The following is a 57,671-nucleotide window of genomic DNA, read 5'->3' as shown; positions in this document are numbered from 1 at the left end:
GATTACCTGCTCGTGGAGGATTTCATGATTCGCGAGCTGCCTGCAGATACATCTCTGCGCACTGCAGCTCTTGCCGAACCCTTAGCCGTAGGATTGCATGGCATTGCCATTGCCGGTGGGGTTGATGGCAAGAAAGTCCTCGTCTCTGGATCAGGGCCCATTGGACTGTTAGCAGTTGCCGGTGCCAAAGAAAGTGGTGCCGGTGAGGTATGGGCGACGGATCTGCGTTCTGGCCCGTTACAGCGAGCGGAACGCCTGGGTGCAGATCGCACTGTTAATGTCGCGCAGGAAGAGCTCCCTGCTGATTATTTCGATGTCGTCTTAGAATGTACTGGCATTCCGTCAGCCCTCAACAGTTGTATTCCTGCCCTATGCAAGGCTGGTGTCATCGGTCAAATTGGCATGTTCTCTGCCGGAGATAAGCCAATTAATATGTCGGCAATGCTCTCCAAAGAGGCACAAATCCGCGGCGCGTTCCGATTTGATGACGAGATTGATCGAGCTATTGAGATTCTTGCTGGCCCGGCCGGCGATCACATTCGTGACGCTGTCGTCACCCACACTATTGACATCGCCGACGCAGTCAGCGCCTTCCATATCGCCAAAGATTCCGAACAGTCCGGTAAAGTCCTCGTTGATTTGACGGGAGCAACCGAACAGTAAACAGCGCTGCACTTACCGTTGCTGTAGCGAGCATACGGGCACATTAACTACATACCCGCTATGAGGGGGTCTGCTAGCAGACCCCCTCATCTCATATCGCTACGGCATGCCAGCCGTGCCGATTTCAATTAGGAACGTCGGACTTCTTCTCGTCCGTCCTGTGCCCACAGCGTATGGAATACTCCGGAATCATCCACACGCCGGTACGTATGAGCCCCGAAGAAGTCACGCTGCCCTTGAATTAAGGAGGTAGATAAGGTGGGCGTGCGCAAGGCCTGCAAATAATGCCAGGTTGAGGATAACACCGGCATAGGCACGGCGACGTCCACAGCATGTGTTAATACCCGCTGCCAGGATTCCATCCCCTGCGTCAGTGCTCGCGTAAAATGCGGAGCAACGACAAGCGTATGTAACTGGGGATTATCCCGATATGCCTGCGCCACATCATCAAGGAACGCAGCTCGGATAATACATCCGGCTCGCCAGATCTCGGCAACACGCGCAATATCAATATGCCATCCGTAGGTTTGCGCTGCTGCACGAATGACATCAATGCCTTGCGCATACGCCACAATCTTGGCCGCCAACATAGCCCGACGTACATCGTCAACGAGCGCCTGGTGATCCGTTACTGGCTGATCTGATGGCTGCCCCAGAGCATTTTGAACAGCCTGACGGTGATCGATATTCCCAGAAATCATCCGCGCAAAGGTTGCATCGCAAATACCTGTTGCCGGCACTCCCAGCTCGATAGCCTGCTGTGAGGTCCACGCCCCCGTTCCCTTTTGCCCCGCCTGATCGCAGACAATATCCACAAAAGCTTTGCCGGTGCGCTCATCTGTGTGCTGGAGGATCTGGGCGGTAATATCCACCAGATATGACGACAACTCCCCGTCATTCCACTGCTCAAAGACCTGACCAATCTGCGCCGGTTCCATACCCGCGCTGCGCAGCAAGGCGTAGGATTCCGCAATAATCTGCATATCGGCATATTCGATTCCGTTGTGGACCATCTTGACGAAATGCCCGGCCCCATCAGAACCAACATGTGCGCAACACGGAGAACCATCGGGGGCTTGTGCTGCGATAGCCGTCAGCATTGGTTCAAGGCGACGATAGGCTTCCTCCGAGCCGCCAACCATTAACGACGGACCATGTAGCGCGCCCTCTTCGCCCCCGGAGGTGCCGCACCCGACGAAATGCATACCGATTTCTCGCAACCGCGCTTCACGTCGGCGCGTATCGGCAAAGAACGAATTGCCGTGGTCGATGATAATATCGCCTCGGTCAAAGACACTGGATAACTGGTCAATTACCAGATCCGTAACCGCTCCTGCGGTCACCATCAAGGCCGCGACTCGTGGGGTCTTAAGCACAGCAGCTAGTTCGTTTTCGGAGAACGTCGGAACAAAGTGCCCCTCATCGCAGTACTTTTCCATAAAGGCCTGCGTCACGTCGTGTTCAACGTTATATACGGCAACCGTCAGCCCATGACGCGCAAAGTTACGAGCTAGCGAGGTCCCCATCACTCCTAACCCGTAGACAGCAATATCGGCTACTGGTTCAATATCACGCGCCGGCTCACGCGTCGGCTCCTCCTCATTACCTAAGGGCAAGGTATTCATGATCTCGGTGGCAATCTCCGATGGAGTCGGACCAATATCAATGACATAGCCGTCTTCATTATCTGCCAGCGGTTCTAAGGTGGCTAGCTGTGAATCTAGCAAAGCTGGCGGCATAAAGTGATCAGTTCGCGCTGCCATTCGCTGAGCTAGTAGTTCACGCGGTCCGTCAAGATGTACGAACATCACATGGGCGTGAGCTTGACGCAAAATATCGCGGTAGGAACGCTTGAGCGCGGAACAGGTGATGATAGCCGGTTCGCCGGCTGCTGCTCGTTCATTCATCCATTCGCGCAGACATTCCAGCCAGGGCCAGCGGTCTTCATCAGTCAGGGGTGTACCTGAGGCCATCTTTTCGACATTTGCTTGCGGGTGAAAGTCATCCGCTTCAGCGATCTGCCATCCGAGCCGGTCCGATAGAATACCGGCCACTGTCGTCTTTCCCGAGCCACATACACCCATCAGCACGATGTGCTGAACCGAGGTATCCATGTTTCGTCCTTTCATCTGGCCTTATCAGGCCGCAAATACGTCAAAAGTGTCGGCGTGTAACGGGGCGTGTGCGCCCTAGATGTGCCCCAGATGCGCCGACGTTATGACGTCGGCGCATCCAGTGGCGTGATTGAGCCGAGATAATCCTCCCACTCTGGCTCGGTCACGCCACTGGGCCTACTCGGGGTGCGGCGCGCCAATTATCGCCGCACCCCGAGAGTGCGTTACGCGAAGATGTAGACAATAGAAACGAGCGCGAAACCGAGCAGTGATTCGATCGCTTGCTGTGAGGTCCACACCTTCAGCGTGGTCTTGACGTCCATGCCCATCAAGCGCCCCACGAGCCAGAAGCCTGAATCGTTGACGTGGGAGGCAAAGACTGAGCCAGCGGAGGCTGCCAAAACGATACAGACCACCCCTAAGGTGGACATATTGGCTGCCGCTACCGCATCTGCCATAAGAGCTGTTGAGGTTAGCAGGGCAACCGTGGCTGAGCCTTGGGCCAATCGCAGTGCAACGGAGACGAGATAGGTTGCCAGCAGCAGTGGGATACCAAGGTGTTTCATCGTCTCTGACAGCGCGTCGCCGATACCCGAGGTGCGCAGTACACCACCGAACATGCCACCAGCGCCGGTAATCAAGATAACTGAGCACACTGGCCCAAGTGCTGAATCCATGACGGCTTCGATCTTGCCGCGGTCGCGGGCAACGAATGAGCCGAGGGTCAAAATGGCGACGAGTACGGACAGGAGCAGCGCGATTGGGGTCTGGCCGATTTGCAGTAGTCCTCGAACGATAGAGGAGTTCGCTTCCATCGTGTGCTTCACAGGATCAACCTCATGACCAGCAATAACACCGGATTGCACCATCATGTTCAGGCCCGTGTTAAAGAATACGAGCAGTGCCGGCAGGACGAGCATGGCGATGACGAGCCCGACGCTTGGCAGACGCGATGGGAGCTCTTTATCAGACATCGTTCCAAAGAGCTTAGGCATTTCAACATTGCATCGTTTGGCGATGTAGCGCCCCCACAACACGCCGGAGACGTAGAAGGTCGGGATGGCCACGATCAGGCCGACGAGCATAATCAGACCCATATTTGCGCCGATGAGGGCGCCAGCACCAACTGGACCGGGGTGCGGTGGAACGAAAATATGCATGACGGAGAAGGCTGCTGCTGCCGGGATGGCGTACACCAAGATATTTCCCTTCAGGCGCTGACCAACAGCGAAGATCACTGGCAGCATGACGATGAGGCCGGCATCGAAGAAGATGGGGAAGCCCATCAAGAGCGAGGCAATTCCCAAGGCGATCGGGGCACGATGTTCACCGAAGGCTCGCACCATAGCGTCAGCAAGAACTTTTGCTCCTCCGGAGGCTTCGACGAGTTTTCCGAGCATGGCACCTAAACCGACGAGGAGCGCAACCGATCCAAGAGTTGAGGAGAATCCGCTAGTTAGCGTCGGAAGTAAGTCATTCGCGGGAATACCGGCCGCAATCGCCGTCACGAGGCTAACCACGATAAGAGTCAAGAACGCGTGCAGTTTTAGCACAATAACCGCAAGCAGGATAACAGCAATTGCGACAGCCGCAATACCGAGGAGCGGTCCCGCCCCTAAGGTCTGCTCCCACTTATCTTTTTCCATGAAAATAGTAGGCATCTCTGATCTCCATTGACAGAAATTTGTGTATCGTTCCGCCGCCACTCAGCTTTGAGCCCGTCGGGTTGCACTCACTCTACTTAATGGTATGACGATTTGCAAGCATTAAAATGCAGATTAAACATGTTAAGTCTGCACCGTCTTTCTTATTAATGCTCCCAAATACGATTTACGTGACGCACGTTACTTAATCTGAGTGCGTCAGGAGAATATACTCCCTCGTCATCACGGCCTTTTCTCATTTCCTTTCCCGAAACGCAGGGCCTCTTAAACAACTCCCCATCACACACCGCAACATGCGCTCAACATGCAAGAAGTCCGATGACCACAGCCATCGGACTTCTTACCTATGCCTCTACCAGCACCCCTTATTCCAGGAGCAGGTAGGTAGCAGACATTAACCGCCGCTATACAGAGACGGCATGAAACACAATTCAGCGCTTACGATTGCGCAACACCAGTAACGCCACGCCACCTGCTACCAGAACTATTGCAGCAACGACGATAGCTCCCACCTGAGCACCCGTATGCGGCATCGCACTCGGCGGAGTCGGCTTAACCTCAGTAGCCGGAACACTCGGTTTACTCGGCGTACTTGGCGGATTTACCGGCTGCGGATTTGGCGCCGGTGTCGGCTCCGGCTTCGGAGATGGCTCAGGATTCGGCTTCTCCGCCGGCACATATCCAACACCAAAAGCATAAGCCGCTAAGGCACCATCCGCCTTGGGCACATCCACCGGCAGCTTGCCTAACGGGGCAACCTTGCCAGTAATAACATCGAAAATACCCTCATGATTTGGCACTTGATTGCCGTAGCTCGCCAACACCGCGGTATTCGCACACGAGACATAAGCCACGTCATAAGGCGTATTCGTTGCCACAAAGATCATGCGCACGCCCGTCTGCTGCAAAGCTGCAATCTCTTTCTTCTGAGCCGCAGAAGCACTCGCTTTCCAGCCGGTATAGACGATAACGTCCGCATCCTTTGCCGCCTGCACATGCGCGGCGATCTCCGCATCCGTCGGATCCTTATCAGCGATCTGCATGAAATTCGTCTTGCTATATCCGCCGTCTTTCAGGAGCTTGTCCAAGAACTCAGGATTAGCCCAGCTCGAACCCACAACCAAAATACGATCGCTCTGCTTTACCGGCACAACCGCCTGGGTATTATCCGCACCATTACACACCTGGGTGATCGAGCCATCAGAAATACTGCGCGCAACAGCCAAAGAATCAGCGGTGCGAACCGTACCAGGAATCTTCGCTAAATCTGCCGGAGCATACGAATCGAGCAGACCGCGCTTTTCCTTCCAGGTCAAGATATGACGAACCGCGTCATCCAACCGCGACATCGGCAACGACCCATCTTCCACGGCCGCTTTCATCGCCTTAATTACTGCTGGGACGTCGTAAGTGTTGAGAATAATGTCAGATCCAGCATTCATTGCCGTTACCGCAACACGACCAGAAATCTCATGATTCTTCGCATGATACTTATCCATCAACGTGGGATCTTGATCGGCAGCCGGCTTCTTCGCCTCTTCCTTCATCTTCGCCCACTCAGCCTGCTCTTCCGGCGTCATAACCGCCAACCAAGCGCCCTCCATGTCGATCGCGTCCGTCGTGACAACGCCCTTGAAGCCCATCTCACCTCGCAGTAGATCAGTGAGAACCTTCTTCGACAACGTACCTGGCATATTAGGATCAATGGCATCAACAATGACGTGCGCCGTCATCACCATATCCACGCCAGCATCAATGGACGCCTGGAACGGCTTTAAGTGCTTATTCAAAGTCGCCCGATCGTAGGTCACCTTCGGCAACCCGAGATGTGAATCCGTGACGGTATCCCCATGACCAGGGAAATGCTTCACAGTAGCAGAAACCCCCTGCGACTGCATACCCGTCACCTGGGCAACCCCCAAACGAGCCACCACATCGGGATCAGAGCTCATCGAACGAATCCCAATCACCGGATTCGCAGGATTCGTATTCACATCAACATCCGGCGCGAAATCAACATTCACCCCGACTGCCTTGAGCTCCTTGCCGAGGATCTCCCCCTGCTTATAGGCCAGCTCCTCTGAACGAGTCGCACCGAGAGCCATATTGCCCGCAAAATCTGTACCCGAATAGCGCATACGAGCGACGATGCCGCCCTCTTGATCAATCGTGATACCTAACGGGATCTTCTTTGCAGTGCGCAGCGATGCGGCCTGCAGATCATTCGATAACGTCGCCAGCTTCGATAGATCTGCCGGACTTCCAATATTGCGCGACCAGTTGAAATACAAGATTCCACCTAAGGAATACTTCTCCACTGCTTGCGCACCCGTCTTCACATCAGGACCAAAAACTCCCTGATTTGCCTCGATATCCTTAGGATCTGTGGTATTTGCGCTATCGCCGTAAACATGGGTCCAGATCGTTTGCCCGATCTTTTCGTCTAAAGTCATAGACGCCAGCAATGCCTCAACCCGAGCACTTGCCACGCCGGTTGGAGCTGCACCCGCCGTATCATCAGCAAAAGCCGGACCACTCAGCGCCGCACCCCCTAAGGCCAATACCGCAGTTGTGACCATGGCAAAACCACGGCGCATCGTTGATCGTTTCATACAGTCCTCCTCGCTGAGATGTATGAGATTATTATTGGTAAATACGCCCACATTCAGGGCTTTTGCCAGTGAGCCAGCATATTTATCATACCAAGAATGACGTCGAGGCAGGGGCATATCTGCCGTCCAATTAGCACAGCACCTACGACCCTGCTGAGATACGCACAAACCAGGTACACTGAACAGATATGAGCAGTCCTGATTCTCGTTACATTGCCATCACGCACGTCATCGGCCCGCGGATCGTACACGGCGAGCTAGCCGACGGTGACGCCATAACATTGGCCGATATCGAACAAGAATTTAGCTGCTCTCGCACGGTAGCCCGCGAAGTCCAACGTCACCTAGAAGCCTGCGGTCTGGTCAGCGCACAACGCCGCGTCGGATTAACTGTTCGCCCTCGAGACGAATGGAACGTCTTTCATCCTGACGTTATCCATTGGCGCCTCCACGGGCCAGATCGCAACCGGCAGCTCGAATCCCTCACAGACCTTCGGCTCGCCATCGAACCACGAGCTGCATTCCTCGCCGCCCGCTTTGCCACCCGAGAACAACGCACTGAGATCCTGCGCGCCGGTATGCGAGTAGTGGAACTCGGCGCCGTCAGTTCCGGAGCAGAATTCATGGAAGCTGACGTCTATTTTCACCAGCTCATTTTGAAATACTCCGGCAACGAGATGTTTAGCGTCCTATCGCCCGTTATCGAATCCATCCTCACCTGGCGAACACAACTTGGTTATATGCCGCCGCAGCCTAAGCCGCGAGCAATGGAAGATCACCGAACTGCCGCATTAGCTATTTACCGTGGAAAACCCCGAGAAGCCGCCGCCGCTATGCACGATTTGGTTGATGAGGTTCAAGAAGCCTTTGAGCACCTCATCACCGAACCCGATCTCAACCACGACGCTCCATATCTGCCAGACACGTCTTCGCAAGCAGTAGATACCGAGGAGTAACACCACAACTGCCTAGGAATTCACCGCCTAGAGCCGGTGCCACCACCGAGGCAATATTCCCACTGGGATTCCTCCTTGCGAAATGGCGTATCCATTAGGACGTACCCGTATCACGTAACCGCCCCTACCGAATACGTATTCCCGTTAGCTTGCACGTATTACATAGCACGCGAGCCACGTTACTGGCAGTTTGTTTAGGTAACGCCGCGCTAGCGCCACATATCCGACGGGAGTACCGCCACGATTTCAGCCAACTGTTCAGTTAACGCCGCAATGCTATCTGCCGAATCTTTGCGCGCACCTCGGATGAAATACGTTATCCGTGCGCCATCCAAATGCACTGCCATCAGCTCGTCAATCCGAGCAAAAAAGGCCAACATATCCGACGTAATCTCTGCGCGCGTATCGCCAGCCTCACTCACCGTCTCTACGCCTCCGTCCGCGGCAAAGCGAAGCAACGTCTGCGGATATTCCAGCTCTGCCCCGTCAGAACGCTGTGAAACGCTGACGCTCACCAAAGTAAAGGTGCCTAACGGCGGGGCAATAATCGTCGCGCAGCGCCACGGAACTGCGGCACGACGTGCACTCGTCACCGCATTAATTGCCGGCAAATCCACTGGAATTGGCCATATCGTCGGCGCAGACTGAGTATTAGTGACGAACTGTGCAGCGTTATCAACTGTTGCTCGCACATTCCAGCCATTGCGCCGCATCTGCGCTCTTTCCCGCGAGGATTCATCCCACTGCCCCTTCGTATTCTTAGAGAACAACGCCGTACCGATGTAACACACCGGAATAGCTATAAGCAGCAGCAAAATGGCATATACCAGCAGATCTCGGTTCATCCTAATCCTCCCACAGAGCCGCTATCACTCTATCAGCTAGCAATCGGCCACGACGGGTAAGGCAAATACGCCCCTCGCGAGCCATCTTTGCCTCAATGAGTCCGTCAGTTATTAAATCCGCCAGCACATTATCGGGCACATGCTGCGGGCGGCCAATCCCCTCCCGCAGGCGAATTCCTAACATGATAGCTTCTTCTTCCCGTTCTCGCTGTGACAGCACTTCCCAATCCGCGATCGGAAAATTACTCGCCGCGAGCGCACGGCTATACGCCACCGGATGTTTGATATTCCAGGCGCGCACCCCAGAAATATGTGAATGTGCCCCTGGCCCGAATCCCCACCAATTCGCATTCGTCCAATAGGCGCGATTATGTTGCGATTCTTTACCAGGCAATGCCCAATTTGATACCTCATACCAGCGATACCCGGCCGCATTGAGTATCTCATCTGCGAGTTCATATTTATCCGCTAAGACATCAGGATCTGGTGCGCTGATCTGCCCACGACGTAACTGGGCACCCATTGCCGTTCCCGGCTCAATCGTCAGCCCATACGCCGAGATGTGCCCGGGCTGATAGCTTATAGCTGTTTCCAGCGAGATACGCCAATCCTCACGCGACTCCCCTGACGTCCCATAAATTAAATCGAGAGAATAATCCAAACCCGCCTGGCGCGCCCATCGCGTCACCTCAGCTACTTTCCCCGGTGTATGTTTACGATCCAATCGGGTCAAAACATGCTGACGAGCCGATTGCATGCCAAAGGATATTCGAGTAAAGCCACCTGCCGCCAAGGTATCAATATCTTCTTGGGTTACCGTCTCCGGATTTGCCTCTGTTGTCACCTCACCGCGAACCCCGCCAAAGCGTTCACACAGCGCCTGATATATGGCGACTAAGGTCGTTGCCGGCAAAATCGTCGGGGTCCCGCCTCCGAAAAACACTGTTGAAAGAGGCTGATCTAATCTCAGGTGTTGTGCCAGGAGATCCATTTCCGCCACAAGCCGTTGATCGAATACCGCAGCACTGGCGCCTGCCCCAAAATGAAGATTCGTATAGGTATTAAAGTCGCAGTACCCGCAACGGGCAGCACAAAATGGGATGTGAATATAGGCGGAAAGATTAGCTACCGGCGTCGCCGGCAGCTCAAGGCGATCCCACGATATACCCTGGGAGGTCTCAGCGGCAGGCACGGTTGATTCCTCGATTCACCGATGCGCGATATATGTGAGCGGCGCTACCCAGCCATATTACAAAGACGCCGTGCCTCATTCGCCGTCACTCACATGTTGCGCCACCACATGAATATCAAAAATTCGGCGCCCCGCTTCTAAACCGCGCTGCTCAAACCTCGTCATTACTCGCCCATCCCACCGCGGCGCAAAACCCCCGCGATAACGACCCTCATCTGCCGGATCGGGATTTTGGTCAGCATAGGGATTAACGAAGCCCGGAGCTTCTTCCACAACATCTCGCATATGCCAGGCGTAGTTAGACCAATCCGTTGCTAACCGCCACGATCCGCCCTCAGCAAGAACGTGATGGACGGTTCGAGCAAATTCTGGATTCACAATGCGCCGTTTATGATGCCGCTTCTTACGCCACGGATCCGGGAAGAAGGTCCACACCTGCGCAACCTGTGGGCGGAGTGCCCTTTGATGCGCACCGAATAATACGGGCAAGCCTTGCGCCGCATCTAGCTCCATCATGCGCACATTCGATACCCCAGCACGCACGATAGCACTGACGCATCGAGCCACCCCCGGCCCCCACGCCTCAAGCCCTAAGAAGTTCCACTCCGGATGCTGCTGTGCAGCACTGATGAGCTGTTCTCCCGATCCTGGGCCGACTTCAATAATCATGGGAGCTTGGGTACCGAACTGTGCTGAGAGGTCAATCTGTGCGTCGGGAGCAATCGCCGCAACCGCCGCCCCAGCCGGATAATCAATAACGAACTGTTCTCGATATTGCTCCATAAGATCTCGGTATTTATCTCCAAGCCGAGAACCACGACGTGAAAACGAGACAATCCGACCGTAGTGAATATTGCGACCAGTGATCGACTCACCATCTGCTGCCGAAATGACGTGCGAGTCATTTTCGCATCCGGACCCGCTATCCGATGTTACTTGTGAATCATCAGCACAATCCACAACAGGTAGAGCATCCTCAGAAGCCGCTTTCACTGCATCGGCGGATACGCCCACTGAGCTTGTGCTGTGGCGCACCTGCGCCTGATCCTGATTCTCACTGCTCATTTCGCCCTACTTTCGCGCTCTGCCTACCCAGCCGGCAACGACTTAGTTATTCCCAGCCATCCATGCACCTAGCTACCCGCTGAGCGTGTGCTACGCATTATCGGCTAGCTGTTATTTCTTCTTCGCCGTCGGCATATCCGAGGAGAGCGCCGCCACAAAGGCCTCCTGTGGAACGTCCACCCGACCAATCGACTTCATCCGCTTCTTTCCCTCTTTCTGCTTCTCCAATAGCTTGCGCTTACGGGTAATATCGCCGCCGTAACACTTCGCGAGCATATCTTTACGCAGGGCCTTGATCGTCTCACGCGCAATCACACGCGAACCGATAGCGGCCTGAACTGGAATTTCAAACTGCTGACGCGGAATGAGCCCCTTGAGTTTCGTCGTCATTTCTACGCCATAGTGGTACGCATTATCGCGATGCACAATGGCAGAAAAGGCATCCACTTGCTCATGGTTGAGAAGAATATCAACTTTAACCAAATCAGCCTCTTGCGAGCCTTCCTCTTTGTAATCCAGCGAGGCATAGCCTTTCGTCCGAGATTTCAACTGATCGAAGAAATCCGTCACGATCTCTGCCAACGGCAGACGATAACGCAGCTCTACCCGATCCTCAGACAGATAATCCATCCCCTGCAAGGCCCCTCGGCGTTGCTGGCACAGTTCCATCACCGCTCCGACGTAATCTGTTGGCGCCAGAATCGTCGCATTGACCATCGGCTCGTAGATCGCTCGGACTTTCCCTTCCGGGAATTCTGACGGGTTAGACACCACCAGCTCTTCCCCAGATTCGCTTACCACTCGGAAAACAACCGACGGCGCTGTGGCAATTAAATCTAGATCGAATTCACGTTGCAGCCGCTCAGTAATAATCTCCAAATGCAATAGCCCCAAGAAACCACACCGGAAACCGAAGCCTAAAGCGAGCGAATTCTCCGGCTCATACGTCAAAGCCGCATCGTTGAGCTTGAGTTTATCGAGAGCGTCACGCAGCGCCGGATAATCTGAACCATCAATCGGATAAAGGCCAGAAAACACCATCGGTTTCGGATCGCGATACCCAGCTAACGCAACCTTCGCCGGGACCTTCAAATCTGTAACCGTATCACCGACTCGCGACTGGCGAACGTCCTTCACGCCAGTAATCAAATATCCCACTTCACCAGCCGATAAACCCGCAGAGGGCCGTGGCTCCGGAGAAATAATGCCAATCTCTAATAACTCATGAGCCGCGCCGGTAGACATCATTTGTACGCGCTGACGAGGACTGAGCACACCGTCAACCACTCGCACGTAGGTCACTACGCCACGGTAGGAATCGTAGACCGAATCAAAAATCATGGCGCGAGCGCATCCACTCGGATCACCCGTCGGCGCCGGAATCTCCCGCACAATCCGATCGAGAAGCTGCTCGACTCCCTCGCCCGTCTTGCCGGATACCCGCAAACAATCTTCTGGCTCACAGCCAATCAAACTCGCCAGCTCGGCCGCAAATTTATCGGGATTGGCGGCCGGCAGATCAATCTTGTTGAGCACCGGAATAATCGTCAGATCGTTTTCTAAAGCCATATAGAGATTCGCTAGCGTCTGCGCTTCAATCCCCTGAGCCGCATCCACAAGAAGGATTGCCCCCTCACAGGCAGCCAGAGAGCGGGAGACTTCGTAAGCGAAATCCACATGCCCCGGAGTGTCAATCATATTTAGCGCGTATGCACTGCCCGCGACCGTCCACGGCATTCGGACGGCTTGCGATTTAATGGTGATACCGCGCTCGCGTTCAATATCCATTCGATCAAGATATTGGGCGCGCATATCACGTTCACTCACCACATTGGTCAGTTGTAACATGCGGTCAGCAAGCGTCGATTTGCCGTGGTCAATATGGGCAATAATGCAGAAGTTGCGGATACGATCCTGCGGCGTTGTAGCCGGTTGGATCTCTGCTAACTCGGTGGCGGTCGATACGGGCACGGAACTCCTTTTCACATAATCTGCATTAACGATACCAGCGTGCCGTTCTTCCTTCGACGCCGCACGTCTTTTGGCGGGGCGTGCCACACTTGAGATATGACATATCGACATGTGATCTGGGATCTCGGCGGCACTCTGGTAGACACCTATCCAGAGGTCGATATGGCTTTAGCTCATGCCACATTCTCCTCCCATCCCACCGATACGCAGCTCCATGAGGTACGCCAGCTGCGCGCTATCTCCATCCGCCATGCGATAATCACGCTAACTCAGCGCTACCACCTGCATCCCGATATTCTCAATCGGGCATATCACGAGGTATTAGAGCGGTGGGAGCATACCCCCGCCCCATTAATGCCGGGCGCCCGCCAGGTACTTGACGCGGTTCATCGTGGCAATGGACTCAACCTCATCGTCACCCATCGGGATTCCTCCAGCGCTCAGCTTCTGCTGGACGGATTACGTATCGACGCGAGCATTGACGATATGATCTGTGCCCCATCCGGCTGGCCCCGCAAGCCAGATCCGACGATGTTGTGCGAATTACTGGCTCGCCATCATATCGACCCCTCACAGACGATAGGGGTCGGCGATCGACTGATTGATGGGCAGGCCGCCCGAGCTGCTGGGTGCCGTGGAATTCTTTTCGATCCTGATAGTTCCTCCGATTCGCCCGACGCTATCAGAGAACTTAGTGCCCTATTACCCCTCATGACTCGTTAGGATGGCGCCATGAATCGTGCGACTGGATCACTACGTCATTACTTACCCATTGCTGAGCGCGTGGCACGCTTACCTGGCCGAGCACTCATTGCATTGGCGGGAATAACTGACGGGTTACTCTTGCTTGTCGGCTTTCTCTCCGCACGCTCTCACCGTTCCTTCGTCGGCTGGTTTCCGTTTTCCTGCGGGGTGGTTCTCAGCGTCATCCTGATTATCTTTGCGGTTCGCTGGTATCGCCTGAGCAGCGCTATAACCGCAACATACGGAGCAGCTATAGATCGTTTTACTGCACGAGGGGCAAGACCAGGATCGCACGTACCTCATACCTATACTGAGCGCTCTACCAGTTCCACATCCCAGCAACCGACGGAAACAGGCACAGATTTTGCAACGCAATCTGCCGCACACTCCACTGCAGATTCTGCCGAATATCCGCCGCAGTATTCCGACGCAGAACCCACGTCAGATAATACCGGAGCCGGTATTGTTATTGATGAAGACGGCAATATCCTCAATGGGCTTCACGGGCCAGACCCGGAGGGATTACAACGGGAAGCCGCACGCCTTGCCGCTAAAGAACGCGCTGCCGCCGCACAACGAGAAGCCGCTATCCGCAAAGACACATTCTTCCCGCGCATTGAGCAAGCCCAACGGGTAGCGATTGCGGCTGCTGGCGGGGTGGATAAGGTTCCCTATCTACGTGATGATCTACGCTGGACTCTGCTCAGCGGAATTATCACTCTCGCCGCGATCCCATTGACAGCTTTCCTCATCCTGTGGGCGCTGCTGATGTGGGCGTAGCTCTCACACAATCGAGTAGATAAAAATCCGCTACTGAATCACAATAGGCTTCGCTACAGATCAGCCCGTTGGAGTTACTGTAGATCAGTCATAATGGCGCCTTTGCTAGCAACTCCGCTATTACCGCAAACCTTTAGCCGGCGTTATTTGGCAGGCATACGCCCTCATACCACACAGCAGCATAAAGGTATCGGCTCATTGTTTTGCCTGCCTACGGCATTATACGTTCACCTTTTGGCACCACTACATGTACATATCTCCTGCCTCAGCTACATATATCCTGCCTCAGCCGGCGCAGGATCCCTCAGCCTCCCCAGGTACATCCGTTCTGTGGACCATTCGCGCTCCTTAGATGCAGTGCATCGCCCAGTCATCTCGGTACATACTCTCAGAGCATCCAAGACAACACGAGAGCGCCTCTGGTTTCCGTCGGGCTCACCTTACCTGGAGTTACCGCCCGAATCAGGGCTAACCTTTCTCGTTCCGTCAGATTCCCATTAGCTTCGCGCCTCACAGCACTGTAACTCGTATCCTTGCCATTCCAAGCCTGAGAGTACCGAAACTACCTGCTACACCATTAGCCCCGCTTCGGCAATCTTCGGCTTTGGCGTTATTTTCAATGGGTTTTCGTCAGCTTCAGGAAAATATGACGACACACTGCGAGGGCTAATATATGGCAAAATAACCCCATGGGTTTCTCACAGTCTCTTCTCGGTCGTGATGAATACGTCGTCCGACACATGCATGAACATCCTAAAGCGCTCATTAGCAACGTACTTGGGCTCATTGTGGTGCTAGCCGGAATGATTGCCGCGCTCATTTTCTTACCGGATTCATTCTCCCCGTGGGGGCATTGGGCAGTCGTGATTCTCGCCCTGATTCTCATTATTTTGGTTTTCGTCTATCCCTACCTACAGTGGTGGACCTCCACATATACCGTTACCAACCGGCGGATCATCACCCGTCAGGGAATCTTCGCCAAAACGGGTCACGATATCCCCTTGGCGCGTATCTCCAACGTCTCCTACGATCTCGACCTCATTGATCGTATTTTCCGGTGCGGCACTCTCATTCTAGAAACCTCCGCAAGCGATCCGTTGATTCTTAAAGATATTCCCGACGTCGAACGGATGCACGTTGAGCTAACTGAGCTACTCAACGATAGCTCCGCAGCGCCTACCGCATAATCTGTATCCCTTAGTATTTAGGTATTCCCTATGGCCTTGTCAGATTTTCTTCAACGTACCGTTCGCTCTGTTGCTCGCGCAGTTGGGCGGGATCTCAGCCGCCAATTGCGCCGCTCTGCAGGGGCATCCGCACCTGCTTCCAGGTCATCTTCCAGGCGCTCATCCACGTCGTCATCACCAGAGCATCCACATCACCCAGGCCCTGGCAAATCTTCTAATCACACCTCCGGGCATATCCCAAACGCGAATGAACCTGCGACAGAATACGACGTCGAAACTTTTGGATTACCCACTTTTAGGTATAGTCCGGCAGATAACGGAATGCCAGATCCAGGGGAAGTCGTGTGGACCTGGGTTCCGTTCGAGGAGCACGACGGGCGAGGTAAAGATCGTCCAGTGCTCGTCCTCGCCCACCGCGACCGCCACATCATTTTTATCCAGATGACCTCGCAAGATAATACCCGCGATGCCGCGCATGAAGCCCATTGGGGACGCTATTGGATGGATGTTGGTAGCGGAGATTGGGATCCGAAAGGGCGCCCATCTGAGGTGCGGCTAGATCGCCTACTTATCGCACATGAGAGTGTGATCCGGCGCGAAGGGTCATTCCTCGATCGCGCTATCTATGACAAAGTGTGCCAGGCAGTGCGAGAAATCCATCGTCGTTAACGCGTGTTTCCGTCAGTTTCTTCAAACCATATTTGCCTGCCGATTTACCTCATATATAGCTAAAACCTTCGATATGCTCGCGCCATACGAGCTACCAGCTATCAGGCACGGTCATGCGCAGAAGCAGAACCAGAGCAACAGTGCCGCACTACCTTGGATTTGCGCGTTGAGCATAACGCAATTGAATCGAATAACGCGCGCTTTAGCGTCCTGCCCTCTATAGTGAGTCAGGTAAGGGCTTCGGTAATCACTGAAGCCAACAGTCAACGAAAGGAGGCTCATAATGGGTTTCACTGACGATATCAAGCATGGTGCCGAAGATCTGGCTGGCAAGGCAAAGGAATTTGCTGGCAAGGCAACCGACGACAAGGGCTTGGAAGCCGAAGGCAAGGCCGATCAGGCCTCGGCCAGCCTCAAGGATAAGCTCTCCGATTTGGGCGATAAGGCCAAGGAGACCTTCGACAACATCAAGGATAAGCTGACCGACTAGAATCTTCTTTCGGACAGCAATCGCGTTAATCGCGTGAAACTCCTGCTCGACCCCATGAACGTGATCTGATCCACCTCCACGGTGGCGATGAAAACTAACATGGGGTCGAGTGCTTTGCTAGACTAACCAATTGGACTTTGAACACCTGGTCGGGTGAAAAGGTCCAGCCATCCTCCTCGCACGGGTGCCCCACGCCTTACAGTCCGGAGATGGCACGCCCTCACCGACCGACGGCCGTTCACCGGCCACCATTCAAACGAAAGAGTTACCAGTGGCAAATATTAAGTCCCAGATCAAGCGGAACAAGACCAACGAGAAGCGCCGGCTGCGCAACAAGGCCTACAAGTCTGAATTGAAGACTTTGGTGCGTAAGACTCGGGAAGCGGTTGAGGCTGGCGAGGCAGCGGAGGCTACCCAGGCTCTGCGCATTGCAAGCCGCAAGCTCGATAAGGCTGTTTCCAAGGGAATTATTCACCGCAACCAGGCAGCGAATCGCAAGTCGAAGCTCGCCAAGCTGGTTGCAAAACTGGGCGACTAAGTCGCGAGAATCCCTCAGCCCCCGGATGATCTATCATTCGGGGGCTGTTTTATTATGCCTATTAGAGTTATAGGACACGAGGTGTTGCTGTTTTTCGGGTTTTTCGTTGTTCTGGTGTGGGGAAAGTCGGTGTGTTAGTTGGTGGTGGTCAACTAACTGGTTGGACAGAATGTGTTGTTGATGTCTCGGGTTTTTGGTGTTGTGACAGGGAAAATGGGTGTTGTAGTTGGTGTTTGTGAAGGGTTTGGCAGTCTGTGGTGAATGACGACTTTGAAAAGCCCTCATAGACAGGATTACCACTCAACGCCTGGCGGCATAGAAAAATAAACAAGGAATTAACAAATCAACGAGCAACAGAAAATGTCCTATAACCCTCGTATTATGCCGCCGCCGGCCTATAACTCTTTCTTCCTCCTTTTTTTTCCCCCCCCCCGCAAAAAGCAGTACACCGCTACGTGATCTAATCCCGCCTGCCACCTTCCACCATTAGCGACGCAGAATATTGAGATGACAAAGGCGCTGATGGGTGCCTGTGTGTATCGCACAAGACACCCATCAGCGCCTATACAGCCAGACTTATCGAGACGTTCTACTATCGCAACGATCTGCCACCGCGCGGCTATCCCGTCTCGCCATTAATACAGCTTAAGCAATAGCCGCGTTGATTTGATCGACGGAATCCTTCGCATCCCCCAACAACATGTAGGTGTTGTCATTGAAGAACAAGGGGTTTTGCACGCCGGCATAGCCAGCATTGCCCATTGAGCGTTTGAATACCACGACGGTTTCCGCTTCCCAGACCTTAATCACCGGCATACCGGCAATCGGCGATCCGGGTTCTTCCGCAGCCGGATTCACCGTATCATTTGCGCCAATTACCAGGACAACATCAACGCTACCGAAATCCTCATTGACCTCATCCATCTCAAAGACGATATCGTAAGGAACTTTCGCCTCAGCCAGGAGCACATTCATATGCCCAGGCAATCGCCCAGCTACCGGATGAATCGCGAAAGAGACGTCAACCCCGCGCTCACGCAACCGCTTCGTCAACTCAGCAACCGGATATTGTGCCTGTGCCACCGCCATACCATAACCCGGTGTGATGACCACTTTCTTCGCATCGAGCAGCATCTGAGCAACCTCCTGCGCATTTGCTTCCCGATGTTCGCCATAATCACGCGCCTGCGCTACTGTCCCGTCGGATCCAAAACCACCAAGAATGACCGAAATAAACGACCGATTCATGGCCTTGCACATGATGTACGACAGGTAAGCACCCGAAGAACCGACAAGCGCTCCGGTAATAATCAACAAATCATTCGACAACGTAAAGCCAGCCATTGCCGCCGCCCAGCCAGAATAGGAATTCAGCATAGAGACGACCACCGGCATATCGCCACCGCCAATCGCGGCAACCAAATGGAACCCCAAAGCCAAGGCAATAAGGGTGAGCAATACCAGCGGAATCATGCCCGCACCCAAGGAACGAGTCCGAATCAACCAGGCAATCAAACCAATCGAAACCACTATTGCGGCAAGATTAAGCCAATTTCGCCCAGGAATAACCAGGGGCCGCCCACTCATCTTTCCGGCAAGCTTCAAGAACGCCACAATCGACCCAGTTAAAGTCACTGCGCCAATGAAAATCGCCAAACCAACTTCACCCAAATGGAAGGTGTTATAAATCGAATTCTCGCCCGGAGTGATAATGAAAGAGTTAAAGCCAACAATCACAGCCGCCGCACCGACAAAAGAGTGCAACATAGCGATAAGCTGCGGCATCTCCGTCATTTCTACTTTGCGAGCCAACGGGATCCCAACACCAGCCCCGATTGCCAAAGCAAAAACGATCAGGCACACCGGCACAACCTTTTGCCCCTGTGCGAAAGCGACGACAACCCACACAGTAGCCAACAAGGCCAGGACCATGCCGATCATGCCGAGTTTATTCCCACGCGCCGCCGTCGTTTGCCGAGATAACCCTGCTAACGCCAAAATGAACAGCAAAGCTGCTGCGATATACGCCAAAGACTGGAATCGAACCTCAATCGAGGACACATAATTCACGACATCAGACACGTCTTAACTCCTCTGGAACATCTTGAGCATACGGGCTGTAACCGTAAAGCCGCCAAAGATATTGATCGACGCAACAGCTAGGGCGATAAACGACAGCACTTGAACCGCAACATTATGTGACGTTACTTGGATTAACGCCCCGACGACGATAATTCCCGAAACAGCATTCGTCACCGACATCAACGGGGTGTGCAAAGAATGAGTCACTGCAGTAATAACATAGAAGCCCACCACAACAGAGAGCGCAAAAACAATGAAATGCGTACTCATTCCAGGCGGTGCAAGCATAATGAGCGCCGCAAACAAGGCAACCGCTGCGAGTTTCCACCAGTGCCGCAATATCGAGCCAGACGGAGCATTCCCCGCCTCCACGGCCGAATCTGCAGGCTTATCGTGAATCGTGCGTAGTCTATCGGGCGCCCCAGCACCGGCAGCAGGCACAGGCGCCGCTGATACCCGAACTGGTGGTGGCGGATAGAGGACCTCGCCATTCAAAGTCACGATCATCTGACGAACAATCTCGTCATCCAAATCGAGAACGAGCAAGCCATCCTTCGCAGGCGTGGTTAGTTTGAAGAAATTGACAATATTCTGCCCGTAGAGCTGGGAAGACTGGGCGGGAAGCCGACCGGCAAGCTCGGTGTACCCGATAATCGTTACCCCGTTTTCCGTGACCACTACTTCGTCTGGACGCGAACCAACGACGTTTCCTCCGTTAGCAGCCCCCATATCCACCACAACAGATCCTGGCTTCATCCCTGCCACTGCCTGTTCATCAAGCAAAATAGGAGAACGCCGCCCGGGGATAGCAGCGGTAGTAATGACAATATCGGCTTGCGCTGCCTGCTGGGCGTACAGTGCCGCTGCCGCGCGAGCCTGTTCTTGCCCCATCTCTTTGGCGTAGCCGTCAGAGGATTCCTGAGCTGCCACAGGTATCGGGATGAACTGCGCTCCCATAGATTCAACTTGTTCGGCCGTCTCTGCCCGGACGTCGGTCGCCGTCACCACAGCACCCATTGAGTTCGCTGTTCCGATTGCTGCCAGGCCTGCCACGCCCGCGCCAATAACATAGACCCGAGCTGGCGGGAACTTCCCTGCCGCAGTCACTTGCCCGCTAAACAATCGCCCAAAAGCGTTGGCCGCCTCAATAACAGCGCGATAGCCAGCAACATTGGCCTGCGAGGATAGAACGTCCATAGACTGCGCGCGCGAGATTCGCGGCACCATATCCATCGCTAATCCAGTAATACCGCGATCTCGTAATGCGTCAATGGTTTCGGGATGACGTCCCGGTGCCATACGTGAGATCAGTGTGGCGCCCTGCTGCATCATGTCCAAGACGTCATTCGGTGGAGTGTCCAGAGAAATAACAATGTCACTCCCCCACGCTTCCTGCGTGCTAACGATACGCGCCCCACTCTTCTCGTACAGAGAGTCGGGAAAACTCGCCTGATCTCCAGCGCCGCCTTCGACCAAGACGTCATAGCCAAGCTGAATGAGTTTTCCGACAGTATCGGGGGTCGCTGCTACGAGAGCCTGTTTATCCGACGGCTCGCGCGGTACACCTATGCGCAACTTAACTCCTCTGTTATGTCACCTGATTCAGAAGATCATGGCCCGCGACGATGCGGGTCAGTACCGTCTTAAGCATAGCCGAGGTGAACGATCTTCTGGATATGTGCACGCTATCACATCACACAATTATTTCCCTACGAACCGAGAGATCCCCATATAGAGGCAATAGGCAATAACTCCGATACGACACGTGCCATTTTCGTAGCACAACGATTAGCAAGGACGTAAGGTAGAGACATGACACAGCTCACGATGAATGCACAACTCTCCGCGCTTGAGGACCTGCGTCGCCGCCCAGATGACGTTGATATTCTCACACTGACCCGCGAAGATATACCCACTCTCGCCTCGCTCTATCTGGTGGCCTACAATTCACCAGAAATTGCTGAGAACCTGATTGAAGCTGTTGAAGAGATGCAGATGAGTTTCGATGGCGCTTTCGGCGATCCTATGAAGGATGGTTTTATCGGAGCCTGGCGTTCTGGCAAACTCGTTGGAGCTATTTTGGTTACGACGAATACCCCGTGGGAAGACGTTGATGACGGACCATTCATCATTGATCTCATGGTTGATCCCGAACATCGAGGTCAAGGGATCGCTACTGCGTTAATCGGCAAGGCGGCTCGTCGTGCCGGTCGGCAGGGCTTTGATAATATCGGTCTGCGCGTTGATCTTCGGCAAGCTAAAGCTGCTGCTCGACTCTACGATTATCTTGGTTTTGCTGAAGTAGATTAAAAACAGTAGCGCCAGTTGCACCGATTGCGAGTCGGGTTATGAGTCGTGTTGCGTTGCGTATTGCGTTTTCCTGCAGGCACGTTTTGTCGTGCATCCGCCTTGCTACTACGCCTTGCTACTACGCTTTGCTACTGCCTGTCACATTGCACCTCGCACGCCGTGCGTTATTCATTATTGCGGGCTGTCTTTTTACTACGAAGCGCGCATTGTTTATGGTTCTTACACTGCTCATACCGCAAACGCGTACTCAGGAACAACAGATATGAAGCCGACGTTTAAACCGGCACTTGCCTGCATAGCGATATGATCCCGTACTACTCGCCTACCGTCAGCACATCTTTCAGGGAATAGACCTGGCTAATTCGGGTAATACGCCTAGCTAATTAGAATAATACGTTCGACCAAATTGCCCCTAGCTTACCGCTCCGATTGGCAGCTACTCCCCATTCCCGTTATCTAACGTTCCTACGTGCCGCTTTAATACCTGCTACCTAACAGTTCTCATTCTCTCATTCCGTTTTCCAAAGCCGGTAGGAGCACAGAGCACCTACCGGCTGCGGGGAGAGCATACTGCTAAGATTGCTCGCTCTAGAGCATAATTCGGATCTCGGGAGCCACCTTTCACATCCGCATCGCTTTGCGCCATGATCTCCACAGCCCGTTCAATCTCTGGCGCCTTCCAACGAGCTAAATCCCGCTTTGCTCGGTCTACCTGCCAGGAACTGAGTTTTGTTTTTGCTGGAATTCTTCCCGAGCGCTGCCCCAGCACTTGAGTCATAGCCCGCAGTTTTGCTGCAATAGCGGCATTGATAGCGACAGCGCTACATCCCGTGGCAAGGGCATGACGCATTAGTTCTACTGCGCGGGCTGCATTCTTTGCGATCACCGCATCCGCCACTTGAAAAGCATTCGCCTCAACTCGTCCAGAAAAATACGTGTACACATGGGCGTCTGTAATCATCCCGGGGATGTCATCCAGTAACTGCGTCGTACTCGCAATCAGCTCTCGCAGATCCGAACCACAGGCATCGACCAATCCGGCAACTGCTTCGCTCGTTATCTTACGCCGAGCAGATCGCACAATATCTTGCACTATCCGCGCTTTTTCATTTGGATAGCTCACTTTTGCAATGTTGTGTGTAGGGAGTTTGTACCGACGCGCAGCTTCGAGGATCTTTTTTCCTCCATTCCCCCCGTTATGCCGCAAAATCAGTACGGAAGCCGGATCAGGGTGGGCCATATACTCCACAATCTCATCTCGAAAAGCAATATTCGACCGCTCGACATTGCGGGCAATTACTGCACGCGACTCATCAAACAGCGAGGGCGAAAGCAACACCGCAAGTTGCCCAGGCATATAATTGGCACAATCCAAATCCACAATATCCACATGCGGATCTCGACGACGCAGCTCTTGACGAAGCTGGTCAATCAGACGATCCCCCAAGGCTGGCTCGGCACACGTCATGACAAGAATAGGTGCTAGTTCAATTCCCGACGGCATAGTTGCCATTATTCCACCTCTCGGCTCGGAAGCCAGTTTGCCGATATGCCAATTATCAACGAAGGATCACACCTTATGTTACGGGCACCGTGAGAGAACGTCCGTATCAGTTATAACGATGTCTGAGCATTGATCGGTGCGCTGTTGAATTGGGGCCTGCCAGATTCGCAACGCGTCAGGATGCGGATGCCCATAAGTGTTGGTTGCACCTACCGAAAAAATAGTGATCTGCGCCCGCAGCTCATCAGCAAGTTCCTGACTTTGATCGCGCGCCCCATGATGCCCAGCAACCACAATATCCACCTCTCCTACCTGCCCGCGCAAAAGGCGCTGACGCTGGGCGGGAGCATCAGCCAAAATCAGCACAGAGTGATCGGCTGTATGTGCCAAAACAACAAGCGAATCATCGTTAGTGCTCTGCGCATCGCCCGTTATGACTAATGGGCCGACAATACGTAACCATTTCTCTCCGGAAATATCTGCTAGCTCTTCTCCCACAACGACTTCTCGCCCAGGAATACCGTATGAACTGAGCAAGTGGGTGATCCACTGGGAGTTACGATACGGATACATATTCGGCGAATACCAGACCTGGCCGATGTGCGTTTCACGCGCCAACTCCTCAAAACCGCGAACATGATCTGAATCGAAATGACTCAAGATAACGAGATCCAATTTGGTGACACCAGCCTGATTCACACAATCTCCAATATGCCCGTCTGCCGGACCGACATCAACGAGAACAATTTGCTCTTTATGCCGCAGCAGCATCGCCGATCCTTGCCCCACATCGCATTGCACAATCTGCCAATCATCAGCAAAAACAGTGGCAGTATCGGGGCGGGAAACAGCCATAACGCCAAAGACACTCAGACCTGCGACAGCCCCAACCGCACATATCCATGCCCGATCAAAATAGATAAAGACGCATATTCCCGCCACAAGACCAGCATTGATTGCTAATGCCAGCGGAGTTGGGAGATGCGATCCAGGCAAATGTGCCAGATGGATAACCACCTCATATATCCACGCGGTACAACAGCGGCAGACGAGGAGACATAGCTGCGCCACCGGAACAGCCCAAGGAGCGCATATAGCTGCCACCATCCCGAAAATCGTAATCGGCGCTATGACTGGCGAAATAATAATGTTGGCCAGACATAACCACACCGAACTTTCCGGCTGAATCCGAACGACAATCGGGCCCGTCGCTAAACTGGCCACCAACGAAATTGCCAGTATTTGCGCTAATGCTCGTGGCATTCCACGAGCCAACCATCGCGACAGCGGCGGACCAGCCAAAACAATAGCTAACGTGGCACATACCGATAGTTGAAATCCGATCCGGTTTGCCAATTGCGGAGCAAGCAAACACACCGTCATAATGCAAATATTGATAAGCGGCATGGCACTGCTCGGGCGCCGCATCCCGACCGCAATACAGACAAACACTCCCATGATTGCCGCTCGGACAACGGACGGCTCAAGACCAACAAGAAACACTAAACCAGCTAATGTCGCAATACTCAATACGGCCGCACATCGGTACCTTCGCCGGCCAACAATCAGAAAAATTACCGATAACAAGATGGAGATATGAGCGCCAGAAACCGCAGTAATATGAGACAGTCCTTCTTGGCGCATAGCTGTAACAAGTTCGGCTGGTATCTGCGAATCGTCGCCTAATACAATCCCAGGAACAAGCTGTAGATGTTGCGGTCCAGAAGCGATGAGATCGCCAAGGGCCGAACGAATCCTTGCCGGAAGCGCTGCTCCCGATTGCACGTCAATGTCTTGAGCGATCAACCGCGCCGCAACGTAGTCAGAGCTCTGTGCCGAGATCAATCGGCCGTGCGCACGGATACGATCTCCTCGCTGTACTTTCTGGTTAAACCAGCTAATACGAATACGTTGAGTAGATCCTTGTTCGTAATCACCGCGCCGAAAACTCCTCACCTGAGCGATAGCCGATCCCTGTTCACCGCGATATTCCGGATAGCTCTGCACATCAGCCACAACCATTATCGAATCGGACGGTATAGCTCGGATAAGCGGATCAGAATCATGGGCATAACGGTGTAGGCTTCCCGAAATACAACCCGCCAGGATAACCGAACCCAGCACAATGGCAAGACCGCAATGCCGGAGCGTGGCAACAATTAGTATGCCCACTGCGAGCAGCACATAAGGGAAATAACTAGACGGGTCAACTATGACCATAAGCCATAACACGCCAGCTGGTAACGTCAAACGGTAGTCATGCATCGAAAACGTGCCTGCAATTTATCGGACTGTCACGCTATCGCGGATGCGGTTAAGCGTCCGTTCTCCAATACCGTCGATTTCCACTAGCTGGTCCACTGAAGTAAAGCGACCGTGGGCTTGACGCCACGCCACAATAGCTTGTGCAGTCACTGGGCCGATTCCGCTGATTTGTTGCAGATCAGTTGCACTAGCGTGATTGAGGTCAATTGGATGCTTTGCCGCACCTGGCTGTGCCGTAGCTCCGCCGGAATTACCAGAAGCATTATTTGGTGCTGCCACAGGCGCTTCCCCCACTGCTGGAACATGGATATGGGCACCATCCACAAGAAAATCAGCTAGGTTAATCGCCGATAAATCTGCCGCACTATTGGCTCCGCCCGCAGCCGCAATCGCATCGTTAACCCGACGCGAGGTATCCAGCTCAACGATACCGGGCGCATTGACTTGCCCCGAGACGTGCACGATAACCTTCTCTTTTGTTGCACCTGCCGTCGTTTCATCAAAGTTTTGAGTTCCTATTTCGCTATGTGACAACCGCCCAATTCGCGCACCCGTCGTATCTGGCGTAGATTGCGAACCGTGCGCTGTCCCCTCGCGATTTTTCGTTTCTTTTTCTCCTGACGCCGGATCAGATACGTCGGCAATAGAGCGACACTGCGGCTGAGTAGCTATCATGCGCGAGTGTTGTAGGTAGACACCAATACCTGCAAAAACAACTAATACGAGGACAAAGACGATAACAACCCGCTGGGCACTAGGGTTGATACGATAGCGATTCTTTCTTCCGCTTACCGTCAGCGCTGAAATATCTTCCCCCGCCCCCATACGTAATGCAGACTGAATAAATGAACGACTCGGATCAGATGAGTGGGGACGCGTGCGTGGCGAACGCCGACTCGGCAAGCGGCGCGGTGGCGGGTTAACATGCGATTCCGTATTCATACCGGCATTATTAAGTGCTTGCTATTCGCTGCGTATCAGAGCAGGAAAACTAGTGGAAAATCCCGACAAGAACACGGTTGTGGAAAGCTTTTTCGTCAGAACCTATCCACTGTCCCGCTCCATGTTTATCTTGGGGAAATATCAACCTCACTGCCCACGGCGCGGCGTAAGATGTCCCCATGGATAATGAGATTGCACGGTTAAAGGCAGAAGCACTTCGAGCTCAAGCAGCCGCAGCAGAAGCACGCGCGGCCGCTGCACAGGCCGAATTAGAGGCCGCCCTTGCAGCCCAAGAAGGCACACATGATTCGGAGGCTACCCGCACAACACAGCCAGCTTCTGAGGCCTCAACTACTCGCGCTTCAGCAGATGCTGTACCGGATCAAGAATCCCACTCTGCACCATCCGCGAGCAGTACCTCTGATACGGCAACAAATAGCACTGCCACTTCACCTGCCCCCTCAGCTTCTCCAGAGCAAGCCAGTGCCAAGCAATCCGAAGCACACTCCGAAGCATACTCTTCCCATGCCTCTCCTTGTGAATTACCGCCACTAGCTCTCAGTATTCGCGAAGCCTACAATCTGCCTGATCCAACAATCACCGTTGGCTCGTATATGGATGATTCGGGAGTGTATCCCGAGGTTCCCATTAAGCTGTCATTGGGCATGCTGAATCGTCATGCCCTCGTCACCGGAGCTACCGGCACGGGAAAAACTCGCACCTTACAGTTACTCGCTGAAGGGCTATCTGACCACGGAGTTCCCTGCTTCGTCACAGATATTAAAGGCGATCTTTCCGGCCTTATGGAGCCCGGGGCTTCTTCTGAAAAGCTACTAGCCCGCACCACAGAACAGGGGCAACAGTGGCAGAGTTCCGCATTCCCCACCGAGCTATACGCCCTAGGCGGTGTCGGTAATGGCACCCCCATTCGCACTACCGTCACCGATTTCGGCCCCATCCTGCTCGCAAAAGTCCTCGGTCTTAACAGCACTCAAGAATCAGCGCTCTCTCTAATATTCAACTGGGCCGACACTAATAAACTAGCCTTGATTGATCTCACTGATCTGCGAGCAGTTATCCAATACCTCTCCGATGAAGGCAAAGACGAACTCGCTGAAATTGGCGGCGTTGCACCGGCTACCGCAGGTGTTATTCTGCGCAAGGTTGCCGAATTACAGTCTCAAGGTGGAGCAGAATTCTTCGGAGAAACAGCCTTTAACGTCAGCGAGTTTCTCCAAACTCGCGATTCTCGCGGCGTGATCTCCGCTCTGGAATTACCAGACGTTCAAGCACGCCCAGCACTATTCTCCACTTTTATCATGTGGCTACTGGCAGATCTTTTCCATGAGCTACCTGAAGTTGGCGATCTAGATAAACCCAAACTCGTCTTTTTCTTTGATGAGGCACATCTCCTCTTTGCCGACGCCTCACCAGAATTCCTCACCCAGGTTATTCAAACAGTGCGGTTGATCCGGTCAAAAGGGGTAGGCATCGTGTTTATCACGCAGACCCCTAAAGACATTCCCGACGATGTGCTGGCACAACTAGGATCACGCATCCAGCATGCTTTGCGCGCACATACACCAAATGACGCCAAGAAACTCAAGGCAACTATTGCTACTTTCCCCACCACCGAGCTACCTCTGGCAGAGATTATTCCAGCACTTGGTACCGGCGAAGCAGTCGTCACTGTTACCGATCCCAAAGGGCGCCCATCGCCGGTAGCTCCAACGCGAATCTGGGCACCGGCAGCCGTCATGGGCCCAGCTTCCGCACAAAAAGTAGCTGAATCCATACAGTCCTCCCAGATCTACCCGAAATACTGCGAGGCTGTTGACCCAGAATCAGCCGCTGAATTACTCGAGGCACGCATTGCCGCCGAGCAGGAAGCCAAAGCCGCTGCCGAAGAGGCACAGCGGGTAGCCAAAGAGCAAGAAGCAAAAGAAAAAGCTGAACAGAAAGCAGCAGAGAAAGAAATAGAGCAAGCCCGACGGGTAGCCCAAAAAGAACAAGAACGCCTCGAACGTCAAGCTGAACGCGAGGAAGAACGGGCTAGCCGACGCAAGGAACGCCTCATGGATTCTATCCTAGCTACCGCGGGGCGCACGATCAGCCGCGAAATTACTCGATCTATCTTTGGCATACGGCGTCGCTAGCACGCTCATAGCACCTATGGACAGGCATACCACGCTGACACATTCGATGAATCGAGCAACTGCCCGATTCATCGAATAATTGCGAGCAGTAACCCCTCAATTAATTACCGATTGATAGTGAGCGCGCGTCATCGTACCGGCAGATATGCGGTGTAGCGCCACGCTATTTTGCTTCTTAGCAGGATAGCGCGTATCTCCTTTTTCGCCCCCGTCAGTCATACTGTCTTAACATCGCTATGTTGTGCTATGCCTACTTCCTGCCGAAGCTACCTGCCTACTTCCGCTTTATACGTCACAACAATAAGCGGGAGATTGCCCTACCCAATCCCCCGCCATTAGGCCTTTTCTCCTGACTTAACTATTGACGCGATAGGTCAACGTCGCTGTCATCTGACGAAGTTGCCCAGGAGCAACACAGACATCACCAGCCGAATCTGGCCGATTGAACGCGTCGGGCACATGCGACATCGGGGCTAAAGCCAATGCGCTACGCGGTTCGCGTTCGAGATTATCACCGGAATAAACGTGAACAACCGGCGCTTCGCCGGGCTCTTGCGTCAGTTCAATTGAAGCCGACGATGCCGGATCACTCACTCGCGTTGTCACCACCCCATAGCTATCCGGGACGAGATCACGGTAGAAATCATCCAAACGTCGCGCACCAATATAATCAATTTCCACAGGATTGCTAACGCCAGACTGAGCTGACTCCCCCGGCAGCGGCACCCCAAAATGATCGGTCAAGATCTTGGTACGCGCCGGAACCCGCACCGCCAAATTAGAGATGCTCGCACGTGCCGGCAGATTGATATATGGATGCCACCCCAAGGTTATTGGCGCAGGTCGATCCGAGGTATTGCGCGCCCACACGGTCAACGATAAATGCTCTTCACCATCTGACCCAGAATCCAAGGAATAATGCGCAGAGATCTCACACGACCACGGATACGCATCCGTCGGTTCAATACTCGTTGTCAAACTTAACGTCGAATCCGTTGCCGTGGCATGAAAATCATGAGCATACGCCAACCCATTCGTACATGCCTCAACGGGAACACTATAGCTCTGCCCATCAAAACGATATGACGCCCACGTCATCGCCCCAGCCCACGGCGCCATCACAATACCGCGAGCGCCAACACCGGCAAAAAGTTCTTCCGCTGTCGCATATCCGCGAATCAACTCCGCTTCTGGCGTCGGCTGCCAGGAAAGAAGAGCTGCACCGCGCTCCGAGATCAATGCCTGCGCTCCAGTCGGCGACGTCAGTTGCCATGCCGGAAGCCCCAATGCACTCGTAGCCGTGATCTCAGTTTTTACCATGCTGCCTCTCCTCATTTAGTTCTCCATGAAGTATTAACCCGACGCCGGCAAAATAAAACATCCGTCCATCATCCGGACGGATTGCTGTGATACAGATAATCAGAAGCGTGATATGTGCGTGTATTACCCGAGGAATACACTGTGCAAGCTACCATCTACATCGCGCTCAATCATCCGCGCTGAGATCATCCATCTGTGCAACACTGAGGTATATTGCGTTCATTTATCTGCTCGGCAAAGCGCACACGCAGATGTGCCTCGGCTACGTATTTCTTTTCGATTCGGCTCCCGCCCGCAGGCACACATTCAGTAGTAATGACGGAAAACGCTCCCACGCTTAACCGCTTAACACTGGGGAGAATCGCCGAATATATGTACGACGGGCACCCACATTAGCTCATTGCGGTGCCCGTCGTGCATGCGGTCGCTCACGTGCTAGGGAACGATATTAACCAAGTTCGGCTCGCGAACAATAACCTTCCGCGGCTCACCCGACAAAAACTTGGTGATACGCTCTGAAGCTAAGGCACGTTTCTCCAGCTCCTCAGCCGAAATATTCGCTGGAACGTCCAAACGATCACGTACTTTTCCTTGGACCTGCACAACGCACGTAACCGTATCATCTACGAGAAGGGATTCATCAGTTACGACGGGGAATGGTTCGTATGCAATAGATTCCGTATGCCCCAACCGAGTCCACAGCTCTTCAGCAATATGTGGAGCGACAGGGTTGACCATCTTAACTAAAATCTCTGCGACCTCTCGCGTGACCGGGCGGGTCGTCAGATGGTTGTTCAATACAATCATCTTCGCAATCGCCGTATTAATACGCAGATTGTCGTAGTCTTCTGTCACGCCAGCGATCGTCCGGGCAACCAATTTCTCTGTTTCTGGATCAACGGCCTCATCAACAACGACCAGCTCGCCCGTCTGCTCATCAATGATGTTACGCCATAACCGCTGCAAGAACCGATAGGACCCAACAATAGCCCGAACTTCCCACGGACGGTCTACATCGAGTGGTCCCATCGACATTTCGTAGACTCGGAACGTATCTGCGCCGTACTCGTCAGCAACATCATCAGGGCTGATGATATTCTTCAGCGATTTCCCAATCTTGCCGTACTCACGGTTCACCACCTGCCCGTTCCACTCATACGTCACCCGATGTGAGCCATCAGCAGCCGGGACTTCCACTACCTCATCAGCCGGTACATACTGCCCGCGCGAATCGGTGTAGGCGTATGCCTGGACGTACCCCTGGTTATACAGCTTGTGGAATGGTTCGCTGGACGATAGATAGCCCAAATCGAACAGGACTTTGTGCCAGAATCGAGCGTAAAGCAGATGCAAAACCGCATGTTCCACCCCGCCGACGTACAGATCCACGCCACCGAGTTTCTTACTCTCGCACGGCCCCATCCAATACTCTTCCACCTGCGGGTCAACGAAGGCTTCATCGTTATCTGGATCAAGATAACGCAGCTCGTACCAACACGATCCAGCCCAATTCGGCATCGTATTCATTTCACGCGTATATGGACGCAGACCGTCGCCCAAATCCAACTCCAGGTTCACCCAGTCTTGCAGACGACCCAACGGCGGTTCTGGATTAGAGTTAGCGTCGTGCGGATCAAAGGATCGCGGCAAATAATCCGGGGTATCCGGTAGCTCGACAGGTAACATCGTCTCCGGCAAACCACGAGCACGCCCCTCGTCGTCATAAACAATCGGGAACGGCTCACCCCAATAGCGTTGCCGAGCAAAAAGCCAATCGCGCAAACGGTACGACACTGCCTCACGCCCAAAACCACGCTCAGAGAGCCACTGAGTCATCCGCGATTTAGCTTCACCTTTGAAAAGACCATTGAGCGAGATCTCGTCATTTGCGGAATCAATAACCTCGCCATCCTCAACCCATGCTGATGACCAATCAAAACCATCGGCCGGTTTCATCGTCGGGACAATATCAAGATCGTATGCCTGGGCGAAATCGAAATCTCGCTGATCGTGCGCCGGAACAGCCATAATTGCGCCAGTTCCGTATCCCATCATGACGTAATCAGCAGTGAACACCGGAATTCGCTTATCGTTGACCGGATTCACAGCATAAATGCCCGTGAAAACGCCCGTCTTTACTCGCTCAGTATCCGCACGGTCCATTTCTGACTTCAGCGCTGCCGCCGCTTGGTACTCTCGCACTGCCTGAACTGGCGTCTGTGCGCCTCCCGTCCAACTATCCTTAGTTCCGCTCGGCCATTGCGCCGGAATCGCCGTTTCGTCCAGCATGGGATGCTCAGGCGAAACAACCATAAACGTCGCCCCAAATAGGGTATCTGGACGTGTGGTAAAGACCGTTAACAGGTGTTCCCCGCACTCGGTTTGTGCTCGGAAATCAACTTTCGCACCTACCGAACGGCCAATCCAATGCCGTTGCATAAGACGGACTTTCTCCGGCCAATCAACCGCATCGAGATCGCGTGCGAGGCGCTCACCATAAGCGGTAATACGCATCATCCATTGGCGCAATTTACGGGAAAATACCGGGAAGTTCCCTCGTTCAGATTTACCTTCCGACGTCACTTCCTCATTTGCCAAAACAGTACCGAGCCCCGGGCACCAATTCACCGGCGCATAGTCAACATAGGCTAGGCGACGCGCATTAACGGCTTCATCTTGTTCAGCCGCACTCAGCTCCGCCCACGCACGCCCATCCGGGGTTGGAATCGTCCCATCTTCGTATCCGGCAATAAGCTCAGAGATGTGGCGCGCCCGCCCCGTCGTTCCGGCAATGCGCCCGGGAGCAGTTTCGTCATACCAGGCATTGAAGATTTGTAGGAAAATCCACTGCGTCCACCGCACAAATTCATCATCGGTGGTTGCCAATGAACGCCGACGCTCGTGCGACATCCCCAGACGGCGCAATTGCCGACGCATATTCGCAATGTTCTTTTCCGTGGTCACTCGCGGATGCGTACCTGTTTCGATGGCATATTGTTCAGCCGGAAGACCGAAGGCGTCATAGCCCATGGTGTACAGTACGTTTTTCCCGCGCATCCGCTGGAAACGAGCCACGGTATCGGTTGCGATATACCCTAATGGATGCCCAACGTGCAGCCCTTTTCCTGATGGATAGGGGAACATATCCGCGACGTAGAAGGACTCACGCGGAAGCTCTTCGCCAGATGACGGAGCAAATTTTCCAACCGGATTCGGCGCGCGGAACGTCTCGCGCTCATCCCATGCATCTTGCCATTTTGATTCGATTTTATTGGCGAGTGCAGCATCGTAGCGATAGGGAAAACTTTCCGGCACATGAGTGGTCATGATTCTCCTTCCACACTTTCTCCCTGCCATCCTAGCTGACAAAACCGAACAATCTCAGGTGCGCACACTGTGAGAGAGAACGCCTATGCTGGAGATATGGCTAGTATTTTTTCTCAGATTATCGCCGGGCAGATCCCCGGAACTTTTGTGTGGGCTGACGAGGTATGCGTCGCAATGGCAACAATTTGCCCGTCACGTCCTGGGCACGTAATGGTTATCCCACGAGCAGAGGTCGCCAAATTTACGGATGTCCACCCTGACACTTTCGCTCATGTAATGAAAGTTGCACAGATTATCGGGCATGCACAGGAGCAGGCTTTCGGTGTTCCTCGATCAATTCTTGCAATTTTGGGCTTTGAAGTACCCCACACCCATATTCACGTCGTTCCTGCAGATAGCGAAGAGGCCGCCAACTTCCACGATATTCCGCAAGCTAGCGGAGCCGAGATCGACGCAGCGATGGAGAAATTGCGCGCCGCTCTTAGCGATTTGGGTCATAGTGACCACATCCCCGAGCTACACAGATTGCCAGAGATGAGCTAGACCTGCTCCTGCCCTGCCGGTACGCAGACCGTTACCGACATCGCATAGCCGCGTAGAGCGTTCGCAGGCAATGATCACATAACTCAACCGCCTATCACGTCTATCTACTTTGTTATTCGAAAACATCACTGCTACGCACTAAAAACACCACCTGCTATTGACCTTTGTTTCTATAGCAGGTGGTTTTTTATATGTTCTTTACAGATAAAACGAACGGCTCATGCCGCCAGGCACAGTTTCTCACAACACTAGTGCCCATGAATCCCAAAACCATACGACCGTAAAAATAATGAGCAACGCATAGATCAGACCAATAATCAGCCAACGGTTACGCACCAAAACTGATCCTGCACTCATCGCCCCGCGCCCTATATGACCGGCTTGGAGCGTTCGAGCAAGAAGGTGAACAAACAACGGGATCGTCACACACCATACAACGACGCAGTACGGGCATAGCGACCCTTCTACCAGGTAAGACTGATACGCAAACCACAATACCCAGATAATTCCACAGCTTGCACCCGCGAGCGCCGCTACCCAGAGATATCGTGATAGCCGGCTGCCAGTCAAGAGCACACATCCCAAAGTAGCTATCGCCGCAAAGAAGAGCGCCCCCAATAGCGCATTAGGAATTCCAAAGAATACCTCGCTTTGCCAACGCCCCATCCATTTTGAACAGCCAATTAATGGGTTAATATCGCATACCAGGTGCGAATCAGGGTAGGCGAGATGATGCCGCTCGGATAAGATAAGCCCCGAGGACGCAAGTACTCCTATTACCCCGCTACCTAACAGTACTCCTGCGGTCTCTTTTCCAGCTCCACCTGCACGTTCATGCTCATTGGCTCGCGCTTCATATCGCGATATTTTACGATCCATGCGGGCTAGTTCTTCCTCGCTTGGGAGGTCGCCGTCATCTTCACTAATAGGATCTGACATATTCGCCGCCTCATAGTCATGATCGGGGGTCTCGTCAGCCCTATCTACGTCATGGTGCGGGCGGTGTGCCGAACGCTTCATGTTATACCCTCCTCAGCATTGACCGTCAGGAAGAAATGATTCTCCCCGCACGATTCCATCTCAGATCTCTGTAGTGACGACGAGCCTCAAACGAAATCCGTGTTCGACGAACGCGTTTCTGCCTGCCTTCTCGGTTTCGTTGCTCGCCATAAGCTCTTGCTCCTTCACCCCATCGCAACTGGCGCTCAGGCGCTATCTTCCGATGGAACGATCACTGGTGTTCCCGAACATACATTTCGATGAAATTTGCAGTATCTTCCCAGTCTCTCACTGCATGAGTGTCAATTCCTAGTCGAGTGACCGGATAATCATTTCCGCCTTCATCTAAACGATCCCCAATAAAGAGCATCTGTGAGATACGGATGCCTGTGGCGTGTGCGAGCTTCTCTATTCCGTATGCTTTATCAACGCCTTTAAGAGTGATATCCACTGACGTTGACCCGCCCGAACGCACCTCTAGATCAGGGATCAACTGTGCCACGGCAGCTCGTAGCTGTTCTTTCTTTTCCCCGTTAGGATCCCAGGCTTTCTTTGCAGTTAGCGGTGCCTGCTGGCCGAGGGCTGAAAAAGTAATTTGGGAGCCACGGTCTTCAATAATCTCACCATACGGGTGGCTTTCCCACAGGCCTAAACGTTTCGCTTCTTCTTCTAGGCATGTTATCGCGTGCCTGCGCTGCGCTTCGCTAAGGTCATGCACATATTCCGCGTTCCATCTGCCATCACGATAACGCATATATCGCGTGCCACAGGTCGGCATGAGATGTAGCCGCTCTAAATGAACGCCAGGATCAGTTAATCCAGCAAGTAACTGGGTCGTGAACTGTTCAAAATTTCCTCCGGAAATCACGCATACATCGTGGAGTGCTAACAACTGCGTTAATGCTGCTGCCATCCGAGACGGTAAGGGTGATTTTGATGGTGCCAGGGTGTCATCAAGATCAAAGGCAATCAAACGATATGTCATCATCTTTTCCATCATAAATATACAAACTGAGCGGCTGCGAAGAGCTTTTCTGAGCACGCGGCGCTTCTAACGATAGATACCTCTAGGTGAGAATGGATACTCTGCCGCACCGTAATACGTACTGACGTTATCTCCGTGATACGCCAGGGTTATGCCCAACAACGCACATCAAAACAATCTACCGTTTATATAACATGGCACATTGCCGATTGATTGAGGCGGTATTCCGTTCCTTGCAGCATCCGACACAGTGCCTTGACAGTGGTGGGGTGCCACCTTAGGCGACACCCCACCTGTTAGAGTCAAGAAGTCTTCTCAGACATCCGGTAACTTACTTATCTTCTTTCTGGGATTGACCAACGAAGTATTCCAGCATGACCCGCGAAGCGCCCATAATCAACAGACCCATCGAGATCTTGACAACTGTATCGAACAAGCTACCGATGATAACCATTGCCGACGGGGAGGAGTATTCCGTACCCGAAGCCAGGACGATGAATCCCCATACCGAGGTGACGCAAAAACCGATGCCGACGATAATGGCAAAGATCTGAACGAGCTTAGCTAATACTGGGGTGAAGGTGCGCTTGAAATCCACAGAGAACAAGGCGCCAAAAGCCGAAGGAGCGGCCGGTTGCTGTTGCGGATACCCATAACCGGGCTGCGGCGGATACGGCTGCTGGTAAGCACCAGGCTGCGCAGTGGGCTGCTGCCCGCCCTGAGGCATCGGCTGTTCGTTATTTTCAGGCTGATACATGAAAGCAAACCTTTCCTAAATGCATTGACACATGTAACCCTGTTATTATCCCTCATTCCACCGCCTGTGCCTAGTTTGCTTCAGATTCTTGCGTGTCATCAGCCTATTTCCACAGGCTATTTCTCATATCGACGTAACCATACGGGTCGCGATGCGCTATCTCATGAGTTATCAGGTGTGGATCGCTGTTTTCTCCGTCATACCACGTCAAATATGATCCGTATTTCCTGCCCGACATAGGAACATCGATATTTTTTCTTACAGAGCTATCTACTGACGGTAGTTTTAGACAATAATAGCTAAGTAACACTGAACGATGACAAAGGAGTTTTCATGGCAACCCCGCACATTAACGCTGAAAATGGCGCGTTCGCACCGGCCGTAATCATGCCTGGCGATCCTAAGCGCGCTGAGCGTATGGCCCAGTTACTTATGCCAGATGCGAAAGTTGTTTCAGATGTGCGTGGCATCAAAGCATATACCGGAACCGTTGACGGAAAACCGCTATCTATCATGGCTTCTGGAATGGGGCAGCCCTCGCTCTCGATTTACGTCAGCGAGCTGTTCATGCATTTTGGTGTCGAGCGCATTATCCGAGTGGGGACGTGTGGTGGCTTATCACCGCGAGTTGCTATCGGTGATGTCATCATTGCCAATGGTGCGCACTATGAGGGCGTCATCAATACCTACCTCATTCCTGAGACTCACTTCTCCGCAGTTGCCTCGCATAATTTAGTACAGGCAGCTTTCGCTGCTGCCGATGGCGATGATCGCGTAGTCGTCGCTCCGGTTATCTCTCGCGATCGTTTCTATGACGTTCCACAGGAAGTCAACGAAGCTGCTGCTCGCGTCGGAACTGCAGGTGCAGAGATGGAAGCTGGCGCTCTTTATGGCCTCGCTGCCCGCCACGGAAAGGAAGCCCTGGCAGTGCTAACTGTGTCGGATCACATCACTGTTCCGTCAGAGGATATGAGCCCCGAAGATCGCGAGACAAACTTCCAGCGCGCTCTCAAGCTCGCAGTAGCTGCTGCTCTTTCCTAATCGCATTACGATGGAGAACCTCTCACAACCAGCAGAGGATTATCTCAAGTCCATCTGGCTCATCTCGGAGTGGGACGGAAAGGATGCCGTCCCAACCGAGTTGGCCAGACGGATGGGCTTGAGCCCCTCAACCGTCACTGAAGCGATCAAAAAACTTGCTAACGCAGGTTACGTGACGCATCGCCGCTATGGTCCAATTTTCCTCACTGAAGCAGGACGCCGCCAGGCGGTACGTATTGTGCGTAAACATCGCCTCATTGAAACGTTCTTACACGTGACGTTGGGATATTCCTGGGAAGATCTCCACGCAGAAGCAGAAGCATTAGAGCATAGCGTCTCCGATCAATTTATTGAGGCAATCGATAAAATTCTCGAACACCCGCATTATGATCCGCACGGTGATCCGATCCCCCAAGCTGACGGTTCTATCCCTGAATTACATTTATTACTGCTCACCGAGACGACTCCCGGCCAAAGAATTCGCATCTGCCAAGTGGATGACAACGCCGAAATTTTAGTGTTTTTAGCTGAGAACAATATTGGCCTGCATGCGCAAGGCACAGTTATCTCCCATACCCCCACGCTTGGTCTTACGATGGTCCAGCTCGCGGAACATCCCGTAGCGATCCCGCAACTCGTAGCACAACGTATTCGGGTTCAAGTTCTGACATAACGCCGTATGGCATGCCATTAACGATTTCGCCATCGGTGGGCGAGATCATTGCCTCTCGCCACGAAAAGCGTTGTAGGTGACGCACTAACCATCTTAGAGAAGGTAGGGCGCAAGGGTATCGCGTAAAACCAGGAAGAGAATGTGTTGTAGACATATTTCTAGTATGACCACACCGTCATTAAGGAATAATTACTGCAGAAAACAGCTTCGCGTTTGTGGAAAGTTCCCAGCTATAACCGAACTCTCAATCTCGTATTAACTACAAGCTCTCCGGCTTTCCGTATCCCCCTCCTCAACACCCACCCAAGACCCCATATTTCAGCACACCGCACTTGCATAATCCCAGATCAATCAGCATTTTCCCAATATTTCTGCGTTACACCCAGCGGCTACCTCGTCGTTTCCTATACCGATAGCAAAACGCTGCACACCACCAGCGCATTATCCTTCTCTATACATCCCGCTAATCTCACAGGAGATATTGCATGGCAAGAATCGTCATCGGAATACCCGCAAATGCAAAAATTGTTGAAACAATTGTTCCTTTTGCCGCCAACTTTCCATCCAACCCAAAACGATCAACAAAAGGACCAGCCATTGACCCCACGGGCATAATGCACATCATCGCAAAGATATGAATAACCGCCACATCTAATCCATATAGCTTCAACAGAATGACACATGCTAATGGCAGCACAAAGAATCTCAATACGATGAAAGGATAAAGCCGCAGCTCCCCTAACAGTTCACGCAACGACAAGCGCGACATCATCGCTCCAACACACATCATCGCAATCGGAGCAGTCGGCGTCCCTAACATGTCACACGCATCATTGATAATAGGCGGCAAAGATATTTGACAGTACAACATACCAATAGCAGCAAGTGACGCTAAAACTGGCATATTTACTGCGCGGCGCAAAGATCGAAACAGCCGAGAAGCCCTACTACCCCGTGGCGTAACATCCATACCCGCCCGCGCAAGTAAGGCGAAGCCGAGAGAATACATGAAAAATGACAGCACCATGACGAATACAGAGGCCAAAACAACCCCATCAAACCCATACAGTGCCCGAGATACTGGAATACCAATAAAACTGACATTCGTACACAGGCTCATAAAGACGTATATCGCCCGATGGGACGGCCGCACGCGAGCACAGCAGACAAAGATATAGCCAAAAACGAGCATGATAACGAACGCTAATACTGCCAAACAACCGGCAGTCGGGATGCGTTGACGCCCTAATTGCGGGTCAACATGCGCCACAGCAGCAATAATCATTGCCGGCATAGTGATATGCACAATGAGATGAATCAGTCGAGTGATGGTTTGCCGATCAAGGATGCCGATCCTGCCAGCGATAACGCCTACCGCGGTAATGATCCCAAAAATAGTCATCTGCGCATTCGCACTCGCCACAGCACTCATTTCTTACCTAATTTCATTGTTTCCACCGACGCGACGATCACCGTGGTTATTATCTCGCCTCACGCTATCTAGCACAGCCCACATAGCACATATACGCAGTTATCTACCCGATAAAGAACCAGACGGCAACGGCTCCTATCTCTACTTAGTGAGATACGGCAATGACGCAGAACAAGCCTCGTCAGCCTAAGCCGCACCAGGAATGACGACGATGTGGCACTGCTAACCATTGACCAGAGGGCAACAATCCATGCGACAACTTACCGATCATCTCTCCGCCTGAGCAGCCATTTTCACAAATACGCCACCCATGCAAGACAAAGCACCACCCTTGCCCGTCTTAGGTAAACTAAGCGCCTTCTTCTCTTACGCCCGCATACCGTCAGTTCATAACATCACTTACCACAACCGCTGACGCGCCACGGAAATTTCACATTCGTGACCGATATGCGCAGAGCGCGAATCACAAACGCGCCACGTATGGTACTGCTCAACATTGAGATGTGGATTTTCTGACCACCCACGCCTCACCTAATCCTCACCGTCACCATATTTTCCCGTCACTATATCTTCCTACTGAGGCATATATTCATCCCGAATCCGCTGTGCAAATGGGGCATATTCCAACGCTGCCAGATACGCCGAACACATCGTCGCATGGCTCGCCACCGCTTTACCCGCAATATCAAATGCAGTCCCATGATCGACGGAGGTGCGCAAGATTGGCAAACCCACCGTCACCGAAATGGTGCCATCAAAATCATACGTCTTGGACGCGATATGCCCTTGATCGTGATACTGCGAGAGCACCCCGTCATATCGCCCTTGTAATCCCTGGTGAAATACCGAATCCGAGGGAATTGGACCAGCAATTTCAATGCCATATTCCCTCCGCACCCGCTCAATAGCTGGAGTCAGCACCTGGATCTCTTCGTCACCAAAATGCCCGCCTTCACCGCCGTGCGGATTAATGGCAGCAACGGCTAACCGCGGGTTGCGCACCCCAAACACCTGTAAGGCTCGATACGCCCGCATAATTGAGCCCACTTGCGAATCGACGGTGATAGCATCCAGCGCATTTCGTAGCGATAAATGCCGCGTGGCAAAGAAAATACGCAGTGAATGGTGCGGATTTTCCCGATTCCGGCAGACGAACATCGTATCTTGCTTAGTGACCCCTGTGAGCGCACCCAGCATTTCTGTGTGTCCAAGAAATTGTGAACCGGACGCCCAGATTGCTTCTTTATTGATTGGGCCGGTAACAATACCCGCAACTTTTTGTTCCATCGCCGCCGACGTAGCAATCTCAATGGCTCTCACCGCAGCATGACCAGCACGAGCGTCTACATTCCCCCATGCTGGTATATCATCGCCCAACACCCCAATATCAAAGATATTTAATGTATTTGGGTCATCAACCACGTTCGCAAAATCGGTGACAACATTAAGAGGCGCTTTCAATCCCAGCACGTCCATTGCCCGAACAATCGCTCCCGTATCGCCGACGATTACACCGGTACCTCGCGGATCAGCGGCACATTCTCGTAAGGTCAGCACCGAAATCTCTGGCCCAATTCCTACCGGATCACCGATCGTCATTACTAATACCGGCTTAGCCATCTTTTCACTCCGTTCTGTTCAACCTCTCAAATCTACCGCGTTCCCTGCTAAATTATTCTTTCTCTTTCGGTATCACCGCAGGAATTCTGGGCTTTACTCTTCACTCTGCAAAATTTTACGGCGGGCGCTACTCACCCAGGATCCATTCCGATTGTCATTCCAATCATCATTCCTTTTCCTGCCACCAGAACCCATACTTTGCTGCGCCGAGAGCCGCTTAGTTTTCCTTTCACCGCATGCGCAAATCGGATACCCTGGGCACGCCTCGAAGAAGCCACGTCTTCTATCTATCCAGCCCCTCCCTGATCAACGCCAGCACAGATCATAAAATACTCAAACTATCAATAACACCTGGGAATCTACATACTATTCTTTATTCGCATATAAACCTGCCCTACTGCCGCACCTCAAGCGATCACATGCCCGCTATTCAGCCGTAAAACAGGTATTTGCAGGAGGGCATTCCCTATCCACAGCCCCCCCTATCCACCTTTATCTGCATACGCCTCAGCGCAGGAAGATGTGCACATACGAACCCCTGCTGAAAAGAACGCAACAAAGAAGCCACCGAGCAATATTCTTACCGCCTATCAGCGAAGAACAGCACAGCCTTTGATCCTCAGCTAAAATTCTGCTCGGGGTCCTATCTCCCCATCACACGAGACTGCGCTATTCCAGCGCCAAAGCGCACGCTGCAGAGAGGAATCCACATGGCTAAGCTCTACTTCCGCTACGGAACAATGAACTCCGGAAAAACGGCTGGTCTTCTCATGGCGGCACACAATTTCGAAGAATCCGGGCAACGCGTGTTTATCGTCAAACCAGCCCTGGATTCCAAAGCTGGCGCGAATCTCTCTACCCGACTTGGCATCGAACGCGAAGCCGATTTCTTAGCCCAACCCGCTGACGATCTATGCGCCACTATTCGCCATTGGATTGGCACCGAAATGGGATCAACCATCGGCGGAGTGCTGGTAGACGAAGCCCAATTCCTCACCCGCGAACACGTCAATCAGCTCCTTGACGTTGCCCTTGAGCTCGATATTCCAGTCCTGTGCTATGGGTTACGAACAGACTTTTCTACGTCAGTATTCCCAGGCTCAGCTCGACTCCTTGAAGTGGCCCACACTCTCGAAGAGCTCAAGACGATGTGCGGCGCTGGCTGCCGACGCAAAGCAAACTTCAACGCCCGCAAGGTGGATGGGGATTTTGTTCAGCACGGAGATCAAGTCTCTATCGACAATCAGACGAACGTTGAATATGTTGCGCTATGCGGGCAGTGCTACACCAAACTCGTCGGGCATATTTCCTGAGTATTCTGCCACTACCACTACCAGGTACTGCAGATCCATAGCCATATCCGCAATTCCATAACTTATTTGCCTACCCTCTAGGGAATTCTTTTTCCTCATTAGATATGGCTCACAGCTATAGATCGCTCCATAGTTGCGCCTACCGCTCTCGTATCCCCGACCACTATTACAACGCACTACATACGGGCAGCTCTAACCCGCTGCGCTGCGCTAACAAGCAGTAATAACGCGAGAGGGCATTGAGGCGAGCTATGTGAGCATGATAGAATGAGAACGTTCCCAACGACGGGAATATCTCCCTAAGGGGAGATGACGGGCCGCTGAGAGCACGCGGAAGGAGGATTCACAGTCCGCACACGCGGGAAATCTGACGCTCCTGGCAGGTCTCACACGTGGATACGTCTTTTCCTTCGTACCCCACATGGTTCACACAACAGTATGTGACGTTCAGTGTCGCGCACACATGTTAACGTTCGCATATATACGCGGGCTTTCGGAGAGTCTCGGGTAACCTCCACCTCACCGAAAGCGATAGTGCTGAGATATTTCCCGTACATATCTGAGCACTATCTGGTACATCACGTGCCACCACGAGCCATATTGACCATCGTTCACGTGTGACGGTCAGCCAACTGTCAGCCATTTATTGCGTTGTGCGCCTTCCGCTTCTCACACCCGCCACGGGACGCTTTAACGCTCTCAGAGACGAGGGCATTCTGGACGCGAGAAGGAGGATACTTTGCAACCAGAACATCATATCGGTTCCGAATCGGAATACGATCATTCCCACACAACGCACACGTCTGGTTTTAGCCGCCGACGTTTTATGGAAGGCGCGCTCCTCGCCGGAGCCGCATTCAGTAGCATTGGGCTCTTTGGACCAGGGGCAAACTCCGCACATGCCACCGCTAGCGCTCCGGCTCACATCCCGCATGCGCTGAGAAGCCGGATCAAGCCTGCCACGCACGTCTCCGCACGGCAGATCCGACGCCCCTTCGAACTCAGCGCCGTCAATATCACTGGCGGAGTATTCAAACGGGGCTTAGATCAAGGTCTTGAGCTTGCTCGGGCTTATCCAATTGATCGCCTCTTGGCTATATTTCGTCGCAACGCCGGACTCGACACGCGCGGCGCCAATCCCCCTGGCGGCTGGGAAGAATACGGCCCCAATCCAGAAGCACAACGCTGGGGTCCAGCCGAATACACAAAAGGGCAGAACCGTGGAGCAGGCGGATTATTACGCGGCCACTATGCCGGGCATTTCCTTTCCCAGCTCGCCCTTGCCTATGAAAACACCGGCGAAAGCGCCCTATATGATCGGGTTGTCGAATTCGTTAAGGGGCTGAAAGAATGTCAAGAAGCTCTTGCCAAGCAAACTTACAACGGCAAGCCTCGTTACTCCCACCCTGGCTTCCTCTCTGCCTATGGAGAGTGGCAGTTCTCCGTTCTTGAAGAATATGCACCCTACGGCGAGATCTGGGCTCCGTACTACACCTTGCACAAGATCCTTGATGGGCTTTTGCATGCCTATCATGCAACCGGCGAACCTGCAGCACTAGAGGTCGCCGAAGGAATCGGTCGCTGGGTACACTCCCGCCTGTCGAAATGCACCCAAGCCCAGCTCGATAAGATGTGGAAAATCTACATTGGTGGCGAGTATGGCGGTATGAACGACGTCCTCATCGAGCTGTACTGGGCCTCTTCCGCAGCCGATAAGGCAATCTTCCTGCAAGCCGCAAAATTCTTCGATATGAACGATCTGCTCGATGCCTGCGCTCGTGGAGAAGATACCCTGACGGATAAGCACGCTAACCAGCACATCCCCCAGTTCGTCGGTTATGCCAAGATGTATGCCGAAACCGGAGAAGAACGCTATCTCAACGCTGTTAAAGGCTTCTTCGATATGATCGTTCCCGGCCGCATGTATCCGCACGGCGGAACAGGTGAAGGCGAGATGTGGGGGCCACCGCATAAGGTAGCTGGAGATATTGGTCCGCGCAATGCCGAATCCTGCGCTGCCTACAATATGGTTAAAGTTGCCTGGCAGCTCTATCAGCTCACTGGCGAGCAGCGCTACGCCAATTATTGTGAGCGCACGGTACTCAACCATATTCTTGGCGGGCATCGCGATGCTTCCTCCAAAGAAAGCCCCGAAAACCTCTATATGTTCCCAGTTAATGCTGGTGCACGTAAGGAGTACGGCGACGGAAACATCGGAACCTGCTGTGGTGGAACAGGGCTAGAATCCCCGATGCGATACCAAGAAACGGTGTATGCGGCTGCCGACGACGGGAAGACCCTCTACGTCAACACCTACGTCCCCTCCACTCTCACGTGGGAAGAACAAGCCACGACGGTTCGCGTCGCTACCGAATACCCCTATCAGGGGCGCGTCACGATCACTTTCGATAAAGCCCCCAGCGGAGAGTTCACGCTCGCTTTGCGTATCCCAGAATGGGTTTCCAGCACCCCGATGATCACAGTTAATGGCACGCCGAGTTCTGCAGCAGCAGGCGCAAACTCGTATGCAACCATCACTCGCTCCTGGGCATCTGGCGATAGCGTTGTGCTTGACATCTCCCTGCCGGCATGGATCGAATCCGCTCCGGATAACGCCAAACTTCAGACCTTGCGCTACGGCCCTATGGTTCTGTCTGTTGCCGGAGACGCACCGCGATTCCCCGTCATGGCCCTAGGTGGACTATTCAACCTATCCGGTACCCTCAACGACGCCATCGAATGGAAAGATGGTCAAATCCGCCTGGGTGGACGCGACTTCGACCCCGCTCATGCTGGGCATGACATCACCTACTCGATGTATTTCGAACGTAAGGATAAGACGGTTGTTTTCCGCTCGGTAGATTCTGGAGTGATTAATCCCGTATCAGCCAGCGATCCAACAACAACCTTGGTTGACGACATTTGGAAGGCCGCACCTTTCGCTAACCGTGACGCTTTCCTTGAGCAGGTCCGTCAAATCACCAAGAAGTACCAAGACCAAGGCTCAATTTCCGCGCGTGATCGGCAACGTATCTTGGTTGCGGCTGGACGCGCGCGCATGGGAGGAAAATAAATGACACGCATATTCGTCCGAAAGATTCGCACTACCCGATGGGCTTTCGTCGGTATTTTCGCCCTCTTGTGTGCGCTTCTTACCCCACTGGCAAGCCCTTTCGCTGTCGCGGAAGACGCTGCGGAACAACCCCGCAATATCTCCTCGCAGTCCAATGAGGATAATGCCCCTACCGTATCCGTCTCGTACGTTCCCTCGTGGAATCACAAGGATGCGCTCAATGATGACATCACTGACAAAGCCGACCACGGTTCTGTGTGGGGAACCTACGGTGATTTTGCCGCGCAGCATTGGGCACAATACGAGTGGCCAACCGAAGTAACCGCCTCCTCGTCGTCCCTGTGGCTGTGGAATGACAAAGGCGTTGACGGCGCCGATAACGTCCATCATCCTGCGTCCTGGCTGCTTCAGTATTGGGATAACAACACTCAAGCCTGGGTGCCGATCACCGCTCAATATCCTGTGCCTGAAGAGAAGGGGCAGATTGTTGGGCCGACGACAGTTACCTTCGATCCTGTGACCACCACAAAAATGCGCTTGATCCTCAATGCGAATAAGCGCGACAACGAACAGATGCCGTACTACTCCGTTGCTTCAACCGAATGGCAGGTATTCGGCACGATGAAAACTGCCGAACCCGAGCCGGGCGATTCCCTCTCTGACGTATCTATCGAAGAGGTTAGCCTTCGCACTGCAGTTGGTGTCATGCCCACCCTGCCACCAAAGGTGTGGGTGCTGCCAGAAAATGGACCTTTGGCATATCATGACGTCACCTGGGATCCAGTCGATGCCAGCAAGCTAAATACACCAGGAGAAGTTGAAATTACTGGTCACGTTGGCGATAAGCCCGTTAAGGGCACAATCTTCGTCCTTGCCTCCCCCGCTGCTGGCACGCTCGAGCACCTCGATAATGCCTCCACAGTGACAACTGCCGGGGTCGCTCCGGTATGCCCCAACACGGTCGTGGCACAATACTCCGACGGGAGCGCCGACTCGACCTTGCCAGTGACCTGGGATCCGGTTGATCCGTCGGCCTATGCGAAGGCAGAAACCTTCGGGGATATTCTCGGAACGGTAGCGGCCAGCTCTGAGCGTGCAGTGTGTACTTTCTGGGTTGTTGAACCATTCGATTCCAGCAAGCTGCCCCCACATGTGAGTGTGAGCATTGCAGAGTCCCCTGCCGCCAGTGGCTGGTTTACCACCACTCCGCATTTCACCATCACCACCGAACAGCGTGCACATCCAATCGCCACTGTGGAATATTCCTTCGATAACGGTGCCACCTGGACCGCATACCCGCAGGCACCCGTTGCAGTGGATAAGGAAGGCAGCCTGACGATTCTAGCCCGTGCCACGGATGACGCCGGGCAAAGCGCGACCGCCCAACAAGACGTCATGGTAGATACCAAGGCGCCAACTGCCGATATTGGCAAATGGGAAGATTCTGACCCGAATGTTCACTGGTTTAGTATCACCGGCAGTGACGGGGAAAATGGCTCCGGAGTTCAGCGCATCATCTACAGCTCTGGTCCATCGCAAGATCCAGAATCTACCGCGAACGATATGTGGGCAACCTACGAGGAAGAATTCTCGCTGCGCGTGACAGACGCTCCGGTATATCTCCATGTTCGTGTTCAAGACGCTGCAGGTCACCAGTCACAGACCTATACAGTCAAGCTGGATCCGGTTACTCCGGAACCGCAGCCAGAACCAACGCCCGAGCCAAATCCGCAACCAGAACCGCAACCGGAACCAAATCCAGTGCCGAATCCGAACCCGGTACCCACGCCTGGGGCGCCGAGCGATCCCAGCTCGCCAGTAGCTCCAGCGCCGGTTCCCGCTGACGGAGAACCGGAAGGAACGATTCTGGCACACAGTGGTGCAGCTATCGGTACAACCCTGCTAGCTATGCTTGGTCTGCTTGGCGTAGGTAGCGCATGTGTTGCCGTGCGTCATTCTCGACGCTAAGGCCCGCTCTGCGATCCACGCTCCTTGCTGCGGTTCATGCCGCGCACGCTAAGGAATCGCAGTAGCACCCGATGTGTTCCTCGATGACGTACCCATCACGAACACATCCAGACTGTGGGGAGTTCCAGCAACGGACTCCCCACAGTTTTTATATACATATACACCTTTGTACAAGCAATCGGCGGCATTCTATACACGGGTGGATTTATGCAGCCTATCCAGCGATGTCATTTCGCGTAGCGTGACGACGATTCGCCATGATCCTCTGCAGATACCGGCGCTGCCCTGCCGTAGAAAATAGCTGCGCGCCCCAACACTCGCCATCACTCGCAGACCGTGATTGCGCACAGCTTTGGATTCGCACAGCGCATTATCTGCCATATACCGGAGAAACTACTGCCATATCTGGCACTGCTGCACACCGCTATCTCTGGGCAAAAAATACCGTCTTTTCCTAGCTAACAAGCTAGAATATGATCCGGGTCATGCGCCAAGCGATCAGAACACGAGTCAGAAAACGAGAGAAAATTCTTTAGCTATTTCCGCTCAGTTAGACATCTTGTGCGAGCTTCCATCCTATTTGCGTGTTTCTCTAAGCGTATTAACCCTTTAACGGCGAAACAGAGCAGACAGTGGAAAAACCACCCGCAAAACGATAGGCGAGCCCCACAATAACTGTAGGACTCGCCTATTGTGTATCCTCAGGTGCTTACGGCTTTATATCTCGCCGCGCACACTCCGGATTGTAGTATTACGCAGTTATGCCACTAGCTGGCAATCTCGTAATACTGTGCAACAATTACCACTGCTGACGACGCGAGGCAACCAATGCGCCACTTCCGGCTAGCAACATCGCAAGCGCGAGAATGGCAATTGGCATGACGTCTGCACCAGTATTCGACAGCGTGCCTGTGTGCCCAGCATGTGCGCCCGGAGCTGGCTTAGCCGGCGTCGGCTGTGGAGCAGGCTGCGGAGCTGGTTCAGGCGTGGGCTGCGGTGCCGGTTGTGGCGCCACGTACGCCGACGTGGACACCTCCCAGTTCTTCACGAAGAAAGTCGCCGGATCAATGACCTTGTTTGCTTGCGCCCAATCGATCATCAATTCGCGAATTTCCTTCTGGTCGTTGTAGACCACCGGAGCGGTCGTCACATGCGGATAGCCAGATCCACCTGACCAACGGTAATTATTCACCGCGAGGATGAAGTGCATATCGTCGGTGATTGGGGTACCATCCGGCATGGTCAGCATGTCGATGCGCTCGCCCACCGGCTTCGAGATATTGATGTGGTAGTTAATACCGCTCATCTCGTCGTATGAGTAATCCGGAATGCCGCGTGTCATTCCGTCATACTGCGCGTTGGTGACGTCCTCCCAGTTAGTGACAACTGCGTTGGGTTCCTGCTGCTTGTAGTAGCGCGCCGAGAACTCGAGGTAGTCACGCAACTGAGCACCCGTTAGTTCAATGCCGTACAGCGTATTGTCGTAGATGTACAGACCTGCCATATCAGCAATGGTCACATCACCCTTGTGGAAGATAGCACTACGAGAGAATGGAGAAGCCTGCGAAATCACCGGCAAGTTCTCATACTTCGTGCCCTTCATTGCCTTCTTCAGTTCGTCGGTTTGAACCATATTGATGAAGTCAACGATCGGAGTATCCTCCCACGGCGACGTCGCTGCGGGCATCTCTTCCTTGGACTGAGCGATAACCGTCTTAACCCAGGCTACCGTCTCATCGTGCCACGGCTGGATCTCCTTCAGAACGCCGTCATCGGCCGGATAATCCTTTGCCTGTACTGCAACAGCCGTCGGTTTGGTCGCGCCCTCCCAGTTCACTGACTTCTTGCCATCAGCGTTCTTCACAATCGGCAACGTCACCTGAGAAAGTGAACGAGCCCAGTAGTACGGCTGAGTGAAGAGAACCGGCTTGCCCTCAGCATTCGTAAAGACCACGTCTGCCTTGTTCATGACGTGCGAGTGCCCACCAATGATGAGATCAACGCCGGAGGTCTGGGTCGCGATTGAGGTTGCGATATTTTCCGTCAGATCAGCCGGATTCCAAGTGTAGCCTTCAGCGTCAAGACCAGTATGTGCCAAAACAACAACCACGTCAGCCCCGGCCTTGCGAACTTCCGGAACCCACTGCTTCACTGCTTCAACACAATCCTGAAAACGCAGAACGCCTTCCACATTTGCCTTATCCCATACTCGAACGCCGGGCGTTACTACGCCGATCACGCCGATCTTCACATCCTCACCACCGATTTGGCGGGTCAGCATGGTGTACGGCTCAAGATAGGGCTTGTTGGTGGAAACATCAATGACGTTAGCCCCCAGCAATGGCATCTTAAGATTGCCACGAAGCTGGCGGAGATTATCCATCCCGTAGTTGAACTCGTGATTTCCCACAACACCGACATCGTACTTCAGGTAGTTCAGCACCTTTGCCATTGGGTCTACCGAATCCGGTTTGCGGTTATTCTGATAGTACGTATTGATTGGGGATCCTTGAATAAGATCGCCGTTATCCATCAATACGACTGTGCCGTCACCCTTTTCAGTGCGAATCTTCTTAATCGCTGTCGCCAGGTGATCCATACCCAAAGCCTTCTCTGGCTTCTGAGCACCGAAAGCCTCACCTGTAAAGTAGTCATAATCTACCGCATGGCCATGAACGTCCGTCGTTGCTAAAACCGTTAAATCGCCAAGTGGCGTCGCCGTGGAATCAGCAACAGCAGGAACGGTTAATGAGGCAATGGCAAGCGCAGATAGGCTTGCCATCATGCGTAATGATTTGCGCATGACTCTCCCTTCCTTCTGTATTAAAGAGGTACAAATATAGTACCGTTATATCGCGGCATTATCAGCACAAAAAAGAAAATCTCACCAGATGACCTGCTGGATCATCACAGACAGACCCCTACAAACGCTTTACTTCACACCTTGCCAGCTCATTTTTCATCGCATTATTAAGGTGAGCTACCACTCACAACACCGCCGATAGCAGTAGAAATACTGCTAAAAAGGCGAGGTTCCACATAGTAAATATGCCGATAAAACGCTTCGACTGGGCCGATAAATTTGCCGCAATAAAACGGTATGAGATGAGCGAGGCCATTGAAGCAATCAGCGTCCCCAATCCCCCAATATTCACCCCAATGAGGAGATCTTCGTAGTCATGGGTGAAACCAGAGAGCAACAGTGTAGCTGGCACATTGGAAATAATCTGCGACGCCCCCAACGCAGCCATTCGTACTGAACGATCAGCCATTGAGGTAATCACGTCATGTATTGCGGGAACTCGCCCCATATTCCCGACAAACACAAACAAGACGAGGAAGGTCGCCAACAGAGAATAATCCACTTTAGTCAAGTAGTACGGATTATCGTATAGTACGACGCAGATTGAACTACCGAGCACAAACCACAGTGGGATAACACCCGCTACCGTACCCACAGCTAATACGAACAACACACCATACGCAGCAGCTCTGCGTGGATGCACCCGCTTAGTCGGGCGCTGCAGGGGAACAACTGGCTCCCCACCTCGAGTAGTCGCCACAATAGCCAAAGCCAAGCACACTCCCGCAGCCAGAACATACGGTAGAGTCATCCGCCCAATATCGAGGAAAGAGAAAGGTGCTGCATGGCTGAGATATAGATTTTGCGGCGAGCCAAGCGGAGTGAGCATTGCGCCAGTATTTGCAGCAATCGTCTGCAGAACAACAACTCCCGGAATCGCACGATCATCACCTTGCGCATGCAAAGTAAATAAGGCTAGCGGAACGAAAGTTATCAGGGCGACGTCATTCGTTAACAGCATAGAGCTGAAAAAACAGAGAAAAACTAAGGAGAATACCAGCCCTCGCCTACTGGTCGATATGCGGATAAGTGCGCGCCCGACCAGGGCAAAGATCCCAATTTCCTTCCCAGCAGCTAAAATGAGTAGCAGGGCAAACAGCACTCCCAGGGTATGCCAATCAACGTAGTCCCGATACCCGCTATCCGGTGGGACAACGACGAGTGAACACAGAGCCGCAATTGTGGCGATAATTAGGACCGCTTGCCCACGCAGAATCTGCTTCCATCGCGACCCGTTACTGTGTGGAGTATGCTCACTGCCAGGCGTATGCCGACGGTTCACCCGCGCCTCCACGATGTTCCCGGCAATACTTTCCCCCAGGATCGCATAGGGGCGTGGGATGGCATACGGCTACTCGCTTTCCTCACAGAGTTCCTGGCGGCGCACTGCGCACCATAGCTACTTTCCGCAGATATGCTACACCCGCCCCAATGCGACCTGCAGTTTTCGTGGCGTATCTGGCTTTGCTTTAATCTCCCATACACGTCCCGACGTGACGCGCAGCGTTAATCCATGAATGATCAAGCGGAACCGTCTTTAAGTTGCCAGCAACATCAGCCAGCGGCACAGGAACAGCATTTTGCCCCTGAGCAGCAACAGTGAATCCCCACTGCCCGCTAGCAACGAGATCAGCTCCCGTCCCGCCTAATAGCGTACCCAGCAGACGATCCTGCGCGTCCGGCGTCCCGCCACGTTGGACGTATCCCAAAACAGTCACTCGCGCTTCTAGCCCAGTTGCTTCCTCAAGATCTTCCGCGAGTTTGAATGCATTACGCCGATGGTTGGACTCGAGCATATCGCGATGCTTTTTGGCAGCCGACTTCGATATTTCGTCATTCGCCCGCTCGATGAGCGCTTCAGCAGCCGCCATATCCGCTGAATCTGCCACGTCTCGTGCCCCCTCAGCGATAGCTACCACAGAGAACATATGGCCTTTCTTGGCGCGTTCTTTCACCGAGGCAGCAATTGATTCGATGGTATAGGGAATCTCTGGCAAAAGAATAATATCTGCCCCACCAGCGATACCTGCTCCCAACGCCAGCCATCCAGCTTTATGCCCCATAATTTCACAAACAATGATGCGGTGATGTGAGTGCGCCGTGGAATGCAGCCGATCAATGGCTTCTGTGGCGATCCCTAATGCCGTGGAGAAACCGAAACTCGTATCTGTGTGCGCAATATCGTTATCAATCGTCTTTGGTAGATGCATGACGTTAAGACCAGCTTTTTGCAACCGACGCGCATTCTTCGCAGTCCCGCCTCCCCCGATGCAGATCAGACCGTCTAGCTGGTTCTTTTCACAGTTCTCTAAAATCGTGGGGATCATATCGCGCTTTTCACCGTCAACGATCATCCGATGCACCTTATCGCGCGACGTCCCCAAAATTGTGCCACCGACGGTCAAAATGCCAGATAGCGCACTGGAATCCAATTCCACGAAACGGTTTTCTGCTAACCCACGAATTCCATCGCGGAAGCCAATGAGTTCCATCCCGTAGTGCCCTAAGGCAGCTTTGCCAAATCCTCGAATTGCCGCGTTCAGCCCAGGGCTATCTCCACCAGCAGTGAGGATTCCGACGCGCATCTTTTTCTTTGCCATAGCTCATCCTTGAGGTCAGGGGCATACGCCCGATTGGTGTGGCACCGTGCCGCGCAGACACGACCTAAATTCATCTTCGTATCACGCCCTGAGCCTGTCAACCGGCACACTAGATCTGATACGCCTTATCAGCAGTGCTCGTAAATCCCGCAGTGCGCTATAGCCCTCGTAGAGCATCATCGGGCAATCGCATACCCACAGTGCAGCCCCACAAAGAGGAGCAAACAGCATCCCATTGCCATTATGCATATATGCACAGCGGCAGAAATCGCATGTTTCCACAGAGAAATCTGCCGTTCCATCCGCCAATTATGATGGGCGTGAGTAATAAAGGGGCGGCAGGCATCGACCATCGCAGTTGAATAGGTTGAATACCCGCCCGTGAAACCGACAAGCGCATAGCTCATAACCAGTTGCACCGTCGATCCCGATTCAGCCAACGCAAGCCCGGTCACTAATCCAAGGATGAATGATCCGAGCAAATTCACGACGAAAGTCGCTACTGGCCAGGACGCCGGCCAATATTTCTTCCCGATAGGAATTAGCGATCGCTCACGTCGAGTTGCAATGCCACGACCGGAACAAGGCGCCGATTTCTGTGCCGGAGAAGGCACAGTTGCACAATACGTAGCCACCGATGCAGTGCTCTCACCTGCGAAAACCGTCAGTTCCGAAGCCGCCTGTCCTTCGCACCTTTCGAGTTCTGCTACTCGGGTCGCTACCTGAGTATGCGAACCGCCTTTGTTATCCTTTCGGCTTGCTATATAGCTTTCCGTCACCGCGCGTGCAACGGCTCCACATACGGCCCCAGCTATTGACGAAACTGCCATTACCCAGTCAGGAATCATGACGAGATCCCACTTTCCGATAGGCGATCTCACATCCGAGAAGCAGCCCGAGCATTACTGCGAGCGCACCGCCAAGGAGTGTGGCTATCAGGTACCCCCAACCGCCCTGATGATTAACGCTGAGGAGAGCTAAAGTCGAATACGTCGTCAAAGTACCGAGCAGACCCGTACAGAGTAATCGGCGGGGGTAGCTCGTCGCCCCTAAGACGGGTACGAGGATTCCCAGGAGAAAACAGCCAACGAGATTACACATCAGCACAGCATGCGGCGTTTCCCACCAGTTACTCAGGCATAATCGGATCGCGCCACCGCATGCAGCCCCACACCCAACAGCCAGTAGCCCTCCAAGGTCTTGATGTAATGGGCGTGATTCTGGACCAGAGTTATCATGTTTTTGGCTTTGCGGAGCTGTATTGGGAGATGACGAAGACGGACGCACCATAATCTTCCCTTCTCTCTATCCTGCTCAATATCGGCTACGCAAACCATCGAATCGGTTCGCCTAGCTTATATTTTCCTTGCTACCACGTATATCACTCTGAGGCCGGCACTGCTGAACCGATAATGCGAGGTTGCGTTTTGGGTCGCGTATTTCCCTACACAGATCGTATTCCCTCCAGGGCAAGCAATGCGCGTTTTCGGTATTCGCCCGCCGCGTATCCACCAAGCTGATGATTCGTAGCAATGACGCGATGGCAGGGGATCATAAGAAGTATCGGATTACGGCTAAGGGCATTGCCCACCGCTTGAGCGCTCATTGGTGTGCCTCGTTCTTGCGCTATACGTCGAGCAAGTTCACCATAACTTTGGCTCTGACCCCAGGAAATCTCCTGAGTAAGCTGCCATACCCGTTGTTGGAAAGCTGTTCCAGCAGGCACGAGAGGCAGCGTATGCGATGGTTCAATGCCAGAAAAATATTGGTCAAGCCAGCGCTTTCCAGCAATGAGCACTGGGCAGAGTGGAGCTGTCAGGTTATCAGCACTAGCAAGCAAACTGCGGCTATTAACCAACGGATAATCTACTACATTGTTTCGTTGCAGGCCGTCATACATTATGCGTTCTTGCCGGTGGCTCTCGTTTGCCGTTAAGGTCTGCGTCTGTGTACATATTTGACCATGACGATCGCTGCGATGATGGTGCGGGAATTCGTCAATAAAAGCAATACGCGTAATCGCAATACCATTGCTCTGTATCTGGAGTGTTCCCAGGGGCGAGCTATATTCCATCGTCAATATGCTCATGTGTTCGTTTCTCCCCTGCCCTATCAGGTATCTATCTACCCATCATTATCCCTCCTCATTAGGCAATAGATAGCAGTGATCGTGCCGGCAGTAAACCTACCGGCACGATCACCGTTGAGTTATTCAGGCGTATTGCCCATGCGAGTTCTACAGTATTTAGTTTCCCAATCTGCAGATCACGCCGAGCAATACTGCCAGTTATATGGCTAGCGGATTAGCTAGCGTCGCGCTTGCCTTTCCGAGAACCGATAACTGCACACATGCCCAGAAGCGTCAAGACGAATGCCCACAGAGCAGCACCAACACTTGATGCACCCGTATGCGGAAGCTTACCGTTTCCGTTACCGCCCCCGTTATTACCGGGCTTGGCAGGCTTGGTCGGAGCAATCGGATCTGGCTTAGCCGGAACATTTCCACCGTTACCCGGAACTGGCTTAGGATCAGCCGTTACCGTGGTCGAATCGGAAGGAACGTCGCCATTCGTGACGGTTACCGTGATTGGATCGCCAGCCTTGAACTTCGTCGGATCAACCGGAATAACCAGCTTACCGTCCTCGCCCTTCGTCACCGGCGTACCACCAACACTCCACGTGCCATCGTTACCACGAGTAACCTCAACCGTGCCACCACCATTGGGATACTCAATCGTAATCTTGTCACCGTAAGCAGGCTCACCAACCTTAACCGAGTTATCCCCCTCAGTGATCTTATCCACCGACGGAGCATCCGGTTTCTTCGGCTCGACCTTCTTCTCGGTTGTGGACGTACCGCCCTTACCGTCTTCAGCGGTTACAGTGATGACATCACCCTTCTTCACCTTTTCTGGCGCAACCGGAATGACTAAGTGACCCTTATCATCAACGGTGACTGGGGTATCGCCAACCTTCCAGGTATCGCCATCCTTAATCACAACGATCGGATCATTGCCAGGAATGGTGATCGTAATCGTAGTTGCACCTGCCGGTGGACCAACCAAGATCGATCCGTCACCTTCGGTGATCTTCTCGACTGTCGGCGGCTGTAGCGTTGACCCGCCAGCATTCTTAAAGATGGCCTTAGCAACCGTACCGTCGGCAACGGGAGCATCCGTCTTCGGCAACGCCGGATCCCACTTATCGAAAGTGAAATTCTCCTTGGCAATCGTACCTGGAATCAGATCCTGAACCTCATTAAAGGTCTTCGTCTTCTTCACCAAGAACGAAAGCGCAGGAACACCCGCCGTATCATCCGCCTTCTGCTTCAACGAACCATTGCCATCAGTGGTGAAGCCAATGACGACGTATTCATCACGGTTGATCTTCTTACCCGTATTATCCTCCGACGGAGTCTTCGGATCCTTCGGATCAGCCGGATTCTTCGGATCGGTTGGGATAAATGGAATGATATCTTCCTTCGAGAATTCCGGAGTCGGCTTAGGCTGAACCTCAGTGGTTTCTTCACTCTTGCCGCCCTTGCCGTCTTCGGCGGTTACGGTGATGACGTCACCCTTCTTCACCTTTTCTGGCGCAACCGGAATGACTAAGTGACCCTTATCATCAACGGTGACTGGGGTATCGCCAACCTTCCAGGTATCGCCATCCTTAGTCACAACGATCGGATCATTGCCAGGAATGGTGATCGTAATCGTAGTTGCACCAGTCGGCGGGCCTACCTTGAATGAATCGTCACCTTCGGTGATCTTATCAATGGTCGGCTTATCCAGCTTCGGGGTTTCGGCCGGCTTGAACTTAGCTGTCGCTACCGTGCCATCCTTCACCGTTTCATCCGTCTTCGGCAACGCCGGATCCCACTTATCGAAAGTGAAATTCTCCTTGGCAATCGTACCTGGAATCAGATCCTGAATCTCATTAAAGGTCTTCGTCTTCTTCACCAAGAACGAAAGCGCCGGAACACCCGCCGTATCATCCGCCTTCTGCTTCAACGAACCATTACCGTCGGTATTGAAACCAATCACAACATACTCGTCACGATCAATCTCATTATTCCCATCGGTCTTCGGCGTATGAGGATCCTTCGGATCAGCCGGATTCTTCGGATCAGCCGGAACGAATGGAATCACATCCCCCGTAACTGGCTTATCAGCAAAGTTAGCTGTTGCTACCGTGCCATCCTTCACCGTTTCATCCGTCTTCGGCAAAGCCGGCTTCCATTCCTTAAACACTTTGCCCTTATTGGCAATCGTGCCTGGGATTAGATCCTGAATCTCATTAAAGGTCTTCGTCTTCTTCACCAAGAACGAAAGCGCCGGAACACCCGCCGTATCATCCGCCTTCTGCTTCAACGAACCATTACCGTCGGTATTGAAACCAATCACAACAT

General features: G+C 53.1%; 42 protein-coding genes (1 of these 42 running past the window's edge). 16 read left to right on the top strand and 26 right to left on the bottom strand.

Annotated elements, in window-relative coordinates; translation table 11 throughout:
* A protein-coding gene (locus ACLHIL_RS05975; protein ID WP_411297047.1) for an L-idonate 5-dehydrogenase crosses the window boundary here: on the top strand, window positions 1-663 show its 3' portion. The gene continues 363 nt to the left of window position 1, outside the view; 663 of the gene's 1,026 nt are visible here — the last part of the coding sequence; the start codon falls outside the window, past its left edge; the stop codon is at window positions 661-663.
* Window positions 664-791: 128 nt separating this feature from the next.
* Here the strand turns inward: ACLHIL_RS05975 and gndA are convergent, their stop codons facing one another.
* The 3 genes from gndA to ACLHIL_RS05960 form a co-directional block, all read right to left on the bottom strand.
* Complete coding sequence (gene gndA / locus ACLHIL_RS05970; RefSeq protein ID WP_411297046.1) at window positions 792-2,777, bottom strand: NADP-dependent phosphogluconate dehydrogenase; 1,986 nt, start codon at window positions 2,775-2,777, stop codon at window positions 792-794.
* A gap of 224 nt (window positions 2,778-3,001) precedes the next feature.
* Window positions 3,002-4,438: a GntP family permease gene (locus ACLHIL_RS05965; RefSeq protein WP_411297045.1), complete on the bottom strand. Its 1,437-nt coding sequence runs from the start codon at window positions 4,436-4,438 to the stop codon at window positions 3,002-3,004.
* A gap of 434 nt (window positions 4,439-4,872) precedes the next feature.
* Complete coding sequence (locus ACLHIL_RS05960) at window positions 4,873-7,053, bottom strand: glycoside hydrolase family 3 N-terminal domain-containing protein (RefSeq protein ID WP_411297044.1); 2,181 nt, start codon at window positions 7,051-7,053, stop codon at window positions 4,873-4,875.
* Window positions 7,054-7,241: 188 nt separating this feature from the next.
* Between ACLHIL_RS05960 and ACLHIL_RS05955 the strand changes: the two genes are divergently transcribed.
* Entirely contained in the window at window positions 7,242-8,009 is a 768-nt protein-coding gene (locus tag ACLHIL_RS05955; protein WP_411297043.1) for a FadR/GntR family transcriptional regulator, read from the top strand.
* 209 nt (window positions 8,010-8,218) lie between these two features.
* Here the strand turns inward: ACLHIL_RS05955 and ACLHIL_RS05950 are convergent, their stop codons facing one another.
* From ACLHIL_RS05950 to lepA, 4 genes are all read right to left on the bottom strand, one after another.
* Window positions 8,219-8,854 carry a hypothetical protein gene (locus ACLHIL_RS05950; RefSeq protein ID WP_411297042.1) on the bottom strand — a complete coding sequence of 212 codons (636 nt, stop codon included), beginning with the start codon at window positions 8,852-8,854 and terminating at the stop codon, window positions 8,219-8,221.
* Between the two features lies 1 nt (window position 8,855).
* Entirely contained in the window at window positions 8,856-10,046 is a 1,191-nt protein-coding gene (gene hemW, locus ACLHIL_RS05945) for a radical SAM family heme chaperone HemW (RefSeq protein ID WP_411297041.1), read from the bottom strand.
* Window positions 10,047-10,121: 75 nt separating this feature from the next.
* Window positions 10,122-11,111 carry a tRNA (guanosine(46)-N7)-methyltransferase TrmB gene (trmB, locus tag ACLHIL_RS05940; RefSeq protein WP_411297040.1) on the bottom strand — a complete coding sequence of 330 codons (990 nt, stop codon included), beginning with the start codon at window positions 11,109-11,111 and terminating at the stop codon, window positions 10,122-10,124.
* A 111-nt stretch (window positions 11,112-11,222) separates the two neighbouring features.
* Window positions 11,223-13,082 carry a translation elongation factor 4 gene (gene lepA, locus ACLHIL_RS05935; protein ID WP_411297039.1) on the bottom strand — a complete coding sequence of 620 codons (1,860 nt, stop codon included), beginning with the start codon at window positions 13,080-13,082 and terminating at the stop codon, window positions 11,223-11,225.
* A gap of 96 nt (window positions 13,083-13,178) precedes the next feature.
* On the opposite strand from lepA, the gene ACLHIL_RS05930 reads away from it, so the two are divergent.
* The 6 genes from ACLHIL_RS05930 (at window position 13,179) to rpsT (ending at window position 17,490) form a co-directional block, all read left to right on the top strand.
* Entirely contained in the window at window positions 13,179-13,805 is a 627-nt protein-coding gene (locus tag ACLHIL_RS05930; protein ID WP_411297038.1) for an HAD-IA family hydrolase, read from the top strand.
* Between the two features lie 9 nt (window positions 13,806-13,814).
* Window positions 13,815-14,606: a hypothetical protein gene (locus ACLHIL_RS05925; protein WP_411297037.1), complete on the top strand. Its 792-nt coding sequence runs from the start codon at window positions 13,815-13,817 to the stop codon at window positions 14,604-14,606.
* A gap of 689 nt (window positions 14,607-15,295) precedes the next feature.
* Window positions 15,296-15,793: a PH domain-containing protein gene (locus ACLHIL_RS05920; protein WP_411297036.1), complete on the top strand. Its 498-nt coding sequence runs from the start codon at window positions 15,296-15,298 to the stop codon at window positions 15,791-15,793.
* Window positions 15,794-15,823: 30 nt separating this feature from the next.
* Window positions 15,824-16,462 (top strand): type II toxin-antitoxin system PemK/MazF family toxin, encoded by a 639-nt coding sequence (locus tag ACLHIL_RS05915; protein WP_411297035.1) that lies wholly within the window; start codon window positions 15,824-15,826, stop codon window positions 16,460-16,462.
* Between the two features lie 283 nt (window positions 16,463-16,745).
* Entirely contained in the window at window positions 16,746-16,952 is a 207-nt protein-coding gene (locus tag ACLHIL_RS05910) for a CsbD family protein (protein WP_411297034.1), read from the top strand.
* 271 nt (window positions 16,953-17,223) lie between these two features.
* Window positions 17,224-17,490, top strand: coding sequence for a 30S ribosomal protein S20 (gene rpsT, locus ACLHIL_RS05905; protein ID WP_411297033.1), 267 nt, complete (start codon window positions 17,224-17,226; stop codon window positions 17,488-17,490).
* A gap of 645 nt (window positions 17,491-18,135) precedes the next feature.
* On the opposite strand, the gene pntB is transcribed toward rpsT, so the two are convergent.
* Window positions 18,136-19,572, bottom strand: coding sequence for a Re/Si-specific NAD(P)(+) transhydrogenase subunit beta (gene pntB / locus ACLHIL_RS05900; protein ID WP_411297032.1), 1,437 nt, complete (start codon window positions 19,570-19,572; stop codon window positions 18,136-18,138).
* 3 nt (window positions 19,573-19,575) lie between these two features.
* The gene (locus ACLHIL_RS05895) at window positions 19,576-21,147 is read right to left on the bottom strand and encodes a Re/Si-specific NAD(P)(+) transhydrogenase subunit alpha (RefSeq protein WP_411297031.1); all 1,572 of its coding nucleotides are present in this window, start codon (window positions 21,145-21,147) and stop codon (window positions 19,576-19,578) included.
* 237 nt (window positions 21,148-21,384) lie between these two features.
* On the opposite strand from ACLHIL_RS05895, the gene ACLHIL_RS05890 reads away from it, so the two are divergent.
* Window positions 21,385-21,882: a GNAT family N-acetyltransferase gene (locus ACLHIL_RS05890; RefSeq protein WP_411297030.1), complete on the top strand. Its 498-nt coding sequence runs from the start codon at window positions 21,385-21,387 to the stop codon at window positions 21,880-21,882.
* Between the two features lie 547 nt (window positions 21,883-22,429).
* On the opposite strand, the gene holA is transcribed toward ACLHIL_RS05890, so the two are convergent.
* The 3 genes from holA to ACLHIL_RS05875 all read right to left on the bottom strand — a co-directional run bounded on the left by holA (window position 22,430) and on the right by ACLHIL_RS05875 (window position 26,593).
* The gene (gene holA, locus ACLHIL_RS05885) at window positions 22,430-23,395 is read right to left on the bottom strand and encodes a DNA polymerase III subunit delta (RefSeq protein WP_411297029.1); all 966 of its coding nucleotides are present in this window, start codon (window positions 23,393-23,395) and stop codon (window positions 22,430-22,432) included.
* Between the two features lie 69 nt (window positions 23,396-23,464).
* The gene (locus ACLHIL_RS05880; protein ID WP_411297028.1) at window positions 23,465-25,651 is read right to left on the bottom strand and encodes a ComEC/Rec2 family competence protein; all 2,187 of its coding nucleotides are present in this window, start codon (window positions 25,649-25,651) and stop codon (window positions 23,465-23,467) included.
* Window positions 25,652-25,669: 18 nt separating this feature from the next.
* Entirely contained in the window at window positions 25,670-26,593 is a 924-nt protein-coding gene (locus ACLHIL_RS05875) for a ComEA family DNA-binding protein (protein WP_411297027.1), read from the bottom strand.
* A gap of 179 nt (window positions 26,594-26,772) precedes the next feature.
* Between ACLHIL_RS05875 and ACLHIL_RS05870 the strand changes: the two genes are divergently transcribed.
* The gene (locus ACLHIL_RS05870) at window positions 26,773-28,749 is read left to right on the top strand and encodes a helicase HerA-like domain-containing protein (protein ID WP_411297026.1); all 1,977 of its coding nucleotides are present in this window, start codon (window positions 26,773-26,775) and stop codon (window positions 28,747-28,749) included.
* Between the two features lie 354 nt (window positions 28,750-29,103).
* Here the strand turns inward: ACLHIL_RS05870 and ACLHIL_RS05865 are convergent, their stop codons facing one another.
* Together ACLHIL_RS05865 and leuS are read right to left on the bottom strand one after the other, a co-directional pair.
* A complete protein-coding gene (locus ACLHIL_RS05865) occupies window positions 29,104-30,069 on the bottom strand; it encodes an aldose 1-epimerase (RefSeq protein WP_411297025.1) in 966 nt (321 codons plus the stop codon).
* Window positions 30,070-30,504: 435 nt separating this feature from the next.
* A complete protein-coding gene (gene leuS / locus ACLHIL_RS05860; protein ID WP_411297024.1) occupies window positions 30,505-33,396 on the bottom strand; it encodes a leucine--tRNA ligase in 2,892 nt (963 codons plus the stop codon).
* Between the two features lie 96 nt (window positions 33,397-33,492).
* Here leuS and ACLHIL_RS05855 point away from each other — a divergent pair, with 96 nt between their 5' ends.
* Window positions 33,493-33,939, top strand: coding sequence for an HIT family protein (locus ACLHIL_RS05855; RefSeq protein WP_411297023.1), 447 nt, complete (start codon window positions 33,493-33,495; stop codon window positions 33,937-33,939).
* Between the two features lie 240 nt (window positions 33,940-34,179).
* Here the strand turns inward: ACLHIL_RS05855 and ACLHIL_RS05850 are convergent, their stop codons facing one another.
* The 3 genes from ACLHIL_RS05850 to ACLHIL_RS05840 all read right to left on the bottom strand — a co-directional run bounded on the left by ACLHIL_RS05850 (window position 34,180) and on the right by ACLHIL_RS05840 (window position 36,680).
* On the bottom strand, window positions 34,180-34,959 hold the full coding sequence (locus tag ACLHIL_RS05850; protein ID WP_411297022.1) for a vitamin K epoxide reductase family protein: 780 nt from the start codon (window positions 34,957-34,959) through the stop codon (window positions 34,180-34,182).
* A 211-nt stretch (window positions 34,960-35,170) separates the two neighbouring features.
* Complete coding sequence (locus ACLHIL_RS05845; RefSeq protein ID WP_411297021.1) at window positions 35,171-35,926, bottom strand: HAD-IIB family hydrolase; 756 nt, start codon at window positions 35,924-35,926, stop codon at window positions 35,171-35,173.
* A 328-nt stretch (window positions 35,927-36,254) separates the two neighbouring features.
* On the bottom strand, window positions 36,255-36,680 hold the full coding sequence (locus tag ACLHIL_RS05840) for a hypothetical protein (protein WP_411297020.1): 426 nt from the start codon (window positions 36,678-36,680) through the stop codon (window positions 36,255-36,257).
* A gap of 333 nt (window positions 36,681-37,013) precedes the next feature.
* Between ACLHIL_RS05840 and ACLHIL_RS05835 the strand changes: the two genes are divergently transcribed.
* Together ACLHIL_RS05835 and ACLHIL_RS05830 are read left to right on the top strand one after the other, a co-directional pair.
* Window positions 37,014-37,721 (top strand): DeoD-type purine-nucleoside phosphorylase, encoded by a 708-nt coding sequence (locus ACLHIL_RS05835; protein WP_411297019.1) that lies wholly within the window; start codon window positions 37,014-37,016, stop codon window positions 37,719-37,721.
* Between the two features lie 10 nt (window positions 37,722-37,731).
* Complete coding sequence (locus ACLHIL_RS05830; protein ID WP_411297018.1) at window positions 37,732-38,394, top strand: iron dependent repressor, metal binding and dimerization domain protein; 663 nt, start codon at window positions 37,732-37,734, stop codon at window positions 38,392-38,394.
* 469 nt (window positions 38,395-38,863) lie between these two features.
* Here the strand turns inward: ACLHIL_RS05830 and ACLHIL_RS05825 are convergent, their stop codons facing one another.
* The gene (locus tag ACLHIL_RS05825) at window positions 38,864-39,796 is read right to left on the bottom strand and encodes an AEC family transporter (protein ID WP_411297017.1); all 933 of its coding nucleotides are present in this window, start codon (window positions 39,794-39,796) and stop codon (window positions 38,864-38,866) included.
* A 603-nt stretch (window positions 39,797-40,399) separates the two neighbouring features.
* A complete protein-coding gene (gene pdxA / locus ACLHIL_RS05820; protein WP_411297016.1) occupies window positions 40,400-41,446 on the bottom strand; it encodes a 4-hydroxythreonine-4-phosphate dehydrogenase PdxA in 1,047 nt (348 codons plus the stop codon).
* Between the two features lie 710 nt (window positions 41,447-42,156).
* On the opposite strand from pdxA, the gene ACLHIL_RS05815 reads away from it, so the two are divergent.
* The 3 genes from ACLHIL_RS05815 to ACLHIL_RS05805 all read left to right on the top strand — a co-directional run bounded on the left by ACLHIL_RS05815 (window position 42,157) and on the right by ACLHIL_RS05805 (window position 47,800).
* On the top strand, window positions 42,157-42,759 hold the full coding sequence (locus tag ACLHIL_RS05815; RefSeq protein ID WP_411297015.1) for a thymidine kinase: 603 nt from the start codon (window positions 42,157-42,159) through the stop codon (window positions 42,757-42,759).
* Window positions 42,760-43,498: 739 nt separating this feature from the next.
* The gene (locus ACLHIL_RS05810; protein WP_411297014.1) at window positions 43,499-45,832 is read left to right on the top strand and encodes a beta-L-arabinofuranosidase domain-containing protein; all 2,334 of its coding nucleotides are present in this window, start codon (window positions 43,499-43,501) and stop codon (window positions 45,830-45,832) included.
* Window positions 45,833-47,800, top strand: a complete 1,968-nt coding sequence (locus ACLHIL_RS05805) for an Ig-like domain-containing protein (protein ID WP_411297013.1) — start codon at window positions 45,833-45,835, stop codon at window positions 47,798-47,800.
* A 799-nt stretch (window positions 47,801-48,599) separates the two neighbouring features.
* On the opposite strand, the gene ACLHIL_RS05800 is transcribed toward ACLHIL_RS05805, so the two are convergent.
* From ACLHIL_RS05800 to ACLHIL_RS05770, 7 genes are all read right to left on the bottom strand, one after another.
* Window positions 48,600-50,603, bottom strand: coding sequence for a bifunctional metallophosphatase/5'-nucleotidase (locus tag ACLHIL_RS05800; RefSeq protein ID WP_411297012.1), 2,004 nt, complete (start codon window positions 50,601-50,603; stop codon window positions 48,600-48,602).
* A gap of 184 nt (window positions 50,604-50,787) precedes the next feature.
* Entirely contained in the window at window positions 50,788-51,945 is a 1,158-nt protein-coding gene (locus ACLHIL_RS05795) for an SLC13 family permease (RefSeq protein WP_411297011.1), read from the bottom strand.
* 187 nt (window positions 51,946-52,132) lie between these two features.
* On the bottom strand, window positions 52,133-53,263 hold the full coding sequence (locus tag ACLHIL_RS05790) for a 6-phosphofructokinase (protein WP_411297010.1): 1,131 nt from the start codon (window positions 53,261-53,263) through the stop codon (window positions 52,133-52,135).
* A 176-nt stretch (window positions 53,264-53,439) separates the two neighbouring features.
* Window positions 53,440-54,144, bottom strand: coding sequence for a fluoride efflux transporter FluC (locus tag ACLHIL_RS05785; protein WP_411297009.1), 705 nt, complete (start codon window positions 54,142-54,144; stop codon window positions 53,440-53,442).
* On the bottom strand, window positions 54,101-54,553 hold the full coding sequence (locus ACLHIL_RS05780) for a CrcB family protein (protein ID WP_411297008.1): 453 nt from the start codon (window positions 54,551-54,553) through the stop codon (window positions 54,101-54,103). The genes ACLHIL_RS05785 and ACLHIL_RS05780 overlap by 44 nt, the downstream gene beginning before the upstream one ends.
* Window positions 54,554-54,707: 154 nt before the next feature.
* Complete coding sequence (locus ACLHIL_RS05775; RefSeq protein ID WP_411297007.1) at window positions 54,708-55,352, bottom strand: methylated-DNA--[protein]-cysteine S-methyltransferase; 645 nt, start codon at window positions 55,350-55,352, stop codon at window positions 54,708-54,710.
* Between the two features lie 214 nt (window positions 55,353-55,566).
* Window positions 55,567-57,671, bottom strand: a 2,105-nt coding sequence (locus ACLHIL_RS05770; RefSeq protein ID WP_411297006.1) for a hypothetical protein, incomplete at its 5' end; no start/stop codon positions are given.

This window comes from Trueperella sp. LYQ143 (assembly GCF_046599595.1).
GTDB lineage: Bacteria > Actinomycetota > Actinomycetes > Actinomycetales > Actinomycetaceae > Trueperella.
The sequence above is the reverse complement of the archived record's forward strand: the minus strand, read 5'-3'. Positions and strand labels throughout refer to the sequence as shown.

Excerpts from the sequence above, each read along its gene's own strand:
- gndA (WP_411297046.1), bottom strand. The coding sequence starts at position 2,777 with ATGGATACCTCGGTTCAGCACATCGTGCTGATGGGTGTATGTGGCTCG.
- ACLHIL_RS05965 (WP_411297045.1), bottom strand. The coding sequence starts at position 4,438 with ATGCCTACTATTTTCATGGAAAAAGATAAGTGGGAGCAGACCTTAGGG.
- ACLHIL_RS05960 (WP_411297044.1), bottom strand. The coding sequence starts at position 7,053 with ATGAAACGATCAACGATGCGCCGTGGTTTTGCCATGGTCACAACTGCG.
- ACLHIL_RS05955 (WP_411297043.1), top strand. The coding sequence starts at position 7,242 with ATGAGCAGTCCTGATTCTCGTTACATTGCCATCACGCACGTCATCGGC.
- ACLHIL_RS05950 (WP_411297042.1), bottom strand. The coding sequence starts at position 8,854 with ATGAACCGAGATCTGCTGGTATATGCCATTTTGCTGCTGCTTATAGCT.
- trmB (WP_411297040.1), bottom strand. The coding sequence starts at position 11,111 with ATGAGCAGTGAGAATCAGGATCAGGCGCAGGTGCGCCACAGCACAAGC.
- ACLHIL_RS05930 (WP_411297038.1), top strand. The coding sequence starts at position 13,179 with ATGACATATCGACATGTGATCTGGGATCTCGGCGGCACTCTGGTAGAC.
- ACLHIL_RS05925 (WP_411297037.1), top strand. The coding sequence starts at position 13,815 with ATGAATCGTGCGACTGGATCACTACGTCATTACTTACCCATTGCTGAG.
- ACLHIL_RS05920 (WP_411297036.1), top strand. The coding sequence starts at position 15,296 with ATGGGTTTCTCACAGTCTCTTCTCGGTCGTGATGAATACGTCGTCCGA.
- ACLHIL_RS05915 (WP_411297035.1), top strand. The coding sequence starts at position 15,824 with ATGGCCTTGTCAGATTTTCTTCAACGTACCGTTCGCTCTGTTGCTCGC.
- ACLHIL_RS05910 (WP_411297034.1), top strand. The coding sequence starts at position 16,746 with ATGGGTTTCACTGACGATATCAAGCATGGTGCCGAAGATCTGGCTGGC.
- ACLHIL_RS05890 (WP_411297030.1), top strand. The coding sequence starts at position 21,385 with ATGACACAGCTCACGATGAATGCACAACTCTCCGCGCTTGAGGACCTG.
- holA (WP_411297029.1), bottom strand. The coding sequence starts at position 23,395 with ATGGCAACTATGCCGTCGGGAATTGAACTAGCACCTATTCTTGTCATG.
- ACLHIL_RS05880 (WP_411297028.1), bottom strand. The coding sequence starts at position 25,651 with ATGCATGACTACCGTTTGACGTTACCAGCTGGCGTGTTATGGCTTATG.
- ACLHIL_RS05875 (WP_411297027.1), bottom strand. The coding sequence starts at position 26,593 with ATGAATACGGAATCGCATGTTAACCCGCCACCGCGCCGCTTGCCGAGT.
- ACLHIL_RS05870 (WP_411297026.1), top strand. The coding sequence starts at position 26,773 with ATGGATAATGAGATTGCACGGTTAAAGGCAGAAGCACTTCGAGCTCAA.
- ACLHIL_RS05865 (WP_411297025.1), bottom strand. The coding sequence starts at position 30,069 with ATGGTAAAAACTGAGATCACGGCTACGAGTGCATTGGGGCTTCCGGCA.
- leuS (WP_411297024.1), bottom strand. The coding sequence starts at position 33,396 with ATGACCACTCATGTGCCGGAAAGTTTTCCCTATCGCTACGATGCTGCA.
- ACLHIL_RS05855 (WP_411297023.1), top strand. The coding sequence starts at position 33,493 with ATGGCTAGTATTTTTTCTCAGATTATCGCCGGGCAGATCCCCGGAACT.
- ACLHIL_RS05850 (WP_411297022.1), bottom strand. The coding sequence starts at position 34,959 with ATGAAGCGTTCGGCACACCGCCCGCACCATGACGTAGATAGGGCTGAC.
- ACLHIL_RS05845 (WP_411297021.1), bottom strand. The coding sequence starts at position 35,926 with ATGATGACATATCGTTTGATTGCCTTTGATCTTGATGACACCCTGGCA.
- ACLHIL_RS05840 (WP_411297020.1), bottom strand. The coding sequence starts at position 36,680 with ATGTATCAGCCTGAAAATAACGAACAGCCGATGCCTCAGGGCGGGCAG.
- ACLHIL_RS05835 (WP_411297019.1), top strand. The coding sequence starts at position 37,014 with ATGGCAACCCCGCACATTAACGCTGAAAATGGCGCGTTCGCACCGGCC.
- ACLHIL_RS05830 (WP_411297018.1), top strand. The coding sequence starts at position 37,732 with ATGGAGAACCTCTCACAACCAGCAGAGGATTATCTCAAGTCCATCTGG.
- ACLHIL_RS05825 (WP_411297017.1), bottom strand. The coding sequence starts at position 39,796 with ATGACTATTTTTGGGATCATTACCGCGGTAGGCGTTATCGCTGGCAGG.
- pdxA (WP_411297016.1), bottom strand. The coding sequence starts at position 41,446 with ATGGCTAAGCCGGTATTAGTAATGACGATCGGTGATCCGGTAGGAATT.
- ACLHIL_RS05815 (WP_411297015.1), top strand. The coding sequence starts at position 42,157 with ATGGCTAAGCTCTACTTCCGCTACGGAACAATGAACTCCGGAAAAACG.
- ACLHIL_RS05805 (WP_411297013.1), top strand. The coding sequence starts at position 45,833 with ATGACACGCATATTCGTCCGAAAGATTCGCACTACCCGATGGGCTTTC.
- ACLHIL_RS05800 (WP_411297012.1), bottom strand. The coding sequence starts at position 50,603 with ATGCGCAAATCATTACGCATGATGGCAAGCCTATCTGCGCTTGCCATT.
- ACLHIL_RS05790 (WP_411297010.1), bottom strand. The coding sequence starts at position 53,263 with ATGGCAAAGAAAAAGATGCGCGTCGGAATCCTCACTGCTGGTGGAGAT.
- ACLHIL_RS05780 (WP_411297008.1), bottom strand. The coding sequence starts at position 54,553 with ATGGTGCGTCCGTCTTCGTCATCTCCCAATACAGCTCCGCAAAGCCAA.
- ACLHIL_RS05775 (WP_411297007.1), bottom strand. The coding sequence starts at position 55,352 with ATGAGCATATTGACGATGGAATATAGCTCGCCCCTGGGAACACTCCAG.